This is a genomic window from Neisseria sp. P0016.S008 (genome assembly GCF_051957775.1).
Lineage (GTDB): Bacteria > Pseudomonadota > Gammaproteobacteria > Burkholderiales > Neisseriaceae > Neisseria > Neisseria flavescens_B.
Genome location: NZ_JBQCWB010000003.1, coordinates 57672 through 115342 on the forward strand (window position 1 = coordinate 57672; position 57671 = coordinate 115342).

Genomic DNA, 57671 nt, shown 5'->3' on the forward strand with positions numbered 1-57671 from the left:
CTTGGTTGACCCGATGAGCTACCAATATCTGGTTGGTGCGGAAATCGACTACACCGAAAGCCTGCAAGGTTCTCAATTCGTCATCCGCAATCCGAATGCAGAGACAACTTGCGGTTGTGGCTCATCCTTCTCCGTATAAACAATCCGTTTTTGCCATAAAAAACAGGCCGTCTGTATCTTCAGACGGCCTTTTGTGTGAATTTATTTTAAACAATATCAGATTTACCTTATAATAATAATATCGGGCGTGAATATTTACTCTACAATAGACATAACATTGGACATGCATATTGCCATATAAATAAAAAATTATTGTCCAGCCGATTAACGACACAAAGGCAAACCGTATTTGGTCTGCCTGAGACTGCAGCCTCTGTTATGGCTCGTATCATAAGCCAAAACAGCTCAAACACAATAACAAAACCTTAGGCTAAACCCATTTGGTTGACGCAGTCGAAATACTCATGGGATATCAATGAGCAAACAAGAAAAATTTTTCGACGTATACGTTTCCTATCCGCCGAACACGGATAGGGAGCGCATCCATGCCTGCCTGTATGACAACCTGCCTGAAAACGAAGTCGAGAGCCTGATTCAAGCCTTGGCTGAGCGTCCGCAAGCCATTGTGGCCGAGAAATGCACCCAAGACGAGCGCGAAAATGCGCAGCATTACTTCAGCTATTTGGGTTTGGACGTTATCGTCCGTCAAGCTATGGAATTGGAAGCGGTTGAAGAAGAACCCGTATTGGCAGTCAACACTCCCGACCCTATCCAATGCCCCGTCTGCATGACGATTATTGATGAATTAGACGCACAGGAATGTAAAACCTGCCACTTTGATTTGACAGAGAAAAATGAGCTGGCTATCCAGCGCAAGCGCATTGAATGGCAGGAAAAAATCTCTTTCGAGCATAAAAAACAAACCGAAATTGCCCACAAGCTCAAATACGAACGTGAGCAGGAAGAGAAAAAGCTGCGCAAAAAAATCCGTGCCGAATTGGAATCTCAACTACGCGAAGAATTAGGCCAAAATCCTGAACTGGCTGCACTTGCAGCGAGGAAGAAAACACAGTTTCTGCTTACAATGGCTATCGTATTCGCCGTTTTGAGCCTGCTTGCACTCGGCTATATCGCTGCAAAATTCTTCTAAACTGATTCAAAAACTTAAGGCCGTCTGAAAACAGATTTTCAGACGGCCTTTTATTTCCTTATTGATTGAATCATTTCAATCAAGCCTCTTGCACATCAACGTCCACCGACCATCTGATTTTACCGTCGCGATTTTGCTGCAACACCTGCACCCACAAACTCACGGCGCGGTGCAAATCCTGTCGGGATGTCGATTCGAGGAATATTTGCGCACGTTCGCGTTCGGCGAGGCGCACCATCAGCATCGGAGCAGCGCCAAACTGGGAGACGCTTTCGGGCAAAAGCGGGGCAAGGGTTTCTTTGGCGGCATTGAGAAATTCCATCGCATCGGCAACACGCGGCGCATCGGCACGGATGGCGGTTTGAAAACCGAAAGGCGGCATGGCGAACATTTGCCGCTCGTTCAATTCGTTTTCGGCAAACACGGCGTAGTCCTGCGCTTTGACGGCAGCGAAGATGGGATGCTCGGGCAGTTGGGTCTGTATCAACACCTTGCCGGGTTTGTCGGCGCGCCCCGCCCTACCGGACACCTGCATCAGTTCGGCGAACAGCCTTTCCGGCGCGCGAAAATCCGCGCTGTACAAACTACCGTCGGCGTTCAATACGATAACAAGGTTGAGCCGCGCGAAATCATGGCCTTTGGCGAGCATCTGCGTGCCGACCAGAATGTCGATTTCATTGTCGGCGATGCGACGGTACAAATCCGTCCAGTCGTTTTTGTGTGCCGTACTGTCTCTGTCGACGCGGACGACGGCGGCCTTGGGCAGGAAGGCGCGCAGGGTTTCTTCGACGCGCTGTGTGCCGTGGCCGACAGCGGTCAGGTCTTGGTTGCCGCAATCGGGGCATTTGAACGGTATGGGTTCGCGGTGGTCGCAGTGGTGGCAGCGCAGTTGGCGGGCGCGTTGATGCAATACCATTTTGGCGGAGCAGTTCGGGCAGCCGAAGGTATGGCCGCAGTCGCCGCAAAATAATGCGGGCGCGAAGCCGCGCCGGTTGAGGTACACCAACGACATACCGCCTGCTTCAAAATTCTGTTTCAAAAGCTGCAAGGCTTGCGGCGAGAAGCCGTTGTCGAGTTTCAGACGGCCTACGTTGAGAATTTCTACTTGCGGCAGTTGCGCTGAAGCATGGGCGCGCTCGGTCAGTTGCAGCAGGCGATACGCGCCGCTTTGCGCCTTATGCCAACTCTCCAAGCTGGGCGTAGCGCTACCCAATACGATGGGGCAACCGCTCTGCTTCGCCCGCCACACCGCCAAATCGCGGGCGTGGTAGCGCAATTCGTTGTCTTGTTTGAACGAGCCGTCGTGTTCCTCATCGACCACAATCAGCCCGACATCATCCATCGGCGTGAACACCGCCAGCCGAGTGCCGATGACCAGCTTCGCCTGCCCTAACATGGCGCGCAGATAATCCTGCGTGCGCTTGCCTGCCGCCATCTGGCTGTGCAACACGACGGTCGGCACGTCGGCGAAACGGTTTTCCACCCGCTTCAAAAGCTGCGGCGTGAGGTTGATTTCGGGCAACAGAAACAACACCTGCCGCCCCTGCGCCAACACTTTCGCCATCGCATCGAAATACACTTCGGTCTTGCCACTGCCGGTAATGCCGTACAGCAAAAACGGCTGAAATTTACCAAAGGCCGTCTGAATTTCATCGGAAGCCTTCTGCTGTTCGGTATTTAATACAAATTCAGAGTGCGAAGCCTGCCCATTGCACGACCTTAAAACGGGCTTCGCCGCTTCCGTCGTTTCAATCCAACCCTGTTCCGCCCAATCTTCGATTAACTTCGCCGCCTGCGCATTCACCTGCTTCAACACCGCCATCGTCATTCCGCCCGACAGCAACGCGTCCCACAAAGCCGCTTTTTTGTTAAACCGAGCCGGCGGCGGCGTTTGCGCCCTGCCCGCTTCGTTCAGCGCGTAAAACAACGGCGGCTGCGGCATTTCCACTGCGCGCGTTTCCTTCAAACCCTGCGGCAATGCGGCAAATACTGCCTGCCCGGTCGGATAGTGGTAATAACGCGACGTAAACGCCAACAAATCACGCCAGCTTTGAGGCAACGGCTTTTCTTCCACAAAGGCCATCTGAACGCTCAAAATCCGCTCCGTATCCATATCGGGCGCAATATCCGTTTCCCACACAATCCCGACAACGGTTTTATTGCGAAAAGGCACAAGCACCCGCGTTCCCGGAGGAAGTGGCTCGGAATAGGAATAAGTCAAAAGGCCGTCTGAAAGCGGCACGTTTACGGCAATACGGTGGTAGAACATACAAACAATCAAATTATTTTTTCGTATTTTAACAGCCGAAAGCTATTTTCAGACGATAATTTGAGCCTGAGTACAATGCAGACATGACGGAGGTTTGATACAATGCCTTACTTTCAACACACGCAAGTCTCTCGCATGAAAACCAAGTTAATCAAAATCTTAACGCCGTTTGCCGTCCTTCCTTTGTTGGCATGCGGTCAACCTGCCGTATCCAACGCCAACGCGGCGCCTGCCCCTGCTGCCAAAGCGGAAGCGCCTGCCGATAAATCGGTTGCCGCTGCTTTGAAAGCGCGCCTGGAAAAAGTCTATGCCGCCCAAGATTTGAAAGTTTTGAGCGTCAGTGAAACACCGATTAAAGGCATTTACGAAGTTGTCGTCAGCGGCAAACAAATCATCTATACCGATGCCAAAGGCGACTATATGCTCGTTGGCGACCTTATCAACGTCAACACGCGCCAAAGCATGACTGAAGAACGCGCCGCCGATTTGAACAAAATCGACTTCGCTTCCCTGCCTTTGGACAAAGCCATTAAAGAAGTGCGCGGCAACGGCAAACTGAAAGTCGCTGTTTTCTCCGATCCGGACTGTCCGTACTGCAAACGCTTGGAGCATGAGTTTGAAAAAATGACCGACATCACGATTTATACCTTCATGATGCCGATTCCAAGCCTGCACCCTGATGCCGCGCGCAAAGCCGAGCTGTTGTGGTGTCAGCCTAATCCGACCCAGGCATGGATCGACTGGATGCGCAAAGGCAAGCTCCCAAGCGGCAAAGCAAACTGCGAAAACCCTGTTGCTGAAACCACTTCATTGGGCGAACAATTCGGCTTCAACGGCACGCCGACCGTGGTCTTCCCTAACGGCCGCAGCCAAAGCGGTTACAGCCCTATGCCTCACCTCAAAGAAATCATTGAGAAAAACCAGTAATACAGGGTTTAATCTCCATAGAGGACGCTTTATGCGTCCTTTTTTCATGTCGCCCGCCATCAACTGTCTTCAGACGGCCTCGATACAGACAAATACAAAAAAGGACGTGTCCAACACGTCCTTTTTTCCCTTTACCTTACAGGTAGAATTTTTCAATTACTTTCAGGTTTTCATCCAATTTGTACACCAGCGGCTGACCGGTTGGGATTTCCAAGCCCATAATGTCTTCGTCGGAAATGCCTTCAATGTGTTTTGCCAAAGCGCGCAGGGAGTTACCGTGTGCCGCAACCAATACACGTTTGCCGCTCAAGATGGCCGGAGCGATTTGGTCTTCCCAGAAAGGCAGGACGCGCTCGAGGGTAACTTTGAGGTTTTCGCCATCAGGTACGACATCGCTAGGCAGGTTGGCATAGCGGCGGTCGTTGTGGGCAGAGTGAGGGTCTTTAGGATCCAGCAGCGGAGGCAATGTGTCGTAGCTGCGGCGCCAAATGTGGACTTGCTCGTCACCGTATTTTTCTGCGGTTTGTTTTTTATCCATACCTTGCAGCTGGCCGTAGTGGCGCTCGTTCAAACGCCATGATTTGATTTGTGGAACAAACAGTTGGTCGGATTCTTCCAAAACGATGTTACAGGTTTTGATGGCACGGGTCAGAACGGAGGTAAAGGCGATGTCGAACTCATAGCCCTTCTCTTTCAGCTTTTTACCTGCTGCCGCGGCTTCTGCCAAACCTTGCTCGCTCAGCTTGACATCGCGCCAGCCGGTGAAAAGGTTTTTCGCGTTCCATTCGCTTTGTCCGTGACGGATGAATACTAATTCCATGATAGTTTGCTCCAATGAAGTTTGGGAAAGGGTATTTATATCACACTTTGCCGCCGCGCTGATAACGCCGGCGGTTTCTTTTGATATGTTGCAAGTTTGCCTCTAGTCTTCAGACGGCCTTGTCGGGAGGTAAACGTCAAAACGCGTGCTTTTGCCTGTGTATTGATAAGCAGGTTTGCGCCCGTCGAGAAATTCGCCCAAGCGCGGGCGTTTGACGACAATGCGCTTTTTGGCTGTATCCAATGCCACATCCAACAACTCGGCTTCGTCTTGTGCCGCACCAACCAAGTCGTGAAAGTAAGCCATTTCTTTTTTCACGGCTGCGGTTTTGCGACGTTCCGGATACATCGGGTCGAGGTACACCACATCGGGCCTGCCTTTTTGCGTTGCCAATTCCTGCATTAAATCAACGGCATTGCCGAAGTGCAAAGTAATACGTTGGGCAATTTCCCGTGTCTCTTCACTTTGCCCTGCCCTGTTGAGGCCGTCTGAAAGTAGACAGGCAACGGCGGGATTTTGTTCAAAAGTTTGTACCTTCAAACCCAACGAGGCAAGCACAAAACTGTCGCGCCCCAGTCCGCCGGTAGCGTCCCAAATAGTCGGTTGTACAGTATGGTTGACGGCTTTGGCAATCAACTCGCCTCCGCCTTTAGTGCGCCGATAATGGGCGGCACCTCCACCAAAATCAACGCGGACACGGCCTTTTTCACCGGCGCGGCACAAACTGATGCCGCTTTCGTCAGCGATAAGGAAACTGCCTTCTTCAGGCTGCCGGTCGATAACGGTCAGCCCGAAAGGCGCGGCAAGGCTGCGAAGTTCGACAGATGCGGTTTCGTCAAAATAAATCTTGTACATGATGCGCATGTTTCAGGCGGCCTTGAAAACTCAGGCCATCTGAACGTTTTAATTGATGTCCAAGCGTTCCATGCGGTAGCGCATGGAGCGGAAGCTGATGCCCAAAAGTTTGGCGGCCTGGGTACGGTTGTAACGAGTTTGCTGCAAAGCCTGCTCGATGATGCTGCGCTCCACTTGGTCAAGGTAATCCTGTATCTGCATGGTCCGCGGATCAAACGGCGGAATGGGGCTGTGATTGAGTGTAGTTTCGCGCGCGTCAGGTTCGGCAATATCGTCAAAAGAGAAGCCGCTACGTTCAGCCTTAACCTGTGGGGCGTTTTGAATCTGCAAGTCATCCACTTGTATCACTTGGCCGACCGTCAGTGCGACGGCGCGTTCGAGGATGTTTTCCAACTCGCGGAAGTTGCCGGGATAGCTGTAATGCAACAGGGCTTCTTGGGCTTTCGGGCTGAGTTTGTAGGTTTGATTGCCGTGACGGTGTTTATACAGCAGATACAAAATCAGAGCGCCCAAGTCTTCACGCATTTCGCGCAAAGGCGGCATGTGCAGGGAGACTACGTTGAGGCGGTAATACAAGTCCTGACGGAATGCGCCGCTTTCAACCAAGGCTTCGAGGTTTTTATGGGTTGCACAAATAATGCGCACATCCACAGGAGTTTCCCGCGCATCGCCGATACGGCGCACGGCTTTTTCTTGAATGGCGCGCAGGAGTTTGACCTGCATGGCAAGCGGCAAATCGGCAACTTCGTCAAGGAACAAAGTGCCGCCGTCAGCGTGTTGGAAAAAACCTAAACGGTCTTGATCCGCGCCGGTAAAGCTGCCTTTTTTGTAGCCGAAAAATTCGCTTTCCATCAGGTTTTCAGGAATGGCACCGCAGTTGACGGCAATAAACGGTTTGTCGGCGCGGTCGGACAGCTCGTGAATCGTGCGCGCCGCCTGTTCTTTACCCGTACCGGACTCGCCGGAGATATAAACGGGAACAAGGCTGTGGGCCAATCTGCGAATCAGGTGGCGTACTTCAACCATTTGCGGCGAAGTACCCAACAGGCGCGGCATATCGTCCTCGCCTTCCAATATAGGTGCATCTTGTTGCAGAGCAGGATTGATGCTGCCGGCCGAAAAACGCTCTTTTAAGGAATTGAGCCCTTCCGGAACAGTCAAAGGCCGGTTAAATTCGCTCTGTACGCTCTTAGGAGGCGTAACAACAGGCTTGGCCGGCTGAGGTTCGGGTTTATACAGGGCGGCAGAAACAGGCGCAGGCTGCGATTTAACTTTTTCAGACGGCGTGGGTTCGGCAGTATTATCGGAAACCGATACTGCCGATTTAACCAATGAACGCAACTGCGACAGCGTAATCGGTTTTTGCAGATAATCAAACGCCCCTGCTTTCAAGGCTTCAACGGCTTGGTCGGCATTGCCGAAAGCCGTAATCACGGCGACGGGCGTGTCGAGCATCAGTTCATCAATGTATTGGACAACCTCGAGACCCGAGCCGTCGGGCATACGCATATCGGTCAACACCAGCGAATAATCGTTGTTGTCCAGCTTGTCTTTGGCTTCTTCAACACCAGCCGCAGTATCGACGCGCAGACCCATTTTCATCAGGGTCATTTCCATCAGGTCGCGGATGTCTGCCTCGTCATCGACAACCAAAACCGGCTCTTGCAATTTATTCATCCTGCGCTTGCTCCTTCGGTAAAATCAATTCAAACCCGTTCATTTCAGGGTGATAATGCAGCTGCCCCATATTGGCATGTGCCAACTCGCGTGCGACGTAAAGCCCCAAGCCGGTACCTTGTTTTTCAGTGGTGTAAAACGGCTCGAACAGATGATTTCGTACATCGGGCGGCACGCCTTTGCCGTTGTCCGCCACTACGATGGAAATATGCATCCTGCCGCTAGAGCGGATAAGGACAGTAATGGCGTTTTCGTCCTGACGGCTGTGTCGCCAAGCATTGTTGCACAAGTTCCACATCACTTGCTGCAAGTGCATAGGATCGACCAATACAGTCAGGTTGTTGCCGTCCATATTCATGCGCAAACAGCCGATGGCATCGGGATTGTTCAAGGTAAATTCCTGCTTGAACTCCAACCAGAATTTCATCAGGTTAATCGGCTGGCGGCTGATGTTGTCTCGTTTGTTAAGCAGGGATACGTCTTCCAACATCTTGTCGATACGTTGGATATTGCTGTCGATGATGTTGTAGAGCTTGGCCTTAAGCGGGTCTGCCTCATCGCCCTCTTGCAACAAATCGCTGGCATGACGGATGGCAGACATCGGGTTGCGGATTTCGTGGGCAAGGTTGGCAGTCAACTGTCCGAGCGAAGTCAGCTTAGTGGACATGGCCTCCGCAGCCACTTCACGCAATGAGCGGACGTACAACATCAGCAGCTCGGTTTGCTCCTGAATCAGCGGAACGGCACGGACGTGCATGGCGTGTTGGAAAATATGGATATCGGTTTCAAAAGGTTTGTCGGGTTGACGCTGCCAGCGTGCGACCAGTTCGCCAAACACGATTTCCTGCTGATCGATAATCAGGCTGGGGAAATAGATTTTTGCCTGTTTGTTAAACAGCCACACGCGTTGGGTCGCATCAATCACCACAACCGCTTCCTGTACGCGGTTCAAAACCAAATGGTTCAAGCCGCTGATACGGCGGTATGCCAGTTGATGGCGGCTGGCGGACTCCGTGGCCTGCTCCAAATAACGGGCGGCAAACGATGTCAGCATCGCCACCAGATAGCCTGCGCCGATCAGCATCAAAGAATTCATCACTGATTTCGCGTCCCAATTAAACGAATCGAAACGCATACTGCCGTCTAAAAACAGGTTCAAAATAAACAACATTGCCGTATAACCTGCATACAGCATGGGATAATGTCCATAACTGAGCAGACACGACGTGGCGACAAACGGCAAAACCAAAATCCCGAAACCAGAAGCAGTACCGCCGGAGATATACACCAAAACCATCATCATGGTAATGTCGACCACGGCGCTGGCATTGGGCAAATCCAAAGACTGCCACTGCCAGCCCGGGCGGAACACGGAGAGCATAATCAGGAAGAAATACAGCGTTACCCAGATATAAAACTCAATGTCCGGCAACGAAACGCCAATTAGGTTGCCGCCTGTGTAGCTGCCGAAAGCGTGCAAAACCAAAAGCGGTAAGACGATGGCTATTCGGGCAATGTTGATTACACCGGGAATCCGCTCCCTCAGATTACCCAGTTCTTGAAGATTGGCTCTGTTCATAAGTGAACCTTTTTTTATTATCATGCAATGTCGTATAAATTTAATTTATTTAGATATATTTGTTCTTGTTTCAGGACAAACTTTTCAGACGGCCTGATATTTCCAATACCTTGCCTTTTTTACCGCGTTTACCGTCAATATCGGCAATACGCAGTTTTTCCTGATGTTCTGCACCGCGTCGGCCGACCGATACAACGGTAAATTCAGGAGAGGTCGTCACCATAATGTGTTCCAAAGATACACCATCGGCCAACGACATCAGCTGCAAACCGCGACCTTTAGGCATAACTTTGAGCTCGCCGATGGAAAACGCCAAGAGACGGTGGTCGCTGCTGGCCAGTACGACTTTGCAGTCAGGATTGATCAGTGAAGAAGCATAGACGGCAACCGGTGGCAGGACGGTTTCGCCGCTGTCCACAGTCATCACCACTTTACCCGCTTTCACGCGTCCGACCATATCGGCCAACTTAGTAATAAAGCCGTAACCGCCGCTGCCTGAGAGCAGGTAGTGCTGTTCGGGCTGTCCGGTGAGCATGGCGACGGGTTTCGCGCCGTTTTGCAGCTCGATTAACGATGAAACCGGCACGCCGTCGCCGCGTCCGCCGGGGATTTCGGCGGCATCGAGCGTGTAGGTTCTGCCCAATGAATCCAGGATGACGACGGGTAAAACGGTGCGGCCTTCGAGGGTTTGTTTGAGGCGGTCGCCTTCTTTGAATGCGGTTTGGCTTAAATCGAGATTATGTCCGGCACGGCTGCGTATCCAGCCTTTTTCCGACAGAATCAGGGTGATCGGCTCATCGGCGGTAGTCTGCGTCAACACAGCGCGTCCGGCTTCTTCCACCAGCGTGCGGCGTGCGTCGCCGAACTGCTTCATGTCCGCTTGCATCTCTTTGATAATCAGCTTGCGTTTTTCGTTTTCGTCACCCAAAAGGATATTCAGACGACCTTGTTCTTCGCGCAATTCGTTCAATTCTTTTTCGAGTTTGAAACCTTCCAAACGCGCCAACTGACGCAGGCGGATTTCCAAAATGTCTTCGGCTTGGATCTCGGTCAGCCCGAACGCCGCCATCAAATCAGCTTTCGGGTCGTCTGATTCACGAATGACTTTAATCACTTCGTCAATGTGCAGAAAGACTTTCAGACGGCCTTCGAGGATGTGCAACCGTTTTTCCACTTGGTTCAAACGGAATTTCAGACGGCGTGTTACGGTCACGACGCGGAAATCCAGCCATTCCTGCAAAATCGTTTTCAGGTTTTTCTGTGCGGGGCGGTTGTCCAAACCCATCATCACCAAGTTCATGGACACATTGCCTTCCAGCGAAGTTTGCGCCATCAGCGTGTTGATGAAGGTATCCGTATCGATACGGCTGGATTTTGGTTCAAATACAAGACGCACGGGATGCTCGCCGTCAGACTCATCGCGCACGCGGTCGATTAAATCCAGCATTAGCTTTTTGGTATTGAGCTGGTCTTGGTTGAGCTGCTTTTTGCCCGCTTTCGGTTTCGGGTTGGTTTGCTCTTCGATTTCGGCAAGGATTTTGGCGGAATTGGCGTTCGGCGGCAGCTCGGTCACAATCACGCGCCATTGTCCGCGCGCCAATTTCTCGATTTCATAACGCGCACGCACGCGCACGCTGCCCTTGCCGGTTTCGTAAATGCGGCGCAATTCGTCCGCCGGCGTGATGATTTGACCGCCGCCGGCAAAATCGGGCGCAGGAATGTATTTCATCAGGTCGGCGGTTTCCAGCGTCGGCTTTTTCAACAACGCAATCGCCGCCTGCGTAACTTCGTTCAAATTGTGCGACGGAATTTCGGTTGCCATGCCCACCGCAATGCCCGACGCGCCGTTGAGCAACACCATAGGCAGGCGGGCGGGCAAGTGTACAGGTTCGTCAAATGCGCCGTCATAGTTCGGCACAAAATCCACCGTCCCCTGATTGATTTCGGACAACAGCAATTCTGCAATCGGCGTCAGCCGCGCTTCGGTGTAACGCATCGCCGCCGCACCGTCGCCATCGCGCGAACCGAAGTTGCCGATGCCGTCGATTAAGGGATAGCGCAAGGTAAAATCCTGCGCCATGCGAACCATTGCTTCATAGGCGGAACTGTCGCCATGAGGGTGGTATTTACCCAAAATCTCGCCGACCACGCGCGCCGATTTCACCGGTTTTGCCCCCGCCGTCAAACCCATATCTCGCATGGCAAACAAAATACGTCGTTGTACAGGCTTTTGGCCGTCTGAAACTTCAGGCAGCGCGCGGCCTTTGACCACGCTCATGGCGTATTCGAGATAGGCGCGTTCGGCGTATTGACCTAACAGCAGGTAGTCTTCGCCAACAGGAGATGGGCTTGGAGCGGAAATGTGTTCTGTCATCAGGATGGTAAAACGAAATAAATTAAAGAAGGATATTGTAAAGCAAAATCGGTAGTCATAGCCAATTTGAGTGATGAACGGTAGTGCAGCGACAATAAGGCTTACCGAATCGGGTCAGCAAATGGAATCCGTTTCGACAAAAAAAGGCCGTCTGAAACCATTTCATGTTTCAGACGGCCTTTTCATTTTGGTTTTAAATCAAGACTTCGTTATTCTGCAGTAGCCGGTTTGGCCGCAGTTTTAATGGTTAAGGTCACCGCTGCGGCGATGGCGAGGAAAACACCGGCAAAAGTCATCGCGTTGGCAGGGTTTGAACCCAAGAAGGTTTTGTATACCCAGCCGAAAGATACGGTTTCAATCAGCATAGGAATCACAATCATCATGTTCACAATACCCATGTACACGCCGTAACGTTCTTTCGAAATAGAACCGACCACAATCATAAACGGCACGCCCATCATACTTGCCCAGCCGACACCGAAACCGATCATCGGGGCAAACATCAGGTATTTGTTGCCGATGTGCGGAATGGTGAGCAAGGCCAACGCGGCAAGGGTAACGGCAAAGGCGTGAACATATTTGGCGGCGTATTTGCGCGCCATCCACATCAGGCCGAAGGCGGAGATAAAGGTTACAACGTTGTAGAAACCGTTTACCAAACCGGTCCATGCAACCGCTTGACTATACGCTTCAGTATTTTCAACAGTCGAATCCCAAACGGATTGGACGATACTGTGGGAAATATATTGCCAGTAGATAAAGAGTGCGTACCATTGAAAGAGGTATACCAAAGCCAGTTGCCACAGGGCAGTCGGCATTTCGCGTACAGCAACGATAATATCTTTAACAGCATGAGCCGGACCGCTTGGTTGCGCCTTAATGGCCGCCATTTCTGCAGGACTAGGCTCGCGTTCGGATGTCGATAAAACAGTAACCAAAACCGAACCGATAGAGCAAACCGCACCAATATAGAACGAACCAAATACCCAATACGGGATACCCGCTTCGGAAGTTTGTTGTAACCAGCCGATTTGCTGGAAGATGAAGAGGGAAACGTTGGCCAGTGTAATACCCAAACCGGTAAACACAGACTGCATCAAGAAGCCGGTAGATTGCTGATGTTCGGGAACCGTATCGGCAATAAAGGCACGGAAAGGTTCCATTGCAGTGTTGTTACTAATGTCCAAAAGCCACAGCAACAATACGGCCACCCACAATGCGGTAACGTGCGGATAGATAAAGAGACAAAGGCTGCAACCGATGGCGCCGATCAAGAAATATGGACGGCGGCGACCCAATCCAGGCACCCAAGTGCGGTCACTCATCGCACCAATCATCGGCTGCACCAGCAAACCGGTAATCGGACCTGCCATATTCAAAATCGGCAACTGGCTCGGATCGGCATGAAGAAAGCTGAAAATCGGATTAATCGCAGTTTGCTGCAACCCGAAGCTATATTGAATGCCGAAGAAACCGAAGTTCATCAGCATAATCTGGCGAAGTGTCATCGCCACTTGTGGGGAGATTTTCATAGGAAGGCTACTCCTGGGTAATAAACTATGGAAACAACAAACTCCAATTTCAGCGGTATGACGCTTTTATTATATTTGGGCTGCCCTTTTTACTGAGGCAACTCCGTTTTCAGACGGCCTTTATTTTGACCGTTTGCATGATTCTTATTTTGATGTGTGTTTGTGTTGTTTAAAGCTTATTATTTTCAGGCCGTCTGAAACTATTTATTAATCACAGACTGACGCCAGATGGTTTCCCCAACAACCTTGACTGGCTGAACCGCACCGGTCGGGTGTTCAATATATCGAAACAGCAAATCCGCCGCCATCGCACCCATGCGCAAATAAGGCAACTCTGTACTGGTCAACGGCGGAAACAGCGTCTCCGCAATCGCGCTGTGGTTATCATATCCGGCAACCGAAACTTGTTCGGGAACCCGCACGCCGCGCGTCCTCAAAATCCCGTACACGCGCACTGCCATTTCATCGTTGCCGCAACAAATTACCGTCGGCGGAAGCGGCAAAGACAGTAGCTTCAAAATAGCCGAAATCAAAGACCCGCTGTCGTTGCTGAAGTCAGGATAACCAGTCTGCACCAAATCAGGATCGAAGACAATATCCGCATCAGCCAAAGCACGGCGGTATCCGGCCGATCTCAAACGCGTCGCTTCCACGCCCGGCTGCAAAGTCACATAAGCAATCCGTTTGTGGCCGCTTTGGATAATCCTGCGCACCAAGCCATACTGCCCTGCTTCGTCATCCGGCAAAACCGCAGGCGTACCCGCCGAATCAAAGCAGTTGACCAACACCATCGGGCACCGGTTGGGCACTTCCGGCAGCAACACTTCCTGATGGAAACCTGCCACATATAAAATCCCTTCGGCACGATGCTCCATAAAGGTACGGATCAGCGGCTCCATCTGACCGGGCTGACCCGGCTTATTGTCGATGTCGGCAATCATCAAAATCTTGCCTTGTGCGCGAATCTGCTGCTGAATGCCCTTAATCAAGAACATATCCGGTATGCCGTGTCCGCCCGTATTCTCGCCTGTCCGCGAAATGGCGCCGGTAATCAGACCGACCAATCCGGAACGGTGTGACCGCATAATCCGCGCCGCAGAAGACGGGATATAGCCCAAAGCAGCAATCGCTGTTTCTACTTTGGAACGGGTTTTATCACTGACCGGCGCATCGCCGTTAATTACCCGGCTGACCGTCTTGGGAGATACCCCGGCATAAGCAGCGACATCATAAATTGTAGCCATCTTACGGACCCGTCCCGACAAGATTTCAATAATGTTACATAGGATAACACAGCAGACATCGGTGTCATACCCCCTTTTTTACAGAAACTTGATGATAATCAACCGTTTCTATTGCATTTTGCATACATTTCTTAAACAAAACCGCCCCTACCATCTCCCATAAGTTGTCCAAATTTGTTAAACTACAAACAACTACAAAAAGCAGAAAATAGATACCCTGCTTGTTTACCGTTACATACTAAGGAAACGAAATGTCCGCATACTCAGACGCATGGCAGGCCTTGGAAGCCCATCATGCCGATACTCAACACGTTACCCTGCGCGAACGCTTCGCCGCAGATGCCGAACGTTTCAACAATATGCACGAAATTCTGCACGGTTTGTTATTTGATTACAGCAAAAACCGCCTAGATGAAAACACCCTTGATTTATTGTGCCAACTGGCCGAAGCAGCCGATTTACCACAATATATGCAGGCTATGAGCAGCGGTGAAAAAATCAACACCAGCGAACACCGCGCCGTCCTCCACACTGCCCTGCGCCTGCCTGCCAATGCCAAACCTGTTTACGTTGACGGCGAAAACATCGTGCCCAATATTCATCACGAACTCAACCGCGCACTCGAATTCGCACGCCAACTCCTAGACGGCACGCACGCAGGCATTACCGGCAAACCGATTACCGACCTGGTTCACATCGGTATCGGCGGCTCCGATTTAGGCCCGCGTATGGCCACACAGGCGCTGCAACCCTATTGGCAAAACATCCGCGTCCACTTTGTCAGCAACTCCGATGATGCCGACCTGACCCAAACCCTTCTCGGCCTCAACCCCGAAACCACCGTATTCAGCATTGCCAGCAAATCGTTCCGCACACCGGAAACCCTGCTCAATGCCTACGCTGCGCGTACTTGGTACCGCGATGCAGGTTTGCCTGATTCCGGCATCTACCGCCACTTCTGCGCCATTTCCGCCGATGTGGCCGCAGCCCAAAACTTCGGCATCTCCCCCGACAAAGTCTTCGCCATGTCCGACTGGGTCGGAGGCCGCTATTCCGTCTGGTCGCCCATCGGCCTGCCGCTGATGGTTGCCGTCGGAGAAAAAGCATTCCGCAAAATGCTGGCTGGCGCACACGCGATGGATACCCACTTCTTCGAAACGCCATTCCGCCACAACATTCCCGTCCTGATGGCGCTCATCAACGTTTGGTACAACAACTTCCAACATTCAGACGGCCAAACCGTTGTCCCATACAGCCACAACATGCGCCTCTTTACTCCATGGCTCAACCAGCTCGATATGGAAAGCCTCGGCAAACAGCGTACTTCAGACGGCCAACCTGTTTCCTGTACCACCGGCGGCATTGTATTCGGCGATGAAGGCGTCAACTGCCAACATGCCTACTTCCAGCTTCTGCACCAAGGTACGCGTCTGATTCCCGTCGATTTCATCGTCCCCATGACCACAATCTACGGCAACCACCGCCAACACCGCTTTACCGTTGCCAATGCCTTCGCCCAAGCCGAAGCGTTGATGAAAGGCAAAACCTTGGACGAAGTGCAAATCGAATTGGCCGCCCTGCCCCAAGACGAACGCGACCGTCTTGCACCGCAAAAAGAATTCCCCGGCAACCGTCCGAGCAACAGCCTGCTCATCGACAGCCTGACGCCTTTCAACCTCGGCATGCTGATGGCTGCTTACGAACACCGCACCTTCGTACAGGGTGTGATTTGGCGTATCAACCCCTTCGACCAATGGGGCGTGGAATACGGCAAAGAGCTGGCCAAAACCATCGAACCCGAACTCGAACGCGGCACGCCTGCACACGACAGCTCCACCAACGGTCTGATCGCCTTCTACCGCAACTGCAACGCAAGATCGAAGGCCGTCTGAAAATAAAATGCCCGTAAGACAAGCATATCTGCCTGTCTTACGGGCATTTCAAAACCTAATCGGCGGTAAGAATGAACCGTTAAAGCACCGCACTTTTAGACAAAAGTAGCTAGATTTTGATATAAAAAAAGGCTAAATCAATAATGACTTAGCCTTTTTCATCAGACTTGATTAGTTGTTTGTTGTTAATGCGCCTAAATCTTTATCAACTAAGAACAAACCTTTACCATCTTCACCAAGAAGATTTAATTTATCCAAAATTCCACTGAATAATTTTTCTTCTTCATGTTGTTCAGCCACATACCATTGTAAGAAGTTAAAGGCAGAGTAGTCTTTCTCTTCAAAAGTTCTACCAACTAATTCATTGATTTTAGAGGTAATTAACTTTTCATGTTCATAAGTTAATTCAAGTACTTGTTTCAATGATGAAAATTGATGAGGTGGTTCATCAATTTGTGTGATGATAGCCAATGCGCCGGTCTCATTTAAATAAGTGAAGAGTTTACGCATATGCTGCATTTCCTCAGCCGCATGCTCTGATAAAAATTTTGCAGCTCCTTCGAAACCTTGTTGTTCGCACCAGGCGCTCATTTGTAAATATAAGTTAGAAGAATAAAACTCTAAATTCATTTGATCATTTAATAGTTTAATCACGCTATTTGATAACATTTTATTTCTCCTATTCTTATAAAGTTTTTAATTCACGATCAATGTAGTAGAGCGCTGTACCACTTTCACCAAGAAGTTTGAATTTATCAACAATACTGTTAAATAATTTTTCTTCTTCATGCTGTTCAGCTACATACCATTGTAAGAAGTTAAAAGTAGAGTAATCCTTTTCTGCAAAAGTACTCTCAACTAACTCATTAATTTTAGATGTCACTAGTTTTTCGTGTTCAAGTGTTGTTTCAAAAACTTCTTTTAATGAAGCGTAATCGTGTTTAGGGGCGTCAATTTTACCTAACAAAGGCATTCCACTGGTTTCGCTCACATAAGTAAACAACTTTTGCATATGTTCCAATTCTTCATCGGCATGACGAAGTAAAAATGCTGCAGCGCCTTCATAACCATGTTTATGGCACCATGCACTCATTTGCAAATAGACATTTGATGAATACAACTCGAGATTAATTTGTTCGTTTAATTTTGCTGTAATTGACTTACTTAGCATAACTAACTCCTTTTCTTAATGCGGTTAATAGATGTATCACAATACAAAATTTGTATTTGCGGATGAATTTTACTCATTTTATTGAGAATAGTCAATTTTATTTTATCAATTTTTATTGTAACCCATTAATTTAAAAGGATTTTATAAATAAATCATTCTCATTTGGTTCCATTTAATGAAATGAGTTATCAATACCGCCTTTGCCTAAATTCTCTAGAGAAATGATGAGGTGTTGGAAGGAGAATCGTAGATTTCCAAAGTTTTTTGCTCTCACTTATCAACTCCAAAATACTGGATAAATAGAAAACATGAAAATTCAATGTTTTTTATAGAATTACGCATCAAAGCGATATAGTTTCAAAGTAGGTTATCCTTAATATTTGAATGTGACAATTACCATTTATTATTTAACATAATATACATATTGTTGAAAAATCTACTGGTTAACTTCAATCAGGGAAAGCATGAAGAAGTTAGGAAGTTGGTTGGAAAGTTGATTAGGGTAGATTTTATTCAAATGAAAGACTAGGCTATGAAATCAAAATTTGTGTATAAGTTACTGGTAATTTCAAAGTACCTGTACATTTTAATTTGTATATCAATACCAATCGTTTTTATTTATGAAAGCTACCAAGGAGATAATGTTGATTTTATGATTTATATTCATGCTTTTATTATTTTTTCCATATTGGGTGTATTGACTCAATATTCTACATCTAATTTTTTTGAAAAGGAAAAATAACATGATTGAACTATCCATTGAGGATCTGGAACTAATTTATGGAGGAGGCTTAGGAGAGAGAATCCTTCAAGGAGGAGCAAATGGTGCATAAATAGGAGGAGCAAATGGTGCATAAATAGGAGGATCAATTGGTGCAGGTATTGGTCTGGGTGTCGGTATAGCTTTTGGCAGTATTCCTGCCGGACCAGCTATTATGGTCGGTGGCACAATTGGTGCTGCTGTTGGTGCTGCAACTGGTATGGGTGTTGCAGCATATGAGTATTACCAAGAAACTCAGCCTAAAGGGACAGTAACGGTCGGTCCGATTTCTGCTTTTGCTGTGGACAAATCAGGAAACGGCTACACTGACGGCACAAATTACCACTGATATTTCTCATCGTTCAAACGATCTCTAGGGGTCGTCTGAAACTTTCTTAACTTCAATTTTATGAATACACCCAAGCAACCCTTCTTCCGTCCTGAAGTCTCCGTTGCCCGCCAAATCAGTTGTTCCAACAAAAGGCCGTCTGAAACTTAATTTGTCAAAGTTTCAGACGGCCTTTATTCAATAAAGATAGCAGAAGTTAATTCGCCATATCCCCCATCTTTGCTACAATATCCCTTTCCTTTTTTATTGATTCCACTATGACCACCGCACCCCAAACCAGCACTTGGCGCAAGATTTTCTCGCGCAGTATGCTGATTTGTATCTTTACAGGCTTCACTTCGGGGCTGCCGCTTTATTTTCTGATCAACCTTATTCCTGCATGGTTGCGCAGCGAACATGTCGATTTGAAAACCATCGGCCTGATGGCACTTATCGGGCTGCCTTTCACTTGGAAATTTATCTGGTCTCCCGTCATTGATTTGGTCAGATTACCTTTTTTAGGACGGCGGCGCGGTTGGATGCTGGTTACGCAAATTGGTTTGCTGCTGACCTTGCTCATTTACGCCTTCCTAAATCCTGCTCAGCATTTATATGTAATTATGGGCTTATCGTTGGTGGTTGCCTTTTTCTCTGCCAGCCAAGATATTGTATTGGATGCATTTCGCCGCGAAATTTTGTCAGATGAAGAATTAGGCTTGGGCAACTCCATCCACGTCAATGCCTACCGTATCGCCGCTTTGGTACCCGGCTCGCTCAGCTTGATTTTGGCCGACTTGATGCCTTGGCACAACGTATTCATCATTACTGCACTATTTATGCTGCCAGGTCTGCTGATGACCCTGTTTTTAGCTAAAGAGCCTGACACTCCCCCATCTGCGTCGCGTACATTTGCCCAAACAGTTTCCGACCCTTTCAGTGAGTTCTTCTCCCGCAAAGGAATCAAACAGGCCATATTGGTATTGCTGTTTATCTTTCTCTACAAACTGGGCGACAGCATGGCAACATCTCTGGCAACGCCGTTTTATCTGGACATAGGCTTCAGCAAAACCGACATCGGCCTCATTGCTAAAAATGCCGGCCTATGGCCTGCTGTCATTGCCGGTATTGTAGGCGGCATTTGGATGTTGAAACTCGGTATCAACAGGGCATTATGGGTTTTCGGTGTAGCCCAATGGGTAACGATTCTAGGCTTTGCTTGGCTGGCAAATTTTGGCAAGTTTGAAACCATCACCCTGGCAGAGCAAATGATGCTTGCGGCCGTGATTGGTGCAGAAGCAGCGGGTGTAGGTCTGGGTACGGCGGCGTTTGTTGCCTATATGGCTCGTGAAACCAATCCTGCATTTACGGCCACACAATTAGCCCTCTTTACCAGCCTGTCAGCCGTTCCACGTACATTTATCAATGCTTCGGCAGGTTATCTGATTGAAGCGATGGGTTACTTTAATTTCTACTGGCTGTGTTTCGCTTTGGGTATACCGGGTATGTTGCTGCTGTTTAAAGTGGCACCATGGAATGGCGAAAAAGTGAGTAACTAGATTGCCAGTCTAAAACATCTAGTAAAACAAAAGGCCGTCTGAATGTTCAGACGGCCTTTATCATACAAAAACTTTATTCTGCTTCAGGTTTGACAGTACTGCGGACATCGCCGCTTTTTTCTTTATGTTTCAAAACAGCGCGGTCGAGCTTATCCATCAAAACATCAATCGCGGCGTACATATCCTGTTCGATCGCTTCAACGTGCAAATCTTTGCCTGCCAGATGCGCATCGGCTTCGGCTTTTTGATTGACTTTTTCCACCGAGAGTGTAATGGTCACGGAGATGATGTTGTCGGCGTGGCGATTGATTCGTGCCAACTTGTCAGAAACATAGTTTTTGATGGCTTCGGTAACATCAAAATTCAGACCGGTGATTTTCAGATTCATGATACAGCTCCTTCGGTTGGTTAGTCCGTCAAAACGGATCGGAATATATCTACTCGGTAAATTTTCGTTTGTGTGCCGGTGGGATGTCTAATGATTCTCTATATTTAGCAACTGTACGTCTGGCAATTTCAATGCCGCGTTGTTTTAATAATTTGACGAGGGTCTCGTCCGAATAGGGTTTGCTGCTGTCTTCACTTTCAATCAACTGGCTCAATACGGCTTTGATTGCGCCTTGGCTGAACCCTTCGCCATCATCATCGGCATTGACTGCCTGTGTGAAGAAATAGCGTAACGCAAACAGGCCGCGCGGGCAAGACAAATATTTCTGATTGGCGGCACGCGAGATGGTACTTTCCGCCAAACCCAATTCGGCGGCGGCATCTTTCATCAGCATGGGAGACAGGCCGATTTCTCCGAAGATGAAAAAATCTTCCTGATTTTTGACGATATACTCGGCAAGGCGGAGGACAGTGCTTTTACGCAGCTCCAAAGAATCAATGCGCTGCTTGGCTTCGTTGATTTTTTCCTTCCACTCCGGTGCGCCCTCTTCCTCTGATTTCATCAGGTCGCAATATTCCTGATTGAGCTGCAGCTTCGGCCAAGCCGCTTCGTTGCTGATGACTTCCCAGCCGTCCTTGCCCTCTTTGACCCAAACGTCAGGCTGAATATAAGGCGTAGGCGTGGCAGAGGCGAAGCCGTAGGCTGGATAGGGATTGAGCCCGGCAATCATATCGAGCGCGGCTTCTATGGTTTTGCTGTCGGTATCGGGATAAAGTTTGCGGAAACGCAGAACGTTTTGTTTGCGGTTTTTGCCTAAGTCTTGAAGCGAACTTTGCACCAAATGCGCGGCCATTTGTCGGGCAGGAGAAGCCGGCAAACGCATTAACTGCAACATAAGCGACTCGGTCAAATCCGCCGCCGCCACGCCGGGCGGCTCAAAGGTTTGCAATACATCCAGCGCGTTTTGCAGGGCTTCTTCGTCCAGCATCCATTCCAACGGCGTGTGGTCGATAATTTCTTCGAGGCTGTCGGTGAGGTAGCCTTGTTCGTCCAAAAAATCAATCAAGACGTGAACATAGGCCGCTTCCACTTGCGAGAGCGGATGCTCGCACACTTGGGCATGCAGATAGTGTTTGAAATCCTCTTCTTCGGCGATGTTGCTCCAAATATCTTCGGCATCGTCGCCGCTCAACTGCTGACCTGCGCGCGGCATGGTTACCGCACGGTTGAGCCCGCTATCGGCAAATTCATCGCTTTCCGGACGCTCAAGCAGAGGATTGTCTGACAACCAGTCTTCCACTTCGCGCTCAAGCTCAAGACCCGACATCTGCAAGATGCGCAGAGACTGTTGCAGCCGCTGGTTGAGCTGCTGGGTCTGTTTGAGTTTAAGGACGAGTGAAGACATAGTGTTTAATTCGAAATGTATGGATAGTTTTTCAGACGGCCTTTATACGGCAGGCCGTCTGAAAGATTAGTTTATCGGTATTATATTTGTATTTTTAGTGATTATTCCAATATTTATAGCCGCCCTCAATTGAAATGAGGGTCTCATATACCGTCAAATATGCATTCAATATTTGAAATTTTCACCCAAATAAACCGAACGGACTTGTTCATTGTTGACTAAATCATCCGGCTTGCCTGAAGCCAATACCGTACCGTCGCTGATGATGTAGGCACGGTCGCAGATGCTGAGGGTTTCGCGCACGTTGTGGTCGGTAATCAATACGCCGATACCGCGTGATTTGAGGAACTCGATGATTTTCTGAATATCGATGACGGCAATCGGGTCAACGCCGGCAAAAGGTTCGTCCAACAAAATGAAACGCGGCTGCATGGCCAACACGCGCGCGATTTCGACACGGCGGCGTTCGCCACCGGACAAGGACGGCGCAGGGTTGTTGCGCAGGCGCTCAATATTCAAATCTGCCAACAGTTTTTCAAGTTCGGCATCGATGCGGCTTTTGTCCTTCATGCTGATTTCCAAAATGGCGCGGATATTTTGTTCCACGGTCATTTTGCGGAAAATCGAGGCCTCCTGCGGCAGATAGCCAACGCCGAGGCGGGCGCGTTCGTGAATGGGCAGGTGGCGCAATTCTTGGCCGTCCAACATTACGCTGCCTGCATCGGCGGCAATCAGGCCGACTATCATGTAAAAGCTGGTGGTCTTACCCGCGCCGTTGGGGCCGAGCAGGCCGATGACTTCGCCGCTTTCGATTTCAAGGGAGAAGCTTTTGACGACTTGGCGTTTTTTGAAACTTTTTTGCAGGTTTTGAACCACAAGACGGCTGTTGTTTGCGCTCATATTCTGTTGACTTTCGATATTGACCTCAGGCCGTCTGAACCTTTTTCAGACGGCCTTTTTGTGTGTTTTCTTATTTGTTTTTCTGCGTGCTGGACGGCTGGATGACAACGCTGACGCGGCCGGATTTGGCGGCGGATTTCACACCGGATTTGGCGCTGCCGTTGATGGTGTAAACCTCGGTTTTGGTGTTGTAAGTGATGACCGCACCTTCAGCCACATCGCCGCCGCGCTGTACTTTGGCATTGCCGGTCAGGGTAACCAGACTGGCTGCGGAAGAATACGTGACGGTATTGGCTTGGCCGTTGACCACGCCTTTGCCGCCGTCCAACTCTTGGCTGAATTTGACGGGCGAGCCGGTGGCTTTCATTAACTGCTCGCTTTTGTCGTTGCGTGAAACAGTCACGCTGCCGGCGCGGATATTGAGCGTGCCTTGTTTGATGATGACGTTGCCGGAAAAGGTAGTGCTTTGGTTGTTTTGGTCAAGCGAGCCTTGGTCGGCTTCGATTTGAATCGGCTGCTTGCTGTCGCTTTGCAGGGCAAAGGCCGGGCTGGCGGCAAAAACGGCAACAAGGGCTAAGGTTTTACAAATTTTTTGTATCATAAATTGTGGCTTTCACTTTGGAAGGGAAATTCAGCAAACCGGTTTTGTGGTCATAAGTCATGCCGTTTGCCTGACCGCCGGACTGTCCGTATTGGAAAGTAACAGGACTGTCGGTATGGGCGTATTGCGCTTCGGTATCGACATTCAACCGTTCGGTTTTGACGATGCCGGCCAAACGCTTGGCATCTGCCTCTTTGTTTAAGACGACATTCTGTTCAAAAACGACTTTTTTGTTTTGAATATTGTACGCGGCCTTGTCGCTGCCGACTTCGTACAGCAGGCTGCCGTCGCGGTAAAACGAAAGATGCGGTTTGTCCAAATGCACGTCCGCGCTATTCGGATATTGGACGGCATCGACCGCGCTCAGGTTTTCTTTCAGACGGCCTTCTTGGTCAAAACGTTTGCCGTTGATGCCTTTCATCGAATATTGCGGCTCATTCGGATTGAGGACGACTTCTTCGACCTGCACTTCGCTGATGCGGCCGAGCCACGCCGCCAATGCGCCAAGTGAAACGGCCAACACCAGCGGAAAGGCGATTCCGTAACGCCATCTGATTTTCATCGTACATACTCTTTCAAAGCAGGTTCAAGCGTACCTTGCGCCTGCATAATCAAATCGCACACTTCACGCACTGCGCCTGCGCCGCCAGAACGTCGGGTTACATAATGGGCGTATTGCAAAGTAAACCAATGCGCTTCAGGGACGGCGACCGCCAATCCGCAACGCACCATCACGGGCAAATCAACGACATCGTCGCCGACAAAGGCACACTCATGCTCTTCCACACCGGCCTGTTCGCGTAATTGGGCGTAGGCGGCACGTTTGTCGTGAATGCCTTTGAAGTAATAGTTGATACCGAGCTGCTTCACGCGGATACCGACGGAAGGTGCATCGCGGCCGGTAATAATCGCCGTTTGCACACCGCTGGCCTGAAGCATTTTCAATCCGTGTCCGTCCAAAGTGTGGAACGATTTGATTTCTTCGCCGTTGTCGCGGATAAAAATGCGGCCGTCGGTCAAAACGCCGTCCACATCCAGTATCAGCAGTTTGATACCTAAAGCGCGTTGTTGCAGGTCGGAAGAGAGGTTTTGCATAAGGTTTCCTTATTTCAGACGGCCTATTCTAGCATAAGGCCGTCTGAAAACGTTTTTGCCGTCGTTTCAGACAATTCGTGCCATCAATAAATCATGCATGTTCAGCGCGCCAATCAGTACGCCGTTTTCTTCGACCACCAGCAAACCGTTCACATGGCTGCTCTGCATGGCTTTCAAGGCTTCAGTGGCAAGACGGTCGGCAGAGATGGTTTTCGGCGAAGCGTGCATGATGTCGTCCACTTTCAAACCGGCAAAGCTGTCGCGTTCTTGAAACAGACGGCGCAAATCGCCATCGGTAAATACGCCTTTCAGACGGCCTTCGGCATCGGTTACCGCCAACATGCCCAAGCCTTTTTCACTCATGCGGACAATGGCCTCTTTCAATGGCGTGCCCAACAAAACGGCTGGCAGGGCTTCTTCTTTGTGCATAATATCCGCCACGCGCAGCAGCAGGCGTTTGCCCAAGCTGCCGGCCGGATGGCTCAACGCGAAATCGTCGGGCGTAAACGCGCGTGCCTGCAGCAATACTACCGCCAGCGCATCGCCCAACGCCATTACGGCGGTCGTGCTGGAAGTCGGTGCAAGGCCGAGCGGACAAGCTTCTTTGGAAACAGCCGCGGTAATATGGATATCGGCATGGCGCGCCATGGTCGAAGTCGGATGGGCAGTGATACAAATAAGCGTGATGTTTTTGCGTTTCAACGCCGGAATAATCGCCGCAATTTCATCGCTTTCGCCGGAGTTGGAAATAGCAACCACGACATCGTGGTCCACAATCATGCCCAAATCGCCATGCGCCGCTTCGGCAGGATGGACGAAAAACGCAGGCGTACCGGTGGAAGCCATGGTTGCCGCCATTTTGCGGCCGATGTGTCCGGACTTGCCCATGCCGGTAATAACGACCCTACCCTTGCAGTGCAACAACGCTTCCGCCGCACGGACAAAATCATAGTCCAACGCCGCCGCAATTTCACGCAAACCTTCGGCTTCCGTATCCAATACATCGCGCGCCCAGTCGAGATAAAGTGTGTTTTCCGCCATCAAAGCCACCTTTCGTACTTGAATTTAGGTTTGTTTTGCCCAAATTAATCGGCTGTAAACTGTTCAAATTCATCGAATCGGCGTAGCATTACCGCCACTTCACAAACAAACCTATTATGTAAAAGGAATCAGAGATGACTATTTTATCGGACGTTAAAGCATTAGGACAACAAATCTGGTTGGACAATCTCTCCCGTTCGCTGGTACAAAGCGGCGAATTGGCAGAAATGCTGAAACAAGGTGTGTGTGGCGTCACTTCCAATCCTGCCATTTTCCAAAAAGCCTTTGCCGGAGACGCGCTGTACGCCGATGAAGTAGCCGCGCTCAAACAGCAAGACCTGACGCCAAAACAACGCTACGAAACCATGGCGGTTGCCGATGTGCAAGCCGCTTGCGACGTGTGCCTTGCCGAACACGAATCCACCAGCGGCAAAACAGGCTTCGTCAGCCTCGAAGTTTCGCCTGAATTGTCCAAAAACGCACAAGGCACGGTTGAAGAAGCGTGCCGCCTGCACGCCGCCATCGGCCGTAAAAATGTCATGATTAAAGTACCGGCAACCGACGAAGGCATCGAAGCGCTTGAAACCCTTGTTTCAGACGGCATCAGCGTCAACCTGACCCTGCTCTTCTCCCGCGCCCAAACCCTCAAAGCCTATGCGGCCTACGCGCGCGGCATTACCAAACGTTTGGAAGCGGGACATGATGTTTCCCATATCCACGTTGTCGCCAGCTTCTTTATTTCCCGTGTCGATGCCGCGTTGGACGCCACCCTGCCCGACCACCTCAAAGGCAAAGTCGCCATCGCGCTGGCCAAAGCCGCCTATCAAGATTGGGCGCAATACTTCGGCAGCAGCGAATTTGCCGCACTTGCCGAAAAAGGTGCCAACCGCGTACAACTTTTGTGGGCATCCACAGGCGTGAAAAACCCTGCCTATCCTGACACGTTGTACGTTGACAGCCTGATTGGCGCCCATACCGTCAACACCGTTCCCGATGCCACACTTAAAGCCTTTATCGACCACGGCACCGCCAAAGCCACTTTGACCGAAGGTGTTGATGAAGCCCAAGCGCAGCTTGCCGAAACCGCGAAACTCGGCATCGATGTCGAAACCTTGGCAACTCGTTTGCAGGAAGACGGTTTGAGACAATTTGAAGACGCTTTCGCCAAACTACTGGCTCCCTTGGCTTAAGCGGATTGAACGGACGGCCGAGAAACTTAAATCATTTTGAAAAGTCTCAGGCCGTCTGAAACCCAAATTCGGGCGTGTACGGCACGCCCTTTTCTATCACGATTTGAATACCGTGCAGGCATACTGCCCGCCCTACAAAAACCACCCTGCCATGTATATAGGACGTTTCGCCCCCAGCCCTACCGGCCTGCTTCATATCGGCTCCCTACTGACCGCCGTCGCCTCCTATGCCGACGCGCGCGCTCATCAGGGCAAATGGCTGGTCCGCATTGAAGACCTTGACCCCCCACGCGAAATGCCCGGCGCCGCTGCCGATATTTTGCGCACGCTTGAAGCTTTCGGTTTTGAGTGGGATGGCGAAGTCGCCTATCAAAGCCGCCGTTACGACCTATATCAAGACACCCTCGACCGCCTCAAAGCAGCCGGGCTGGTGTATCCCTGTTACTGCAGCCGCAAAGATTGGCAGGCGGCGGCAACACATGGCGCAGACGGATTTGTGTATAACGGCCGTTGTCGCAATCCTCGGCAAAGACCCGACACGCAAAACAAAACTCCGGCATGGCGCATTCAAGTTCCCGATCGCGTGATCGGTTTTTCAGACGGCATTGTCGGACATTACGCACAAAATCTGGCACACGATATCGGCGATTTTGTCCTGCTTCGTGCCGACGGCTATTGGGCATATCAGCTTGCTGTGGTTGCCGACGATGCCGATCAGGGCATAACGCATATTGTCCGCGGTCAAGACTTGCTCGTCTCCACGCCGCGCCAAATCTACCTGCAACAATGCCTCGGCGTTCCCACACCGGCCTACGCCCACCTTCCGCTATTGACCAATAACCAAGGGCAAAAATGGTCGAAACAAACCCTTGCCCCGGCTTTGGATTTGAATCAAAAAGAACAGCTTCTCCGCCAAGTCCTAACCTATCTCAACCTACCTGATGCACCTACCGTGAACCGTCCGCAGGAATTACTTGATTGGGCAGTGGTACACTGGCAAATGGACAAAATCCCAAAATCGTCCATTATCACGGACTGAATTAGCATGATTACAACAAAATTACTCTAGGTATTACAATATTTCATAAAATTATGTAAGTAATCTTCCGATTCATCCAAAACCATGCCCGAGAAGCGAAGAAATCATGTATATTTCAAAAATTTCCTAAAATTGTCACAAACTGATAATTTCAAGGTTGTAACAACATACGGCTGACGCGTTATTGAGGATGACAAAGCGCGGCAGATCTCCCACGATACAACAAAAAGAATACCGCTATGCCAAGTGCCATTATTGTAGAAGACGAAGTATTAGCAGCAGAACGCTTACGTGTATTATTGGAAGAGTGCAATGTCGTACTGCTCAACGTCTTTCACCATGCCATGCCAGCATTGGAGTGGCTGAGCGTCCACGAAGTCGACATCGTCTTTGCCGACATCGGCATGCCGGAAATCGACGGTCTCGAATTTGTCGAACGCGTTAAGCGTACCGCCAAACGCCAGCCGGAAATTGTATTCACCACAGCCTACGAAGAACACGCCCTGCGCGCGTTTGAACTGGCTGCCGCAGACTATCTGCTCAAACCGATCAAAATGACCCGCCTACAAACCGCGCTTGACCGCATCATCGAGAAAAACCGCGAAAAAGCAGACAGTTTCACCCATTTCAAAGTCTACAACCGCGAACGCATGGTTGAAATCCCATGGCAACAGGCGCGTTACCTGATGGCGGAACACAAAACCGTCTATCTGTTTACCGGCGACGGCCACAGCTACGAATTACCAAAAACATTGGTTTACTGGGAAGAATTGCTGGGCGACAAAGTCATCCGCATCCACCGCAATGCCCTCGTCTTCCGCCACACCCTCGACAGCCTGATTCGACTGGACGGCGAAGAAAACGACGAATCCGCATCCACATGGGGCGCAAAAATTCTCGATATTCCGACCCCGCTGCCCGTCAGCCGCCGACAACTGTCCACCCTGAGAAAAATCATTAAGAACAGCATCTAACAATGCGCTCCTTGATTAGCTCTTTTTAAATCAAAGGCCGTCTGAAAAATATCTTTTCAGACGGCCTTTTAACTTCTCAGCTAAATAGTAGAAAATTAAAAAAGAATAGTCCAAGTCTGTTGTTTAGCTTTATCAAAGCTCTCAATTTGATCAAACCTTGTTATATCCACAAACAAGGTTTTCCATTTTTTAATCCAGCATCTCTCAATTACTACCACTCAACAGAAAAAGCCGTCTGAAAAATTCAGACGGCCTCGATATTCAAGCCTTACAAATTAAAAGAACAATTCACGCCAGCTGATGCGTTTGAGTCCGCATATACGGCCTTGTACTTCCAGGCTGACCAATTGATTGGACAAGAGACTGCGATCACCTTTGGTTGCAAAACATTTATTGTTTGGCACGCTCGGCGTAGCGTTCAGCTCCTTATCCGTACCTGTGCCACCGCTATCGCCATCGGCAGTGACCGGAGAATCGTCGGCTTTGCTGGAATTCATATAAGTAAAGTTGATAACACCATCAAAAGTCATACCGTTGGCGTAATAAATCTGGCCATTATTCTCGCGTTTGATAAAAAACGTACGATCTTTGCTGGAGATACGCGCATCACGCACGCCCAAACGGCCGCCATTTTCAGCATTTACGCCCAAAATAATCGTTTTCGCTGTCGTTTGTGTGGACGTACTGTCCGGCAAACAAACATCTGTACTGGAAGAATCAGTATGAATTGTTTTGGTTTCATACTTGCGGATGGTCACAACAGCGGTACGCAAAATCATCGTTGGTTTGACAGTCACACGTTCATTCGGATCTAAAGTCAGGCTCCATCCTTTTTTGCCTTCGCCAACCTTATTATCGCTGACATAAATGTGTTCGCCTTCACTTTCTCTGGTTTGCTGTTCCAACTCACTACTGTTTGCCAAAACTGCTTTATCAGATACATCGTCGTAAATACCATAAACGGCATTGATTTGGCCGTTGGTATTGGTCAATTCATTCTGATAAATCTCACTACCCGTACCAAAAATAACGACATACTTATCTTTACTGCGGCGTGATACCGCAGGCGCAGACGTAATTGGTTGATTACCAGAGCCTTGGAAAATCATTTGTGCCGACCATTCAGACGGGGTTTTACCTCTCAAGTCAAAGCGGAACATATTACCGTAACGGTCGCCGGCATAAGCAATATCGACAATGCCGTCAAAATCGGTATCCACCAAAGTGGGGGTAGAGAGGCCACCTTTGCCATCGTTTACAGGAATTTTGCGCAAGAGCTTGCCGGCTTCTTTAGAAGAAGAAACATTAGTGTCAGTATTTTTCGTCCCTGCCTCTTTCCCTGTCATATCATAGATATACAAAGCCGTTTCATTGTCGGCACTGTTCACGTCTTCAGTACGATAACCGCTGGCCAAAAAGCCCGCATAACGCACATTAGATTCCAAATTAACCGGAGTAGTATCGCGCTGGATGGAAACACGGCCGATTTGTGTCGAACCAATAGTGTAACCCAGCTTATTGCCAGAGCCTTTTTCTGTTTCAAACAAAGGTACGGTCTTATCCCAACCACTATGATCACTGTTAGCCACTGCACCAATATTCAACGCATACGCACCGCGTCCACCCTGCCCCATCGCACCAAACATAAAGGTTTGTTTATCAGGCGTTTGACGGAGAACAAAGCCACCATTGACCATATAGCGGTGTGGCGTGCTGGAGCCGTAACCATCGCGTGCAATATCTTTCAGAACTTTGCTCAAAGTTGTTGCTTGACCTTTCTCGTCCTCGCGCTCCATACCTGCCGGAATATAGCTGAGTTTCAAGTCATAAGGATTGCTAGGCGTACCATTACGGAAAATATGTACCATGCCGTCATTGGCAGCAGCGACCAAAAACTCTTGACGGTTATCGCGCTTATCGCCAATAGCTGCAACCGAACCGTCTAAAATATCGCCTAAATTACGTTCATCTTTACTTGCGTCAGCTGGATCAGTTGGACGGATGCGATAAGACTGGTTATAACCTTTTGCCTCTGCATCCGCTTTGATGGTTTCATCACTACCTACTCGGCCAGTCCATTTCAGCAATGCATTTTTCCATTCCAACTTATCTTTCGCACTGCCGTCTGAAATACCAAAATCAGCATTTGAAGCCCAATTGTCTGCAACACTATCGATGAAATAGGTCTTACTGCCGTCATTAACCAAAGTAAGGCGGTTATTAAATGATGGCTGGACAAACTCGGTCGTATTGATAGGCGTACCATCGCGGTTTAATTTATAAAACCGTAACTGACTGCTCCAAGAGCCGGTATTCAAATGAACCGTTGCCGCCATATCGGGAATACCCATACTGGTCGTTGCCGGCGCAGCAGAGGATACTCCTTCAAATTTCGTATTCTTGCTGTCATTTTCAATATTATCGACGATGGTTTTGAAAGCATCGAGCAACTTTTCAGGTTTTGCGGCATTAAAATACCAGTCTGGGCGACTGGCACCCTTTTCCAGATACTCTCTCCCGACTTTAGAGATTCCCTCACCAAAGCCCACGGTAAAAGTCTGAACCAATTGCTTACTATAATCTAAACCTTTAGGGTCGTTTGGATCACCATCCCAGCTCTTACCTGCATCATCTTTGCCATCTTTTTCTGTTTTGATGTCTTTTTCTGCCAAAGTCTGACTGAAGAAACGCATACCGCGTTTCTCATTACCATAGTTTCTATCCCAAATAGGAACAATGATTTCGCCACTACCTATCCACATTCGCCTACGATAATAATCGCTATACCCGAATTTATAATCGGTATATTGGCACATCACTTTTTTCTCATGCGGCGGGATATAGGCATCATATTGATAAAGTGGCAGGTCAAAATATCCACTAAAACCACGACCATCGTTGAAAAATTCACCTTTTCCATATTTATCGTCATAAGCCTTCGCTGCAGACGGCCCGAAATATTGGTATGCAGGTGTATCCGCGCTATGTTCGATGGCGCGGTAGTAGTTTGAATAGTAATAATCTCGATCGTAGTTGAAGCTGGTATTGCGCGATAAGCGAGGATCCTCACCGGCACCCTGATTGCTACAACTCATATTGGCATCACCATCAGATACCACGACAACATAGGACTTCTGGCAACGGTATTTGATATTGGGGATGACGAAATTTTTGACGACTTCATAATAACGGCGCGTTGTCGGCGTACCTTGATAAGCCAACATCTCGTCTACCTTCTTACTGACATATTCCCAGTTGCGACCTGCGGAACCATCCGTAAAGCCTTCAGTATCCTTCATATCGCCTTTGGTATCGTCAGGGCTAGGCAGTTCTGCATATGCGTAAATAGCATTATTCTCTTTCCTTTTTTTCTCATCCCATTTCCAATACCGAGGATTATTGTGCAAAGTCTGCAAACCCCAGTTAAACTGATCTTTATATTGCGCCAAAACCTGCTTTAATGCCGATTTTGCAATATTGATTTTTTTATTCTCATCACGGACATGATAATCACCCTTAGCATCAGCCAACATACTGCCCGAGTCATCAATCAAAAACATAATATTGTGTTTGACTTTAGGCTGGCCGCTGACGTCGGTTTTGTTTTGCAGGTAAAAAGGAGTTTGGGCAAATTGCTGCGTATTTGCCTGAACGGAAATACTGATGAGTGCTAAAGCGGAAGCGACGCTTGCATGAATGAGGCGATGGCGGCCTGATGGAGCGTTTTGCATAATGTGTTCTTTTTTCATCGGATAATCTCAGTTAAAAATGACGTTGTTTTTATTTTTTATAAGGTTACGATTCTAGCATAAACAGCCTGTTTCATGTTTGATTCGGCTGAATTTCCCTACACCTGCATTTCAAACACAACAAAAATGAAACAATCTGCCTGCTCAGCTTTCAGACGACCTGACTGAATATTTAGTTCAACCTTATTCATCAAGCATTCCAAAAGCAAGGGACTGTACCGTAAAGATAAAACATTTTTAAATTATCGATTATTTGCTCTACGCTTGAAATTCCTATTACTTTGACTTAAAATACACTGCTTCTACGGCATAGACCGCTATGTCTGAAAAAGCACGTTACACAGCAAAATCAAAGCTGCGGAGCGTGTTTTTTTTTAGCCGAGATTTCCGAAGGCTGTCTTTTTTGTAAACAATTTTTATTTTTCAGACGGCCTGACCTATTTTTTTCGAACCGACCATCATCAGGCAAACAGGATTCCATCATGACCACTCCGGCTCTTCTCGTTCTCGCTGACGGCAGCGTATTTCACGGCACATCAATCGGTTACGAAGGTTCGACTTCCGGCGAAGTCGTGTTCAACACTTCCATGACCGGCTATCAGGAAATCCTGACCGACCCGTCCTACTGCAAACAAATCGTTACCCTCACCTATCCACACATCGGCAACACCGGCACCAACGCCGAAGATGAAGAAAGCCGCTGCGTTTACGCCGCCGGTTTGATTATCCGCGACCTGCCGCTGCTGCACAGCAACTTCCGCGCATCCGAAAGCCTGCACGACTATTTGGTACGCAACAAAACCGTCGCCATCGCCGATATCGATACCCGCCGCCTGACTACCCTGTTGCGTGAAAAAGGCTCGCAAGGCGGTGCGATCATGACCGGTGCGGATGCCACCGTTGAAAAAGCACAAGAACTGATTGCCGCATTCGGCAGCATGGTCGGCAAAGATTTGGCAAAAGAAGTTTCCTGCACAGAAGCCTACGAATGGACCGAAGGCGAATGGGCGCTGGGCAAAGGTTTCGTTACTCCTACCGAACAGCCTTACCATGTCGTCGCCTACGATTTCGGTGTCAAAACCAACATCCTGCGTATGCTCGCCTCACGTGGCTGCCGCCTGACTGTCGTTCCCGCACAAACCAGCGCGGAAGACGTCTTGGCACTCAATCCTGACGGCGTATTCCTGTCCAACGGCCCCGGCGACCCCGAGCCTTGCGACTACGCCATCAAAGCCGTACAAAAACTGATGGAAAGCGGCAAACCGATTTTCGGCATTTGCTTGGGACACCAGTTGATCAGCCTCGCTATCGGCGCAAAAACCTTGAAAATGCGCTTCAGCCATCACGGTGCCAACCACCCTGTACAAGATTTAGACAGCGGCAAAGTCGTCATCACCAGCCAAAACCACGGTTTCGCCGTCGATGCCGACACCCTGCCCGCCAACGCAAGGATTACCCACAAATCCTTGTTCGACAACACCTTGCAAGGCATCGAACTGACAGACAAACCTGTATTCTGCTTCCAAGGCCACCCCGAAGCCAGCCCGGGCCCGCAAGACGTCGGCTATCTATTCGACAAATTCATTGACAATATCAAAGCAGCAAAACAATAAAGCTGATTTTTTCAGACGGCCACACTCAACTCGACAACAGGCCGTCTGAAAACCAAACTTCAAAAATATAAATTCAGCCCCCTCTCAACATCTGTACAGCCTGAAAACCCAATCGTCTAATCAGAAAGGAAAACCAATGACTGAAAAACAAATGCACATTCTTTCCGTCACCGCCACCCTGGCCGGCGTCGGTATGTACGTTTCTTATATCCCGCAAATCCAAAACAACCTTGCCGGCAACCCCGGCTCGCCGTTGCAACCCCTCGTCGCCGCCATCAACTGCACATTATGGTTTGCCTACGGCTTTTTGAAAGAAAAACGCGACTACCCCATCATACTGGCAAACGCCCCCGGTATCATTTTGGGTTTGATTACGTTTGTCACTAGTTTTTAAGGAAGTTTTCAGACGGCCTGTGCAACATAAAAACGCAAAAGGTCGTCTGAAAAAGAATGCCCGAAATATCAACAGCAGGAATTTTTCAGGCGGCCTTTATCGCAAGGCATATGGAACAAACGCCGCGAGCGTTTTTTCAGACGACCTTTGAACCCGTCGGTAGGGTGTGTGCCGCAAGGTACGCACGCGGTGGGTTGGGATTGCAGGGAAAATGAAGAACGCGTGCGTACCACACACACCATACATGCGGGCTATGGCTTACTCTCAAGAAGAGTCAACTAATTTTCAGATAACTTTTAAAGCAATAAAAGATCATTCAACTCTATATATACATTACTGCATCTTAAAGACTTATCATGATTACTTTAAAAAAAGATAGAAACTTAGTTTACATAAAAAACTGGTCTGACTTAGAAGAAATGGCTGGTTTTAGAAGAGAGATAAATCCAGAAGAAACCAAATTAAAAGAAATTATAGGTCAGTATAGTGGAGAACATGGAAAAGTTATATGTGGATTGAAAAATTGCCACACCCAACATCAAAATGGTTACATTGTAGTATCTACTGATGGACATATTACAAATATTGGAAAAGATTGTGGTGAAAAATATTTTGGGGTTGATTTTAAAACTATGTCATCGAAATTAACTCAAGATATCAAAGACTACACTAATCGAGAAGAATTACATACCTTCAATTTAAACAACTTAAATGAATGGTGTGAGACACGACTTAAAATTGCAAAAAATATTAATCGATATATTAGTCAATTAAGAGATGGCAAAGAAATTCCGGAAACTGTTCGAAAAAAAATTTCAAAAATGTCTAGAGATAGGACTTATCAAATAACAATTGAAAGAGAACTGACAGAAAAAGAAAAAGCTATCTACGAAAATATAGGTAGGACCGGAATTAAATATATCGAAGAAAATATAGCTACAGTTTCTGGTATAGAAGCAATGTATGATCAGAATAATTTAAAACTTCTAATTACTGATACACTAAAAAAATTTATAGAAAATTTCCCAATAGATAAAATTGATTTATTATCATCCAAAGACTTAGCATATTGGGCAAAGGAAGTAAAAGAAATTCCAAATTTAAAAAATAAAATAGATACTGCCATTAAATTTTGCGTTAATTTCCTAACCTTTGAGAATTTATTGCCATTTGAAAAAATTATTGAGAAGCAGGAGGAAGTTGCAGAATGGCGTAACTTTCTCAATTCATTGAAAACATTACCTTCAGTTAAAATAGATTAACTTTAGACTTAATCCAACAGGAAACATCATGCCTAAACGTACCGACCTAAAATCCATCCTTATCATCGGCGCCGGCCCTATCGTTATCGGTCAGGCCTGCGAATTTGACTATTCGGGCGCACAGGCCTGCAAAGCCTTGCGTGAAGAAGGCTATAAAGTCATTTTGGTAAACTCCAACCCTGCCACAATTATGACCGACCCTGAAATGGCGGATGTTACCTACATCGAGCCGATTATGTGGCAGACGGTGGAAAAAATTATCGCCAAAGAGCGTCCTGACGCGATTCTGCCTACCATGGGCGGCCAGACTGCCCTGAACTGTGCGCTGGATTTGGCGCGCAACGGCGTGCTGGCGAAATACAATGTCGAGCTGATCGGCGCGACGGAAGACGCGATTGACAAGGCGGAAGACCGCGGTCGTTTTAAAGAAGCGATGGAAAAAATCGGTTTATCTTGCCCGAAATCTTTTGTCTGCCACACCATGAACGAGGCATTGGCAGCGCAAGAACAGGTTGGCTTCCCTACCCTGATTCGTCCTTCTTTCACCATGGGCGGTTCAGGCGGCGGTATTGCCTACAACAAAGACGAGTTCTTGGCGATTTGCGAACGCGGTTTTGATGCGTCGCCTACGCATGAGTTGCTGATTGAGCAGTCCGTTCTCGGCTGGAAAGAGTACGAGATGGAAGTTGTACGCGATAAAAACGACAACTGCATCATTATCTGCTCGATTGAAAACTTCGACCCGATGGGCGTGCATACCGGCGACTCCATCACTGTTGCGCCTGCACAAACATTGACCGACAAAGAATACCAAATCATGCGTAATGCTTCGTTGGCAGTGTTGCGCGAAATCGGCGTGGATACCGGCGGCTCAAACGTTCAGTTTGCCGTAAACCCTGAAAACGGCGAGATGATTGTGATTGAGATGAACCCGCGCGTGAGCCGTTCGTCCGCGCTGGCCTCTAAAGCAACCGGCTTCCCAATTGCCAAAGTAGCAGCCAAACTGGCTGTCGGCTTTACGCTGGACGAGTTGCGCAACGACATTACCGGCGGTCGCACTCCTGCATCATTCGAGCCTTCCATCGACTATGTCGTGACCAAAATTCCACGTTTCGCCTTTGAAAAATTCCCTGCCGCAGACGACCGCCTGACCACGCAAATGAAATCTGTGGGCGAAGTAATGGCAATGGGCCGTACCATTCAAGAAAGCTTCCAAAAAGCCTTGCGCGGTTTGGAAACCGGCTTGTGCGGCTTCAACCCTCGCAGCGAAGACAAAGCGGAAATCCGCCGCGAACTGGCCAACCCAGGCCCTGAGCGTATGCTGTTTGTAGCCGATGCGTTCCGCGCAGGCTTCACACTGGAAGAAATCCACGAAATCTGCGCCATCGACCCTTGGTTCTTGGCACAAATCGAAGACTTGGTGAAAGAAGAAAAATCGGTTTCAGACGGCCAGTTGCAAGATTTGGATTACGCCGCTTTACGCCGTCTGAAACGCAAAGGTTTCTCTGACAAACGTTTGGCACAATTGTTGAACGTAAGCGAAAAAGAAGTCCGCGAACACCGCTACGCGCTGAAACTGCATCCGGTTTACAAACGCGTCGACACCTGTGCCGCCGAGTTTGCCACTGAAACCGCCTACCTCTACTCCACTTACGAAGAGGAATGCGAATCTCGCCCTTCCGACCGTAAAAAAGTGATGATTCTCGGCGGCGGTCCAAACCGTATCGGCCAAGGTATCGAATTTGACTACTGCTGCGTTCATGCCGCACTCGCACTGCGCGAATCCGGTTTTGAAACCATCATGGTCAACTGCAACCCTGAAACCGTATCCACCGACTTCGACACCAGCGACCGCCTGTACTTCGAGCCTCTGACTTTGGAAGACGTATTGGAAATCGTCCGCACCGAAAACCCATGGGGCGTGATTGTGCATTACGGCGGTCAAACCCCGCTCAAACTCGCCAATGCGCTGGTTGAAAACGGCGTGAACATCATCGGTACATCTGCCGACAGCATCGACGCCGCCGAAGACCGCGAACGCTTCCAAAAAGTATTGAACGACTTAGGCCTGCGTCAACCGCCTAACCGCATCGCCCACAATGAAGAAGAAGCCCTCGTTAAAGCCGAAGAAATCGGTTATCCGTTGGTTGTCCGTCCTTCTTACGTACTCGGCGGCCGCGCCATGCAGATTGTTCACTCTGCCGAAGAATTGCAAAAATACATGCGCGAAGCCGTACAAGTTTCCGAAGACAGCCCTGTATTGCTCGACTTCTTCTTGAACAACGCCATCGAAGTGGACGTAGACTGCGTTTCAGACGGCCAAGACGTCGTGATCGGCGGCATCATGCAACACGTCGAACAAGCAGGTATCCACTCTGGCGACTCCGGCTGTTCATTGCCTCCATACTCATTGGACGAAGAAATTCAAGACGAAATCCGCCGTCAAACCAAAGCCATGGCATACGCGCTGGGCGTGGTCGGCTTGATGAACGTACAGTTTGCCGTACAAGACGGCGTGGTCTTCGTACTGGAAGTGAACCCACGCGCCAGCCGTACCGTACCGTTCGTATCCAAAGCCACCGGCGTACCGCTCGCCAAAGTCGGCGCACGCGTGATGGCAGGCATTTCGCTGAAAGAGCAAGGCGTAGAAAAAGAAGTCATCCCAGACTTCTATGCCGTTAAAGAAGCCGTGTTCCCATTCATCAAATTCCCGGGTGTGGACACCATTCTCGGCCCTGAAATGCGCTCTACCGGCGAAGTCATGGGCGTAGGCGCAAGCTTCGGCGAAGCATACTTCAAAGCCCAACTCGGCGCAGGCGAACGCTTGAGCACAACCGGCAAAGTGTTCCTCGCCGTACGCGACGAAGACAAACCGCTCATCGTCAAAACTGCACAAAACTTCCAAGCACTCGGCTACGGTGTCTGCGCCACTCGCGGTACCGCCGAATACTTGAAAGAACACGGCATCATCGTGCAAGCGGTCAACAAAGTGCAGGAAGGCCGCCCACACATCGTGGACGCAATTAAAAACGGCGAAATCGCACTGGTGGTCAACACCGTCGGCAGCACAGTACAATCAGTTACCGACAGCCACAGCATCCGCCGCACCTCCCTCACCCAACGCGTACCGCAATACACCACCATCGCCGGCGGCGAAGCCATGAGCGAAGGCGCAAAAAGCCGCGAGCACTTGGGCGTGTACAGCGTACAGGAATTGCATGGTCGTCTGAAAAACAAAGCCTAATCAATCCTATCGGATTTAAATAGATAAAAGGCCGTCTGAAACCTGATCAACTCAGTTTCAGACGGCCTTTTCATATTTCAAATTTCAACCGTCTGTCCATCAAAACAACCTTTTCTGCCATCTCCAAACAAGGGATAGCAACATGAAATATAATTTCGTTATTGATTGGATTCATACGACAAAATTGTTGTTTTTTCATCATAATCCAAAAATATCGAGTTTAACGCCTATTCTCCTTGCTTTATAATGGCCGTTTGAAATAAAAATACAATTAAAGCAAAAGCATGTCTTTGCAACTTAAGCAGATTTGCATAATTAATCATATGCTTTAATCATAATAATGATAAAATAATACGGCTTTCCTCTAAATTAAAGGGAAAACTGCACAAGAAACGGAAAATAAAATGAGTGTCGGATTATTGCGTGTTTTGGTTCAAAGCCAGACCATCTCAAATCAACAAGCGGAACATTACAACAGCCTTTTACAATCAGGCAAAGAAATCCTGCCCAAACTGTTTTCAGACGGCATCATCTCCCCTAAAGCTTTGGGAGAGTTAGTCGCACGCGTATTCAGTTATCCCCTTTTGGATTTGCGCTACTACCCGCGCAATAATGTAGTCAGCGACATTCTGACGGAAGAGCAAATGGTGCAAAACCGTTGCATTCCGATTTTCAAACGCGGACGCAAGGTTTATTTCGCCGTATCCGATCCGACCCAAATCCAAAACTTCCAAAAAATCGCTTTTGCTTCAGGTTTAAGTGTCGACTTGGTAGTGGTTCCCGACGACCAGCTCAGCTCATTGCTGGAATGGCTGGGTCAACGTTCGACCACTATTCTGAAAGAAATCAACGACGAACATGAAGCAACCCAGCAATCGCAATCGCTTTATATCGATAACGAAGAAGCTGAAGACGGCCCTATCCCCCGTTTCATCCACAAAACCTTATCCGATGCCCTGAACGCGGGCGCATCGGATATCCACTTTGAATTCTACGAGCAAATGGCACGCGTCCGTTTCCGTGTGGACGGGCAGTTACGTGAAGTCGTACAGCCGCCTGTCGCCGTGCGCGGCCAGTTGGCATCGCGCATCAAAGTGATGGCGCGTTTGGATATTTCCGAAAAACGTATTCCGCAAGACGGCAGAATTCAAATTGCCTTCCATAAACACGGTCGTCCGATTGACTTCCGTGTCAGCACTTTGCCGACATTGTTTGGTGAAAAAGTGGTAATGCGTATCCTAAATTCCGATGGTACATCACTCAATATCGACCAGCTCGGTTTAGAGCCTTTCCAAAAAGAAATGCTGCTTGAGGCCATCAACCGTCCTTACGGCATGGTGTTGGTTACCGGTCCGACAGGCTCGGGCAAAACCGTTTCGCTCTATACCTGCCTGAGTATTTTGAACACGGAAGATGTCAACATTTCAACGGCAGAAGATCCGGCCGAGATTAACCTGCCAGGCGTCAACCAAGTCAACGTCAATGAAAAACAAGGCCTGACGTTTGCTGCCGCACTCCGATCCTTCTTGCGTCAAGATCCTGATATTATTATGGTCGGTGAGATTCGTGACTTGGAAACCGCCGACATCGCCATTAAAGCCGCCCAAACCGGCCACATGGTTTTCTCGACCCTGCATACCAATAATGCACCGGCCACGCTGTCCCGCCTTTTGAACATGGGCGTAGCGCCTTTCAATATCGCCAGCTCGGTCAGCCTGATTATGGCGCAAAGGCTGTTGCGCAGACTGTGTCCAAACTGCAAACGCGAAGTTGAACGCCCGCCGGTTCCGGCATTGAAAAAAGCCGGCTTTACCGATGCGGACTTGGCTCAAGATTGGAAACTCTACCGCCCGGTTGGCTGTGACAGCTGCCGCGGCAAAGGCTTTAAGGGCCGCGTCGGTATTTATGAAGTCATGCCGGTCAGCGATGAAATGCAAAAAGTCATTATGAACAACGGTACAGAAGTTGATATCATGAACATGGCCTATCAGGAAGGCATGGTAGACTTACGTCGCGCCGGCCTCATGAAAGTCATGCAAGGCCTGACCTCGTTGGAAGAAGTGACTGCTCATACCAATGACTAAACTGCCATATTTTCAAAATTAAAATAAAGCGGCACGGAGAAACAGTCCGCTTTATTTCTTACTAACAAGGGATAACTCATGGCTCAAGCAGAGCAAAAAAGAAGTCTGTTCGGCTCAAGAAGCAAAGGCAAGCGTTTTACATTTGAAGGAAAAAATACCGAGACCGAACGTCTTGTCCGTGGTGAAGTAGTTGCCAAAGATGAAGAAGAAGCACGCAAAAAACTCCAACGCAGAGGCATTCGCCCTTTGCGTATCAGCAAAGTCAAAACCGCACGCAAACGCCGTATTACCCAAGAAGACATTACAGTGTTCACCCGCCAACTGGCAACCATGATGAAGGCAGGCTTACCGCTGATGCAGGCTTTTGAAATCGTTGCGCGCGGCCACTCCAACCCGAGCATGACCGAAATGCTGATGCAGGTTCGCTCCGATGTCGAACAAGGTAGCGCATTGGGTAAATCGTTCTCCAAATATCCAAAATATTTCGACCGTTTCTATTGCAATCTAGTCAGCGCAGGCGAGTCCGGCGGCGTACTGGAAAGCCTATTGGACAAACTGGCTGTCTATAAAGAAAAAACCCAAGCCATTAAGAAAAAAGTCAAAACCGCACTGACCTACCCGATTGCCATTATCGTGGTGGCGATTGCACTTATCTTCATCATGATGATGTTTGTACTGCCTGCCTTTAAAGAAGTTTATGCCAATATGGGTGCAGAGCTGCCAAGGCTTACTCAACTTGTCATGAGCTTGTCCGATTTATTCGTCGACTATGGCTGGATTATGATCATCCTTTTGATTGTTTCCGCCTTCGGCCTGTACAAACTCCATGAAAAATCGCCTACCTTCCAAAAACGAATCGATGCTTTGATTTTGAGACTGCCTGTTTTTGGGACCATCGTCCGTAAAGCAACCATTGCCCGTTGGGCGCGTACGACTTCTACCCTCTTCGCAGCCGGCGTTCCTTTGGTGGAAGTATTAGATTCAGTTGCAGGCGCATCCGGTAATATTCTCTATGAAGAAGCCACTCAAGACATCCGCGCCAAGGTAACCCAAGGTCTGTCGCTGACATCCAGTATGCAAAGTACTGATATGTTCCCCAATATGGTGATCCAAATGGCGGCCATCGGCGAAGAGTCAGGCTCTTTGGACGACATGCTGAACAAAGCAGCCGAATTCTACGAAGATGAAGTAGACAACTCCGTCTCCCGATTGTCTCACTTGATGGAGCCTATTATCATGGTGGTATTGGGCTCGCTCATCGGCATCTTGCTGATTGCCATGTATCTGCCGCTGTTTAACTTGGGTAATGTCGTAGGTTGATATGCTTGATAGTATTTACTCTGCCATCGATGCCCTCTCCGTTCTTGCGCCATTCTCTATTCCTTTAGCCGTTATTTTGGGATTGCTGATTGGCAGTTTTCTGAACGTTGTCATTTATCGCACGCCGATAATGATGGAACGCGAATGGACACAATTTTCTAAAGAGCATTTAGGCATCGAGCTGACAGATGAAGAAAAACAGCCATTTAATCTGCGCAAACCGGATTCACGCTGCCCAAAATGCAAAAGCCCAGTCAAACTTTGGCAAAACATCCCCATCCTCAGCTATGTTTTACTAGGCGGGAAATGCCACTCCTGCCAAACCGCGATCAGCATACGCTATCCGCTGATTGAGCTGCTGACAGGCGTCTTGTTCGGTATTGTCGCGTGGCAATACGGCTGGTCATGGGCGACTATTGGCGGATTAATTCTGACTGCCATACTGATTGCACTGACCTTTATCGATGCCGATACGCAATATTTGCCCGACAGCCTGACTCAGCCCCTAATTTGGATCGGCCTGCTGTTTAATCTGAATGACACATTCGTACCCCTGCATTCAGCCGTTTGGGGTGCGATCGCAGGCTATATGAGCCTTTATACTTTATGCGCTGTCTATAAATTTCTGACCGGTAAAATCGGCATGGGCAATGGCGACTTCAAACTTTTGGCCGCGCTCGGTGCATGGCTGGGCGTAGGTATCTTGCCTGTTCTGATCTTCATGGCTGCCTTGGTCGGACTGGTGGGCGCACTCATTGCCCGCGTCGGCAAAGGCCAATATTTTGCTTTTGGTCCCAGCCTTGCTGTGGCAGGATGGATTATTTTGGTTGCCAATGCACCTATTACCCAACTGGTACAATGGTGGCTCATACAATCAGGATTCCGATAATGACATTATGGATAGGCTTGACCGGCGGTATCGGTAGCGGCAAATCATCTATCGCCCAAATGTTTGCCGAACTTGGCGTACCCATTATCGATGCCGATGCCATCAGCCGCTCACTGACCGCAGAAAACGGCGAAGCCCTTCCTGCCATCCGCCAGCTTTTCGGCGATGAGGTTTTTGATCATGAAGGCCGTCTGAATCGTATCGCTTTACGGGAAGAAGTTTTCAGACGGCCTCAATCTAAAAAACAACTGGAAAATCTGCTTCTGCCATTAATCTTAGACAAAATTCAACTGCAGAAACAACAACTTGCATCCTCAACCTACGGCATTGTCGATGTGCCGCTTTTAATTGAGAATCCAGCATTTAAAGCGGAGACCGACCGCATTTTGGTCGTAGATGTTCCAGAGTCCGTCCAAATCGAACGCGTACATAAACGCAATGGTTTTTCAGAAGAACAAACTCGCCAAATCATGGCCACCCAAGCTTCTCGATCTGACAGACTGCTGCATGCCGACGATGTATTGGATAATACCCATAGCATGGAAGAAGCAAAAATCAAGGTTGCCCGCTTGCATCGATACTATCAATCCATTGCACAATCACTGAAAGAAACTGCATGACCACTCCTGTTGTAAAATGTCCAACCTGCCACAAAGAAGTCGTTTGGAACACCGACAGCCCCTACCGCCCTTTCTGCAGCAAACGGTGTAAACTTATTGATTTAGGCGAGTGGGCACAAGAAAAATACGCCGTTTCTTCGGAAGACGACCCCTTTTCAGACCTGTTGGACGGCAAATAAACTGCGCCGCTTCCTTCAGCCTATCCAAAACAGGCTCAAAACAGTAAAATACCCTCTTTATTCCAATCTATTCCATCCACCATGCTCACCTTCCAACAAATTATTTTCAAATTACAAAACTACTGGGCAGACAAAGGCTGCACCGTTATCCAACCTTTCGATATGGAAGTCGGTGCCGGTACTTCGCATCCAGCCACCTGCCTGCGCGCATTAGGCCCAGAGCCTTGGTTTGCCGCTTACGTTCAACCCAGCCGCCGCCCCAAAGACGGCCGCTATGGCGACAACCCCAACCGCCTGCAACACTACTATCAATTCCAAGTTGCGCTCAAACCTGCACCAGCCAATATTCAAGACCTCTACCTCGATTCCCTGCGCGAATTGGGTATCGACCCTAAAGTACATGACATCCGCTTTGTCGAAGACGACTGGGAAAACCCTACTCTCGGCGCTTGGGGCTTGGGTTGGGAAGTTTGGCTCAACGGCATGGAAGTAACCCAATTCACCTACTTCCAACAAGTCGGCGGTATCGACTGCTCCCCTGTGCTCGGTGAAATCACCTACGGTATCGAGCGTCTCGCCATGTATCTGCAAGGCGTGGAAAACGTGTACGACCTCGTTTGGGCAAAAACCCTTGATGGCAACATCGTGACTTACGGCGACGTTTATCATCAAAACGAAGTCGAACAGTCCACCTACAACTTCGAATACAGCGATGCCGATTGGCTCTTGCGCCAATTCAATGACTATGAAGAACAAGCCAAACTCCTGCTTGCAGTTGAAGACACCAGTCTTGCCCTGCCTGCTTACGAGCTTGTACTCAAAGCCGGCCATACGTTCAACCTCTTGGATGCACGCGGCGCCATTTCCGTTACCGAACGTGCAACCTACATCGGCCGTATTCGTGCGCTGAGCCGTATCGTTGCACAAAAATTCGTTGAAAGCCGCGAAAAACTGGGTTGCCCGTTACTTAAAAACCAATAAGCCCGCACATGCTTATCACGCCGCCCTTTGATATATTCAAGTGGTGGCGTTTCTATTTTCAGACGGCCTTAACGCCGATGCCATCGCAAACACTTCCTGCCTGCTTTCAGGTAAAATAAGCCCTTTATTACATAAACCGTCTGAAAACATGAGTTCATCCTCTTCTAAAAAAATTCCCTTTTTCTTACTTTCCCTCGTTGCCATCATTCTTGACCAACTGAGTAAATGGGAAATCTTGAAACACTTTACCGAAGGCGAACGCCTCAACATCATTCCAGACTTTTTTGACCTGACCCTTGCCTATAATCCAGGCGCGGCATTCAGCTTTTTGGCCGACCAAGGCGGCTGGCAAAAATTCTTCTTTTTAGGTCTGGCCGTCGTTATCAGCCTGTATTTGGCTCGTGCCATCTGGCGTGATGAGTTTGGCCGCTGTGGCAAACTGGGGGCTGCCATGATTATCGGCGGCGCGATTGGCAATGTGGTTGACCGCCTGATTCACGGTCACGTTGTCGATTTTCTGCTTTTCTATTGGCAAAACTGGTTTTACCCCGCATTTAACATTGCCGACAGCTTTATCTGCGTTGGCGCAGTTTGCTTGGTAATAGATGGTTTGCTGCACAAAAAAACACCTTCAAACGACACAAAGGCCGTCTGAAAACGGAACACACATGACTCAAAAAACCATTATCCTTGCCAATCCCCGCGGCTTCTGTGCCGGTGTTGACCGCGCTATCAGTATTGTTGAACGTGCACTTGAAGAATTCGGCGCACCTATTTACGTCCGCCATGAGGTCGTTCACAACAAATTCGTCGTGGACAATCTGCGGGCAAAAGGTGCTGTATTTGTCGATAACTTGGCAGATGTCCCAAAGGGCGCAACGCTGATTTACTCGGCTCACGGCGTATCCAAAGCCGTACAGGAAGAAGCGGCGCAACGTGGTTTCCGCGTTTTTGATGCCACCTGCCCTCTGGTAACCAAAGTCCATAAAGAAGTAGCCCGCCTCGATGAACAAGATTACGAAATCATCATGATCGGCCACAAAGGCCACGTCGAAGTAGAAGGTACGATGGGACAATTGCCTCCGGGAAAAATGTTTCTGGTTGAGACAGTGGAAGATATCGCCGAACTAAACGTCAAAAATCCTGACAAACTTGCCTACGTCAGCCAAACCACCTTATCGGTAGACGAAACCAAAGACATCATTGCAGCTTTAAACCAACGCTTTCCCAATATCCGCAATCCGCACAAAGAAGATATCTGCTACGCCACAACCAACCGCCAAACTGCTGTTAAAGAATTGGCGGAAGAATGCGATCTCGTGATTGTTGTCGGCTCGCCCAACTCTTCCAACAGCAACCGCTTGCGTGAAGTAGCCGCATTGCGCGGAGTTGATGCCTATATGGTCGATAATGCTTCCTATCTGAAAAAAGAATGGTTTGAAAACAAAACCAAGGTTGGTGTCACTGCCGGCGCATCCGCACCCGAAGTCTTAGTCCGAGAAGTTTTACAAACTATTCAAGACTGGGGACACGAGACCATACGCGAAGGAGAAGGCGCAAAAGAAAGCATTGTATTTGTCTTGCCCAAAGAGTTGCGTCGTGAGGGCGAAAACAAGCAAATCCTAAATAAAGGGTAAGTTTGTTATTTACTTTATTTAAACTTAAGGCCATCTGAAAATTTTCAGACGGCCTTAAGTTTATTTTACTAATAAAAAAACCTGCCCTTAAGGTAGGTCTTTTCATACATGATCCTGATTATTTATCAGAAGTATGTTGTTGACGGCGCAAGATAGCCGGAATTTCAAAGTCATCCAGTACAGACTGGTTGCTGAAATCAGCCGCAGTCAGATTCATAGAACGGATATTGCGGTTGGTACGAACCAGGCTTTCAGCACTGCTTTGGCTTTGAGCTTGAGGAGCTTCTTCCGCACCGCGTACCAATTGTTGGGTACGGGCAGCAGCGCGCAGTTGGTTGTCAGTACCGTTTTCTTTCAAGCCGGTAGCAATGATGGTAATACGGATAGCGTCTTCGCTCATGCTCTCGTCTTCGGCAGCACCAAATTTGCATTCCACTTCAGGGTGTGCATTTTGGTTGACGATACGCATAATCTCGTTGAACTCAGACATTTTCAGGCAACCGGGAGCAGTGGTAATGTTTACCAATACGCCGCGTGCGCCATCCAAAGTAACGTTATCCAAGAGCGGGCTGGAGATAGCTTGATCGGTAGCCAAACGGGCACGGTCGATACCTTGTGCGAAACCTGAACCCATCATGGCGATACCGCGATTGCTCATCACGGTTTTCACGTCGGCGAAGTCCAAGTTGATCATGTCGCTAGGGCAAGTCACCACTTCGGAAATACCGGCAACCGCGTCACGCAATACATTGTCTGCCGCACGGAAAGCTTCGCGCATGGTCACGTCTTCGCCCAAGGCAGTCATCAATTTGTCGTTCGGAATAATAATCAGGGAATCGACACGCTCTTTGAGCTGATCCAAACCTGCTTGGGCGATATGTACACGTTTGCCTTCATAAGCAAACGGACGGGTTACAACCGCAACGGTCAGGATACCCATTTCTTTAGCGATTTCAGCCACAACAGGAGCAGAGCCGGTACCTGTACCGCCACCCATACCGGTAGTGATGAACAGCATATTTGCACCGCGGATAGCATCTTCGATGGCTTCGCGATCTTCTTGAGCAGCGGCGCGGCCGATTTCAGGATTTGCACCGGCACCCAAACCGCGAGTCAGGTTTGTACCCAATTGAATGCGTTTAGCCGCATTGTTTTTAGCCAATGATTGCGCATCGGTATTGGCACTGATGAACTCAACACCATGAATAGTGTTGGCAACCATGTTGTTGATGGCATTACAGCCGCCGCCACCCAGACCGATAACTTTAATAACAGCAGGGCTCGTTGCTGATTCTGCTACGTCGTAAACAAATTCCATTCAATAATCCTCCGCGCCCCGCTTTATAAGGACGGTTCAAAAATAACTTATTATCCGTATTATATAAGAAGTATCCAGATACTGGCAAAATTCTTCTTACCATTCGACTGTCGGCGTTATATTTTTACTACATTTTTTAACAGAAAATATACAAGTTTTAAATTATCCACTTGACAATTATTTAAAACTGTTTAATTCCACTTAAATATTCAGGACAAACGGTTGCTACACCATCCGCCCTGAAAACTTTTATCAGAAATTGTCTCTGAAGAATCTTTGGATTTTTTCCCACAGACCCATTTTTTTGCCTGAATCATTCAGTGCAACCGCACCGGTTCGGCTGGTTTGCTCACCCTCTTCGGCAGCATAGGCCGTCTGAAGCAGACCGATCGCTGTTGAATAGCGGGGATTGCGGATACGCTCGGATACGCCGCCCATTTCTTGCGGCACACCGATACGGGCCGGCAAATTGAAGACTTCTTCTGCCAACTCAACAATACCGGTCAACATAGAAGCACCACCGGTCAAAACGATACCTGAAGTCAGCACTTCTTCAGGGAAACCGGAGCGGCGCAATTCGTTCAGCGTCAATTCCAAAATTTCTTCTACACGCGGGCCAATGATTTCAGCCAATACACGGCGTGAAATTTGACGTGATTGACGGTCGCCAACGCTAGGAACTTCAATCATTTCATCCAAGCCGTCCATAGTCGGAATCGCAGCACCGTAATGGATTTTGATGTACTCGGCTGCACTGTGCGGCGTACGCAAGGCTTGCGCCAAGTCTTTGGTAATCAAATCGCCGGCAACGGGAATAACCGCGGTATGGCGGATTGCACCATTGGTATAAACCGCGATGTCGGTCGTACCGCCACCGATATCGATGACGCACACGCCCAAATCTTTTTCGTCTTCAGTCAAAACGGCATGACCGCTTGCCAAAGGCTGAAGCATGATTTGATCCATTTGCAGGCCGCAGCGTTGGATACATTTTTGGATATTTTGCAAAGCAGTGTTCGCACCGGTAATGATGTGTACACGGGTATCCAAACGCACGCCGCTCATGCCGATAGGCTCTTTCACACCGGGTTGGTTGTCGATGATGTACTCTTGAACCACGGTATGCAAGATATTGTGATCAGGCGGAATATTGATGGCTTTGGCCGTTTCGATGGCACGATCGATGTCGGCTTGCGATACTTCGCCATCTTTAATTTTGACCACGCCTTGTGAATTCAGGCTGCGGATATGGTTACCGGCAATACCGGTGACGACGTGGGAAATTTTGGTATCTGCCATCAACTCAGCATCTTCTACCGCCTGACGAATGGCTTGCGCAGTGGCATCAATGTTGGTCACCATACCTGCACGCAGGCCGCGTGAAGGGCTTTGGCCCAAGCCAACAATGTGAATTTCGTTATCTTCCCGAATCTCACCGATTAAGGCGATGACCTTGGACGTACCAATGTCTAAGGCACTGATATATTTATTTTGTTGTTCCATAATTGCTCGTTCGCTATGTTGTCTGACTGACGGTTTGATTATTTTTGAAACAAGATTGCTTCACGTCTAATCGGCTATTCACTGTCGGAAGGGTTCTCAGACGGCCTGTAACGGACTGAAAAACCATCCTTATAACGCATATCGACATACTCGATACGACTTTGTTTTTTACGCAGCAGCGATGGCCAAATCTGGGCAAACTGCTGCAAACGTTTGATTTCGTTTTCACGCCCCAAGCGCACGGTAATGCCGTTGTTCAATACAAGCAGCCATGCCGAACGCGGCGTGTAGATCAATTCTTTGATGGTCAGTTTCAACGGACTCAAAATACCGGAAAAGTCCGCATAATGTTTGACCATATCTTTGCCTGTCCCCTGCTGCCCTTCAAATATAGGCAGGTCCTGTTTCAGGCTTGCGGCAAACACATTACCCTTACTGTCCACCAAGCCACCGGCGCGCCAGTGTGCAACCGGCACACGCTCGGTCAGGATAATTTCCACGGTTTCCGGAAAACGGCGGCGTACCATTGCCGAGTCAATCCAAGGCAATTCCTGAAAAGCGGCCTGCGCCGAATCAATATCGGCGCGGAACATATTACCCCTGATATGCTCTCGTGCAACAGTTTGCAATTCTTTGCTGGAAGCATATTTCAGCTTGCCCTGAATGGCAATCTGTTTCACAGGGAAATATTTGGAATTGTAAAGCCAAGCTACGCCCGAACCTATCAGCAGAAAGGTCATCAGCACCAATAGCCGGCGGGTCAACCGACCCAGTGCGCCTGCATCATCCCACATGAGCGGTCTTCAAAATCTCAATACACAAATCAGCAAAATCCACGCCGATATGGCCTGCAGATTTTGGCACCAAACTGTGGCTGGTCATACCGGGCAAGGTATTGATTTCCAAGAGATACAGTTTACCGTCTGTATCTTTCAGAAAGTCCACGCGCGAACAGCCGTCCGCACCAATCGCCTGCGCGCCACGCACGGCCAGTTCGCGCATCAGGTTTTCCTCCGCCTCGCTCAAATCTTCCGACGGGCATTGATACACCGTATCGTCGCGGTTGTATTTAGCCTCGTAGTCGTAAAACTCGGTAGCCGGAATAATATGAATGCTCGGCAGGCCTTTGCCGTTCAATACCGGGCAAGAATACTCACCGCCGCCGATAAAGCGTTCGGCAATAATTTCGCCCTGCAAGTGTTTCAATTCTTCGTAAACACTTTTCAGACGGCCTTTTTCTTTTACTTTTACCACGCCGACGCTGCTGCCTTCAGCTGCAGGTTTGACAAACATCGGTAAGCCCAATTTCTCTTCAACAGCATCAAAGTCGCTGTCATCATGCAATACGGCAAATTCAGGAACAGGCAAACCCAAGGCCTGCCAAATTAGTTTGCAGCGGTATTTGTCCATACCCAACGCAGAAGCGGCCACGCCGCTGCCGGTGTAAGGAATACTCATCAGCTCCAACGCGCCTTGAATCGCGCCATCTTCGCCGAAAGTGCCGTGCAGAATATTGAAGGCCGTCTGAAAACCTTGTGTTTTCAATTCAGACAACGGGGTTTCTTTGGGGTCGAACGCATGGGCATCGACGCCTTTGCTTTTCAAGGCAGCCAAAATAGCGGCGCCGCTGTCCAGCGAAACTTCGCGCTCGCTGGAGAAGCCACCCATCAACACGGCCACTTTGCCAAAATTCTGCATAATTTCCACTTTCTTAAATACTGATACAGGCCGTCTGAATATTATTCAGACGACCTATCTGTCCTCAAAGGCCAATATGCCTGTTTATTATGATTGTTTCGACAATTCCACCAATGCAGACGGAACGCGGTTAATGCTGCCGGCACCCATATTCAGTACAACATCGCCGTCTTGCAAAACATTCAGCAGCATTTGCGGCAGGTCGGCAACGTTTTCGCAGTAAATAGGCTCAAGTTTGCCCAATACGCGGATGGCGCGCGCCAAGGCGCGGGAGTCGGCTGCGGCAATCGGCTCTTCGCCTGCGGCATAAACTTCGGTCAACACCAGCGCATCAACGGTATTGAGGACTTTGGTAAAGTCTTCAAACAAATCGCGTGTACGGGTATAGCGGTGCGGTTGAAAAGCCAAGACCAAGCGTTTTTCAGGGTATGCACCGCGTGCGGCGGAAAGGGTTGCCGCCATTTCGACAGGATGGTGGCCATAATCGTCCACCAGCAAAGCGGTTCCACCGTTTGGTAATTTGATGTCGCCATATTTTTGGAAGCGACGGCCAACACCTTCAAAGCCAAGCAAGCCTTTTTGGATCGCTTCAACCGATGCGCCAACTTCCAGCGCAACGCCAATAGCCGCCAACGCATTGAGGACGTTGTGGCGGCCTGGCATATTCAAAACAACCTCAAACGGCTCTTGCTCATGTCCTTTCATTTGAACATGAACGGTAAATTTCATTTGCGCGCCGATGTTTTCAATATCGGTTGCGTAGATATCGGCAGTATCGTCCAAGCCATAAGTAGCATAAGGTTTGCTCACTTTGGGCAAAATCGCGCGGACGTGTTCGCTGTCGATACACAAAAACGCTTTGCCGTAGAACGGCATACGGTGGATGAAATCGACAAATGCCTGATGCAGTTTCTCAACGCTGTGGCCGTAAGTGTCCATGTGGTCTTCGTCAATATTGGTCACGACGGACATAATCGGAGTCAGGTACAGGAAAGAGGCATCGGATTCGTCGGCTTCTGCGACGATGTATTCGCCTTTACCCAAACGGGCGTTGGTACCTGCGGCATTGAGCTTACCGCCGATAACGAAAGTCGGATCAAGACCTGCCGCACCGAGAATAGAAGCGGTCAGGCTGGTTGTCGTGGTTTTGCCGTGCGTACCGGCAATGGCGATACCATCGCGGAAGCGCATCAGTTCCGCCAACATCAGCGCGCGCGGAATCACGGGAATCTGCTGTTCCAACGCGGCAACAACTTCAGGATTGTCTTTTTTAACGGCAGTAGAGGTAACAACCACGTCGGCACCGTTGACGTGTTCGGCAGTATGGCCTGGGTAAACTTGGATGCCGAGAGCGCTCAAATGCTCAGTAACGGCATTACGCGCCTGATCCGAACCGGAAACTTTAAAGCCCAAATTGTGTAAAACTTCGGCAATACCGCTCATGCCGACGCCGCCGATTCCGACAAAATGGATGTTGGTCACTCGATTTTTCATCATAACGTTGCGTTCCGGTTGGTTTTTAGTGCGTAAAGGCGTTATTTTAAAGGGCTATCCGCTTCTGCGCCATGCTTTTATTGTAAAGGAATTTTAACAAAAGCAATAAAGGCCGTCTGAAACGCCGTTAATCAACTTTTCAGACGGCCTTGAACAAAGTCTGCCTGCTTATTCGGTACAGGATATGGCAATTTCCGCCACATCGTCCGCACTGTGCGGCAACGCCAAGGTACGGGCATTTTTCGCCCATTTCAGGCATTTTTCACGGCTTAATCCGCCGAGGATTTCGGCCAGCTTTTCTGCCGTCAACTGGGTTTGAGGCAACAGCAAACCAGCTTCGGCCTGCACCATAAAGCGCGCATTAGCTGTTTGATGGTCGTCCACTGCGTGCGGATACGGCACCAGCAACGCACCCAAACCGGCAGCCGTCAGCTCGGCAATCGTCAGCGCGCCGGCACGACAAATCACCAAATCGGCATCACGGTAGGCCGACACCATATCAGTAATAAATTCGACGCACTCGGCCTGTACACCCAACGCATCGTAATCCGCCTGCAGGTTGCCCAATTTATTGCGGCCGGACTGATGATACATTTGCGGACGGGCCTCCTCAGGCAATAATGCCAAAGCTTGCGGAACGGTTTTGTTCAACACATCCGCACCCAAACTGCCGCCCACCACCAAAACTTTCAGACGGCCTTGACGGTTTTCAAAGCGTTCTTCAGGAACAGGCAATGCCGCAATATCGGCACGGACAGGGTTACCCACCAATCCGCCTTCATGTTGAAAGGCTTTCGGGAAAGCATACAGGACACGTTTTGCCCAACGCGATAGTTGGCGGTTGGACAAACCGGCTACGGCGTTTTGCTCATGAATCACAATCGGCACACCGGAAATTTTTGCCGCCAAGCCACCGGGGAAAGTAACAAAACCGCCAAAACCGATCACACATTCGACACGGTGTTTCTTAATAATCTGCTGCGCCGCACGGACGGTTTTATACAGCGTAAACGGCAACATCAGCTTACGCTTGATGCCGTTGCCGCGTATGCCTTTAATGGCCAGCGTTTCCAAGCGTATGCCGTATTGCGGCACGATACGCTCTTCCATCGAATCCTGACTGCCCAGCCAAATCACATGATGTCCGCGCTTCTGCAGCGACTCGGCAACCGCCAATGCAGGGAAAATATGACCGCCCGTACCGCCGGCCATCAGCATAAAAGTTTTACCGCTCATGGTTTTACTCCACCGAATAACCGCGCATTTTTTGGCGGTTTTCATAATCAATGCGCAATAACAAAGTAATGCACACCAGCATGATAAAGACAGCCGAACCGCCGTAAGACATAAACGGCAAAGTCAGGCCTTTAGTGGGCAGGATACCGATGTTTACACCGATATTGAAGAAACTTTGAATACCAATCCAAATACCGATACCATTGGCAATGTACGCGCTGAACATTAAGCCCGAATCACGCGCCTGCTTGCCAATGGAAAACGCACGCCACACCAGCCAGCCGTAGCAGAATACCAAAACCAGCATCCCGACAAAGCCAAATTCCTCGCCGATAACGGCAAAAATAAAGTCCGTATGCGCTTCAGGCAGGTAAAAACGTTTTTCCAAACTCGCACCCAAGCCCTCGCCAAACCAGCCGCCGCGCGCAATCGCCATTAAGGAATGCGTCAGCTGATAACCTTTACCCAAAGGATCGCTCCAAGGGTCCAAAAACGCCGCCACACGCGCCATACGGTAAGGCGCGGCCAAAATCAACAAGCCCATACCGCTCACAACGGTCGCCACCAATACGGCAAAATATTTCCACGGAAAGCCTGCCAAAAACAGCATACCCATGGTGATCACGACAATCACGACAAACGAGCCAAAGTCCGGCTGACCCATAATCAAAACCAAACCGACCGCCACCAACATTATCGGCAGAATCAAGGTCTTAAACTTGCGGAAACGTTCCTTTACCCTTACCCGAGCTTCACTTTTAAAAGGGCTGCACACCAAATCGCCAATACCGGTAAACAAAGACGACCAACCCAAAGAATCCAAATCACGCAACATTTCTTCACGGCGCGTAAACAGGCTGGACAAATACAAGACCGTCGCCAATTTGAAAAATTCGGTCGGTTGCAAGTTGAGCGGTCCTATATGAATCCAGCGCGTCGCACCGTTAATCTCACGGCCGACAAACAAAACCAGCAACAACAGCAAACCCGAAACAGCAAAATAAAACGGAATAATCCGCCGCCAGAAGCTCATCTTTAGCAGGAAAAGCGGCAAGCATATGGCCACCGTAAACAAGATAAACATTGCCTGCTTAGACACAAAAGAAAACTGGCTGCCCCCTTCCGATGCCGCATACGCAATAGAAGCCGAATAAATCATAATCAGGCTGAAGACCGTCATTAAGACGACCATCCACAAGAGAGAAACATCAAACTTCCGACCATCGCGCGCAATCGGCCGGTCAAGCATTTTGGAAAGACTAATCATGAAAACATCCGTAACGGCTTGAATAAAATATTCAGACGGCCTGCAAATGGGCAAGAGGCCGTCTGAAAAAATGAATTAACGTTATTTTAAAGGTTTATTTCCAAACCAACAATTCAGAATCTTTAAAGATGCCGGATTCCGACGTTCTTTGCGCCCTCCCCTACCCTTTGATACCGGCAAAAGGCCGTCTGAAAACGCTTTTATGTTCTCAGACGGCCTTGTATAAATTTTTTCTTCAGAAAAATAGGCTACTTTTTATCCAATACAAACCCTACGCCAACTGCGGTATTTCCGCCCACGGCTGTATCTGTTCCAACTGCGCGGCGAGGCGGAGCAGCGTGTCTTCGCGCCCGTGTGCGGCGGCGAACTGGGTACCGACGGGCAGCCCGTTATGCCGGTAAAGCGGCACACTCATGGCGGGGTTGCCGCTCATGTTCAGCGGCGACGTATAACCGACGTATTGCAGCGCGGCGGTGGCTTCTTTTTCTAAAAACGGGTTGTTTTTCAACAGAAAACCCAAACGCAGCGTGCCAAACAGCAGGCGCATGGCTTTTTGTGCTGCGGGCGACGGCATCATCTCGCCGATTTTCGGCGTGGTGCGCGGGCAGACGGGCGTCATTAACACGTCGTAGCGTGTGAAAAATGCTTTGGCGGCACGTTCCTGCGCCAGCATTACGTCGCGCGCCCATGCCATTTCGCCCGCACTGATTTGCCGCCCCTGCACAATCATTGCCCACGTTGTCGGTTCAAGCAAGCAGTGCGGCAGTTTTTGTCCGGTTTCGTATTGATATTGGTAGAACAGTTTTGCCGTTTCGCCCATGACGATGATGCGGGCGGCTCGGTTGAGCTGTTCAGGCGGTGCAAAATCGGGCGTGGCTTCTTCCAATTCGTGTCCCGCGTCTTGCATCAGTTTCAAACTATGGGCGAACGCGGCTTCCGTGCCTTCGTCGTTGCCGCCGCCAAACCATGTCTGCTTCCAAAAAGCGATTTTCAGACAACCTGTTTCTAGTTTCAGGCTGTCTGCAAAACCGTTTTCGGGCGGCGACGGGCAGGCATACAGGGCGCGGGCTTGGGTTTGGGCGGCGATGTCCAGCAAAACCGCGCTGTCGCGCACGCTGCGGGTCAACACATGGTCGCATACCAAACCTTGCCATGCCTCCGATGCGTTCGGCGCGTAACTGCTGCGGCCGCGCGTGGGTTTCAGTCCGAACACGCCGCAGTTGTGCGCGGGTAAGCGAATGGAGCCGCCACCGTCGCTGCCGTGCGCTGCGGGTACGACGCCCGAAGCCACTGCCGCCGCCGCGCCTCCGCTGCTGCCGCCCGCGGTGTAATCCAAATGCCACGGATTGCGCGTGATGCCGTAAATTTCGGTTTCGGTAACGGGATACGCGCCCCATTCGGGCGTAGTGGTTTTGCCGAACACGCGCAGCCCCGCATCGAGATAGGCTTGGGTCAAATCGCTGTTTTGTTTGGCAATGTAATGCTGCATCATACGCGAACCCGACCATGTCGGCGCGCCTTCCCAATCCGCCAGCAAGTCTTTGAGCAAAAACGGTACGCCCGCCAGCGGCGTATCGGCATTTTCAGACGACCCCTGCCACGCCGCCGCGCGTTCGCGCAAATCGTGCGCCAACAGATTGAGCTTGGGATTGACTTCGTCCAAGCGGTTTAAAGCAGCCTGCAACACTTCATCGGCACACACTTCTTTTTTGCGGATCAGCTCTGCCAAACCGACGGCATCGTAACGGATGTAGTCTTGAAAATTCATGGGTTTTCCTTTCGGATTGATGAACACACGTTTTTTCGGTCAGGCATGGCTGCCCGCCACCTCGCCGTTTGCCCGCATAGGCAAACTTTAAGAAACAGTAACACGGGTTAAAGGAAAAGAACAAGTTTGCCGTTGCAGCAAAAAGGTCGTCTGAAACCGCCTTAACGTTTTCAGACGACCTTTGAGGCAATGGCACACGAGGCTTACGGCAGAATTTCAATTTCTGCGTTGTGTTTCACGCTGCGGTAGAGCTCGTCGATTTCCTCGTCCGTTACCGCGATGCAGCCGTTGGTCCAGTCTTTTTGCAGGTGTTTTTTGCCGATAAAACCCCAACCGTTTTTCATGCCGTGGATTTTAATCAACCCGCCCGGACTTTTGCCTTGTACCGCAGCGTAGGTTTTGTCGGCTTCGTTAGGGTAGGAAACGCCGAGGTTTTTATAGTAGCCGCTGTTGGGATTACGCTCATTGATGCGGTATTTTCCTTCGGGCGTTTTGCCGTCGCCTTCAAACTGTTTATGCCCGACCGGCTGCTTGCCCAACGAAATGGGATAGGTTTTCAGCAACTTGCCTTGGTAATACGCCGACATGGTGCGCTTACTTTTATGTACGACTAATCTGTCGATAACTGCATCTTCAGGCAACGGCGTT

The 57671-nt window shown here is 49.3% G+C and carries 49 protein-coding genes (2 of these 49 cut by a window edge); 21 read left to right on the forward strand and 28 right to left on the reverse strand.

The features are described 5' to 3' along the window. Positions 1 to 139: the end of an iron-sulfur cluster insertion protein ErpA gene (gene erpA / locus ACTHS8_RS04450; protein WP_003680162.1), read on the forward strand. It extends 200 nt beyond the left edge of the window; the window shows 139 of its 339 coding nt (coding positions 201-339); the start codon falls outside the window, past its left edge; it ends in the stop codon at positions 137 to 139. A gap of 336 nt (positions 140 to 475) precedes the next feature. Further along, positions 476 to 1150, forward strand: a complete 675-nt coding sequence (locus ACTHS8_RS04455) for a hypothetical protein (protein ID WP_004518836.1) — start codon at positions 476 to 478, stop codon at positions 1148 to 1150. Positions 1151 to 1229: 79 nt separating this feature from the next. On the opposite strand, the gene ACTHS8_RS04460 is transcribed toward ACTHS8_RS04455, so the two are convergent. Further along, on the reverse strand, positions 1230 to 3419 hold the full coding sequence (locus tag ACTHS8_RS04460; RefSeq protein ID WP_440373095.1) for a primosomal protein N': 2190 nt from the start codon (positions 3417 to 3419) through the stop codon (positions 1230 to 1232). Positions 3420 to 3554: 135 nt separating this feature from the next. Here ACTHS8_RS04460 and ACTHS8_RS04465 point away from each other — a divergent pair, with 135 nt between their 5' ends. Beyond that, the gene (locus ACTHS8_RS04465; RefSeq protein ID WP_440373236.1) at positions 3555 to 4346 is read left to right on the forward strand and encodes a DsbC family protein; all 792 of its coding nucleotides are present in this window, start codon (positions 3555 to 3557) and stop codon (positions 4344 to 4346) included. A gap of 136 nt (positions 4347 to 4482) precedes the next feature. Here ACTHS8_RS04465 and ACTHS8_RS04470 read toward each other — a convergent pair whose 3' ends face one another. The 7 genes from ACTHS8_RS04470 to ACTHS8_RS04500 form a co-directional block, all read right to left on the reverse strand. Beyond that, positions 4483 to 5166, reverse strand: a complete 684-nt coding sequence (locus ACTHS8_RS04470) for a 2,3-diphosphoglycerate-dependent phosphoglycerate mutase (protein WP_003679823.1) — start codon at positions 5164 to 5166, stop codon at positions 4483 to 4485. A 102-nt stretch (positions 5167 to 5268) separates the two neighbouring features. Further along, a complete protein-coding gene (locus ACTHS8_RS04475) occupies positions 5269 to 6021 on the reverse strand; it encodes a class I SAM-dependent methyltransferase (RefSeq protein WP_440373237.1) in 753 nt (250 codons plus the stop codon). A 48-nt stretch (positions 6022 to 6069) separates the two neighbouring features. Continuing rightward, entirely contained in the window at positions 6070 to 7698 is a 1629-nt protein-coding gene (locus tag ACTHS8_RS04480) for a sigma-54-dependent transcriptional regulator (protein ID WP_440373096.1), read from the reverse strand. Further along, positions 7691 to 9277: a HAMP domain-containing sensor histidine kinase gene (locus tag ACTHS8_RS04485; RefSeq protein WP_311459698.1), complete on the reverse strand. Its 1587-nt coding sequence runs from the start codon at positions 9275 to 9277 to the stop codon at positions 7691 to 7693. Before ACTHS8_RS04485 ends, ACTHS8_RS04480 begins: the two co-directional genes overlap by 8 nt. Positions 9278 to 9347: 70 nt before the next feature. Then, a complete protein-coding gene (parC, locus tag ACTHS8_RS04490; protein ID WP_440373097.1) occupies positions 9348 to 11651 on the reverse strand; it encodes a DNA topoisomerase IV subunit A in 2304 nt (767 codons plus the stop codon). A 209-nt stretch (positions 11652 to 11860) separates the two neighbouring features. Further along, positions 11861 to 13183, reverse strand: coding sequence for an MFS transporter (locus tag ACTHS8_RS04495; RefSeq protein ID WP_440373098.1), 1323 nt, complete (start codon positions 13181 to 13183; stop codon positions 11861 to 11863). A 200-nt stretch (positions 13184 to 13383) separates the two neighbouring features. Next, positions 13384 to 14427 carry a LacI family DNA-binding transcriptional regulator gene (locus ACTHS8_RS04500; protein ID WP_295847377.1) on the reverse strand — a complete coding sequence of 348 codons (1044 nt, stop codon included), beginning with the start codon at positions 14425 to 14427 and terminating at the stop codon, positions 13384 to 13386. A 251-nt stretch (positions 14428 to 14678) separates the two neighbouring features. Between ACTHS8_RS04500 and pgi the strand changes: the two genes are divergently transcribed. Beyond that, on the forward strand, positions 14679 to 16319 hold the full coding sequence (gene pgi / locus ACTHS8_RS04505) for a glucose-6-phosphate isomerase (RefSeq protein ID WP_440373099.1): 1641 nt from the start codon (positions 14679 to 14681) through the stop codon (positions 16317 to 16319). A 171-nt stretch (positions 16320 to 16490) separates the two neighbouring features. On the opposite strand, the gene ftnA (ACTHS8_RS04510) is transcribed toward pgi, so the two are convergent. Continuing rightward, a complete protein-coding gene (ftnA, locus tag ACTHS8_RS04510; RefSeq protein ID WP_003686798.1) occupies positions 16491 to 16988 on the reverse strand; it encodes a non-heme ferritin in 498 nt (165 codons plus the stop codon). A gap of 16 nt (positions 16989 to 17004) precedes the next feature. Beyond that, positions 17005 to 17490, reverse strand: a complete 486-nt coding sequence (gene ftnA / locus ACTHS8_RS04515) for a non-heme ferritin (protein ID WP_003686837.1) — start codon at positions 17488 to 17490, stop codon at positions 17005 to 17007. A gap of 935 nt (positions 17491 to 18425) precedes the next feature. On the opposite strand from ftnA (ACTHS8_RS04515), the gene ACTHS8_RS04520 reads away from it, so the two are divergent. Together ACTHS8_RS04520 and ACTHS8_RS04525 are read left to right on the forward strand one after the other, a co-directional pair. Further along, positions 18426 to 18599: a hypothetical protein gene (locus ACTHS8_RS04520; RefSeq protein WP_224783520.1), complete on the forward strand. Its 174-nt coding sequence runs from the start codon at positions 18426 to 18428 to the stop codon at positions 18597 to 18599. A gap of 257 nt (positions 18600 to 18856) precedes the next feature. Next, positions 18857 to 20134, forward strand: coding sequence for an AmpG family muropeptide MFS transporter (locus ACTHS8_RS04525; protein WP_440373100.1), 1278 nt, complete (start codon positions 18857 to 18859; stop codon positions 20132 to 20134). Between the two features lie 73 nt (positions 20135 to 20207). On the opposite strand, the gene hpf is transcribed toward ACTHS8_RS04525, so the two are convergent. The 7 genes from hpf to ACTHS8_RS04560 all read right to left on the reverse strand — a co-directional run bounded on the left by hpf (position 20208) and on the right by ACTHS8_RS04560 (position 25564). Beyond that, entirely contained in the window at positions 20208 to 20522 is a 315-nt protein-coding gene (gene hpf, locus ACTHS8_RS04530; protein WP_003686778.1) for a ribosome hibernation-promoting factor, HPF/YfiA family, read from the reverse strand. 49 nt (positions 20523 to 20571) lie between these two features. After that, the gene (gene rpoN, locus ACTHS8_RS04535) at positions 20572 to 21927 is read right to left on the reverse strand and encodes an RNA polymerase factor sigma-54 (protein ID WP_004518851.1); all 1356 of its coding nucleotides are present in this window, start codon (positions 21925 to 21927) and stop codon (positions 20572 to 20574) included. A 165-nt stretch (positions 21928 to 22092) separates the two neighbouring features. Then, a complete protein-coding gene (gene lptB, locus ACTHS8_RS04540) occupies positions 22093 to 22827 on the reverse strand; it encodes an LPS export ABC transporter ATP-binding protein (protein ID WP_003679854.1) in 735 nt (244 codons plus the stop codon). Between the two features lie 70 nt (positions 22828 to 22897). Continuing rightward, the gene (gene lptA, locus ACTHS8_RS04545) at positions 22898 to 23428 is read right to left on the reverse strand and encodes a lipopolysaccharide transport periplasmic protein LptA (protein ID WP_049328829.1); all 531 of its coding nucleotides are present in this window, start codon (positions 23426 to 23428) and stop codon (positions 22898 to 22900) included. Next, positions 23409 to 23990, reverse strand: a complete 582-nt coding sequence (gene lptC, locus ACTHS8_RS04550) for an LPS export ABC transporter periplasmic protein LptC (RefSeq protein WP_440373101.1) — start codon at positions 23988 to 23990, stop codon at positions 23409 to 23411. Before lptC ends, lptA begins: the two co-directional genes overlap by 20 nt. After that, a complete protein-coding gene (locus ACTHS8_RS04555) occupies positions 23987 to 24523 on the reverse strand; it encodes a KdsC family phosphatase (protein ID WP_003686818.1) in 537 nt (178 codons plus the stop codon). Before ACTHS8_RS04555 ends, lptC begins: the two co-directional genes overlap by 4 nt. Before the next feature lie 66 nt (positions 24524 to 24589). Beyond that, positions 24590 to 25564: a KpsF/GutQ family sugar-phosphate isomerase gene (locus ACTHS8_RS04560; protein WP_440373102.1), complete on the reverse strand. Its 975-nt coding sequence runs from the start codon at positions 25562 to 25564 to the stop codon at positions 24590 to 24592. Between the two features lie 134 nt (positions 25565 to 25698). Between ACTHS8_RS04560 and tal the strand changes: the two genes are divergently transcribed. From tal to ACTHS8_RS04575, 3 genes are all read left to right on the forward strand, one after another. Next, positions 25699 to 26754 carry a transaldolase gene (gene tal, locus ACTHS8_RS04565; RefSeq protein ID WP_440373103.1) on the forward strand — a complete coding sequence of 352 codons (1056 nt, stop codon included), beginning with the start codon at positions 25699 to 25701 and terminating at the stop codon, positions 26752 to 26754. A gap of 151 nt (positions 26755 to 26905) precedes the next feature. Continuing rightward, positions 26906 to 27793, forward strand: a complete 888-nt coding sequence (gluQRS, locus tag ACTHS8_RS04570; RefSeq protein ID WP_440373104.1) for a tRNA glutamyl-Q(34) synthetase GluQRS — start codon at positions 26906 to 26908, stop codon at positions 27791 to 27793. A gap of 239 nt (positions 27794 to 28032) precedes the next feature. Then, positions 28033 to 28767 (forward strand): LytR/AlgR family response regulator transcription factor, encoded by a 735-nt coding sequence (locus ACTHS8_RS04575; protein ID WP_063076108.1) that lies wholly within the window; start codon positions 28033 to 28035, stop codon positions 28765 to 28767. Positions 28768 to 29042: 275 nt separating this feature from the next. Here the strand turns inward: ACTHS8_RS04575 and pilC are convergent, their stop codons facing one another. Beyond that, on the reverse strand, positions 29043 to 32516 hold the full coding sequence (pilC, locus tag ACTHS8_RS04580) for a PilC family type IV pilus tip adhesin (RefSeq protein ID WP_440373105.1): 3474 nt from the start codon (positions 32514 to 32516) through the stop codon (positions 29043 to 29045). Positions 32517 to 32998: 482 nt separating this feature from the next. Here pilC and carA point away from each other — a divergent pair, with 482 nt between their 5' ends. Together carA and ACTHS8_RS04590 are read left to right on the forward strand one after the other, a co-directional pair. Beyond that, the gene (gene carA, locus ACTHS8_RS04585; protein WP_440373106.1) at positions 32999 to 34129 is read left to right on the forward strand and encodes a glutamine-hydrolyzing carbamoyl-phosphate synthase small subunit; all 1131 of its coding nucleotides are present in this window, start codon (positions 32999 to 33001) and stop codon (positions 34127 to 34129) included. 136 nt (positions 34130 to 34265) lie between these two features. Next, the gene (locus ACTHS8_RS04590) at positions 34266 to 34523 is read left to right on the forward strand and encodes a SemiSWEET family transporter (protein ID WP_288971045.1); all 258 of its coding nucleotides are present in this window, start codon (positions 34266 to 34268) and stop codon (positions 34521 to 34523) included. Between the two features lie 68 nt (positions 34524 to 34591). On the opposite strand, the gene ACTHS8_RS04595 is transcribed toward ACTHS8_RS04590, so the two are convergent. Beyond that, positions 34592 to 34765, reverse strand: a complete 174-nt coding sequence (locus tag ACTHS8_RS04595) for a hypothetical protein (protein ID WP_440373107.1) — start codon at positions 34763 to 34765, stop codon at positions 34592 to 34594. A gap of 114 nt (positions 34766 to 34879) precedes the next feature. On the opposite strand from ACTHS8_RS04595, the gene ACTHS8_RS04600 reads away from it, so the two are divergent. From ACTHS8_RS04600 to ispH, 10 genes are all read left to right on the forward strand, one after another. Further along, positions 34880 to 35785: a hypothetical protein gene (locus ACTHS8_RS04600; RefSeq protein ID WP_440373108.1), complete on the forward strand. Its 906-nt coding sequence runs from the start codon at positions 34880 to 34882 to the stop codon at positions 35783 to 35785. Between the two features lie 28 nt (positions 35786 to 35813). Beyond that, on the forward strand, positions 35814 to 39029 hold the full coding sequence (gene carB / locus ACTHS8_RS04605) for a carbamoyl-phosphate synthase large subunit (RefSeq protein WP_070606039.1): 3216 nt from the start codon (positions 35814 to 35816) through the stop codon (positions 39027 to 39029). A gap of 404 nt (positions 39030 to 39433) precedes the next feature. Further along, on the forward strand, positions 39434 to 41113 hold the full coding sequence (pilB, locus tag ACTHS8_RS04610) for a type IV-A pilus assembly ATPase PilB (protein WP_295847327.1): 1680 nt from the start codon (positions 39434 to 39436) through the stop codon (positions 41111 to 41113). Positions 41114 to 41191: 78 nt separating this feature from the next. Continuing rightward, the gene (locus tag ACTHS8_RS04615; protein ID WP_063076114.1) at positions 41192 to 42433 is read left to right on the forward strand and encodes a type II secretion system F family protein; all 1242 of its coding nucleotides are present in this window, start codon (positions 41192 to 41194) and stop codon (positions 42431 to 42433) included. Between the two features lies 1 nt (position 42434). Then, the gene (locus ACTHS8_RS04620; protein WP_440373109.1) at positions 42435 to 43322 is read left to right on the forward strand and encodes a prepilin peptidase; all 888 of its coding nucleotides are present in this window, start codon (positions 42435 to 42437) and stop codon (positions 43320 to 43322) included. Continuing rightward, positions 43322 to 43942 (forward strand): dephospho-CoA kinase, encoded by a 621-nt coding sequence (coaE, locus tag ACTHS8_RS04625; protein WP_440373110.1) that lies wholly within the window; start codon positions 43322 to 43324, stop codon positions 43940 to 43942. The genes ACTHS8_RS04620 and coaE overlap by 1 nt, the downstream gene beginning before the upstream one ends. After that, complete coding sequence (gene yacG / locus ACTHS8_RS04630) at positions 43939 to 44121, forward strand: DNA gyrase inhibitor YacG (protein ID WP_440373111.1); 183 nt, start codon at positions 43939 to 43941, stop codon at positions 44119 to 44121. The genes coaE and yacG overlap by 4 nt, the downstream gene beginning before the upstream one ends. 81 nt (positions 44122 to 44202) lie before the next feature. Then, positions 44203 to 45102: a glycine--tRNA ligase subunit alpha gene (gene glyQ / locus ACTHS8_RS04635; RefSeq protein ID WP_440373112.1), complete on the forward strand. Its 900-nt coding sequence runs from the start codon at positions 44203 to 44205 to the stop codon at positions 45100 to 45102. 148 nt (positions 45103 to 45250) lie between these two features. Beyond that, the gene (lspA, locus tag ACTHS8_RS04640) at positions 45251 to 45757 is read left to right on the forward strand and encodes a signal peptidase II (protein WP_440373113.1); all 507 of its coding nucleotides are present in this window, start codon (positions 45251 to 45253) and stop codon (positions 45755 to 45757) included. Between the two features lie 13 nt (positions 45758 to 45770). Next, the gene (ispH, locus tag ACTHS8_RS04645; protein ID WP_440373114.1) at positions 45771 to 46739 is read left to right on the forward strand and encodes a 4-hydroxy-3-methylbut-2-enyl diphosphate reductase; all 969 of its coding nucleotides are present in this window, start codon (positions 45771 to 45773) and stop codon (positions 46737 to 46739) included. A gap of 118 nt (positions 46740 to 46857) precedes the next feature. On the opposite strand, the gene ftsZ is transcribed toward ispH, so the two are convergent. The 9 genes from ftsZ to ACTHS8_RS04690 form a co-directional block, all read right to left on the reverse strand. After that, entirely contained in the window at positions 46858 to 48057 is a 1200-nt protein-coding gene (gene ftsZ, locus ACTHS8_RS04650; RefSeq protein ID WP_063076120.1) for a cell division protein FtsZ, read from the reverse strand. A gap of 252 nt (positions 48058 to 48309) precedes the next feature. Beyond that, positions 48310 to 49560 carry a cell division protein FtsA gene (ftsA, locus tag ACTHS8_RS04655; RefSeq protein ID WP_440373115.1) on the reverse strand — a complete coding sequence of 417 codons (1251 nt, stop codon included), beginning with the start codon at positions 49558 to 49560 and terminating at the stop codon, positions 48310 to 48312. 74 nt (positions 49561 to 49634) lie between these two features. Next, positions 49635 to 50354 (reverse strand): cell division protein FtsQ/DivIB, encoded by a 720-nt coding sequence (locus ACTHS8_RS04660; protein ID WP_440373116.1) that lies wholly within the window; start codon positions 50352 to 50354, stop codon positions 49635 to 49637. Then, positions 50344 to 51258, reverse strand: coding sequence for a D-alanine--D-alanine ligase (locus ACTHS8_RS04665; protein WP_440373117.1), 915 nt, complete (start codon positions 51256 to 51258; stop codon positions 50344 to 50346). Before ACTHS8_RS04665 ends, ACTHS8_RS04660 begins: the two co-directional genes overlap by 11 nt. An 87-nt stretch (positions 51259 to 51345) precedes the next feature. Continuing rightward, the gene (gene murC, locus ACTHS8_RS04670; RefSeq protein WP_063076123.1) at positions 51346 to 52755 is read right to left on the reverse strand and encodes a UDP-N-acetylmuramate--L-alanine ligase; all 1410 of its coding nucleotides are present in this window, start codon (positions 52753 to 52755) and stop codon (positions 51346 to 51348) included. A 165-nt stretch (positions 52756 to 52920) separates the two neighbouring features. Further along, on the reverse strand, positions 52921 to 53988 hold the full coding sequence (gene murG / locus ACTHS8_RS04675; RefSeq protein ID WP_440373118.1) for an undecaprenyldiphospho-muramoylpentapeptide beta-N-acetylglucosaminyltransferase: 1068 nt from the start codon (positions 53986 to 53988) through the stop codon (positions 52921 to 52923). Between the two features lie 4 nt (positions 53989 to 53992). Continuing rightward, on the reverse strand, positions 53993 to 55255 hold the full coding sequence (locus ACTHS8_RS04680) for an FtsW/RodA/SpoVE family cell cycle protein (protein WP_308887907.1): 1263 nt from the start codon (positions 55253 to 55255) through the stop codon (positions 53993 to 53995). Between the two features lie 271 nt (positions 55256 to 55526). Next, positions 55527 to 57023 (reverse strand): amidase, encoded by a 1497-nt coding sequence (locus ACTHS8_RS04685; protein WP_440373119.1) that lies wholly within the window; start codon positions 57021 to 57023, stop codon positions 55527 to 55529. 203 nt (positions 57024 to 57226) lie between these two features. Continuing rightward, a protein-coding gene (locus tag ACTHS8_RS04690; RefSeq protein ID WP_440373120.1) for a L,D-transpeptidase family protein crosses the window boundary here: on the reverse strand, positions 57227 to 57671 show its 3' portion. 116 nt of this gene lie beyond the right edge of the window; only the last 445 of its 561 coding nucleotides appear in the window; its start codon lies off the right edge, out of view; the stop codon is at positions 57227 to 57229.

Coding starts and splice junctions, on each gene's coding strand:
- ACTHS8_RS04455 (WP_004518836.1), top strand. CDS start 476: ATGAGCAAACAAGAAAAATTTTTCGACGTATACGTTTCCTATCCGCCG.
- ACTHS8_RS04460 (WP_440373095.1), bottom strand. CDS start 3,419: ATGTTCTACCACCGTATTGCCGTAAACGTGCCGCTTTCAGACGGCCTT.
- ACTHS8_RS04465 (WP_440373236.1), top strand. CDS start 3,555: ATGAAAACCAAGTTAATCAAAATCTTAACGCCGTTTGCCGTCCTTCCT.
- ACTHS8_RS04470 (WP_003679823.1), bottom strand. CDS start 5,166: ATGGAATTAGTATTCATCCGTCACGGACAAAGCGAATGGAACGCGAAA.
- ACTHS8_RS04475 (WP_440373237.1), bottom strand. CDS start 6,021: ATGTACAAGATTTATTTTGACGAAACCGCATCTGTCGAACTTCGCAGC.
- ACTHS8_RS04480 (WP_440373096.1), bottom strand. CDS start 7,698: ATGAATAAATTGCAAGAGCCGGTTTTGGTTGTCGATGACGAGGCAGAC.
- ACTHS8_RS04485 (WP_311459698.1), bottom strand. CDS start 9,277: ATGAACAGAGCCAATCTTCAAGAACTGGGTAATCTGAGGGAGCGGATT.
- parC (WP_440373097.1), bottom strand. CDS start 11,651: ATGACAGAACACATTTCCGCTCCAAGCCCATCTCCTGTTGGCGAAGAC.
- ACTHS8_RS04495 (WP_440373098.1), bottom strand. CDS start 13,183: ATGAAAATCTCCCCACAAGTGGCGATGACACTTCGCCAGATTATGCTG.
- ACTHS8_RS04500 (WP_295847377.1), bottom strand. CDS start 14,427: ATGGCTACAATTTATGATGTCGCTGCTTATGCCGGGGTATCTCCCAAG.
- pgi (WP_440373099.1), top strand. CDS start 14,679: ATGTCCGCATACTCAGACGCATGGCAGGCCTTGGAAGCCCATCATGCC.
- ftnA (WP_003686798.1), bottom strand. CDS start 16,988: ATGTTATCAAATAGCGTGATTAAACTATTAAATGATCAAATGAATTTA.
- ftnA (WP_003686837.1), bottom strand. CDS start 17,490: ATGCTAAGTAAGTCAATTACAGCAAAATTAAACGAACAAATTAATCTC.
- ACTHS8_RS04520 (WP_224783520.1), top strand. CDS start 18,426: ATGGTCGGTGGCACAATTGGTGCTGCTGTTGGTGCTGCAACTGGTATG.
- ACTHS8_RS04525 (WP_440373100.1), top strand. CDS start 18,857: ATGACCACCGCACCCCAAACCAGCACTTGGCGCAAGATTTTCTCGCGC.
- hpf (WP_003686778.1), bottom strand. CDS start 20,522: ATGAATCTGAAAATCACCGGTCTGAATTTTGATGTTACCGAAGCCATC.
- rpoN (WP_004518851.1), bottom strand. CDS start 21,927: ATGTCTTCACTCGTCCTTAAACTCAAACAGACCCAGCAGCTCAACCAG.
- lptB (WP_003679854.1), bottom strand. CDS start 22,827: ATGAGCGCAAACAACAGCCGTCTTGTGGTTCAAAACCTGCAAAAAAGT.
- lptA (WP_049328829.1), bottom strand. CDS start 23,428: ATGATACAAAAAATTTGTAAAACCTTAGCCCTTGTTGCCGTTTTTGCC.
- lptC (WP_440373101.1), bottom strand. CDS start 23,990: ATGAAAATCAGATGGCGTTACGGAATCGCCTTTCCGCTGGTGTTGGCC.
- ACTHS8_RS04555 (WP_003686818.1), bottom strand. CDS start 24,523: ATGCAAAACCTCTCTTCCGACCTGCAACAACGCGCTTTAGGTATCAAA.
- ACTHS8_RS04560 (WP_440373102.1), bottom strand. CDS start 25,564: ATGGCGGAAAACACACTTTATCTCGACTGGGCGCGCGATGTATTGGAT.
- tal (WP_440373103.1), top strand. CDS start 25,699: ATGACTATTTTATCGGACGTTAAAGCATTAGGACAACAAATCTGGTTG.
- gluQRS (WP_440373104.1), top strand. CDS start 26,906: ATGTATATAGGACGTTTCGCCCCCAGCCCTACCGGCCTGCTTCATATC.
- ACTHS8_RS04575 (WP_063076108.1), top strand. CDS start 28,033: ATGCCAAGTGCCATTATTGTAGAAGACGAAGTATTAGCAGCAGAACGC.
- pilC (WP_440373105.1), bottom strand. CDS start 32,516: ATGAAAAAAGAACACATTATGCAAAACGCTCCATCAGGCCGCCATCGC.
- carA (WP_440373106.1), top strand. CDS start 32,999: ATGACCACTCCGGCTCTTCTCGTTCTCGCTGACGGCAGCGTATTTCAC.
- ACTHS8_RS04590 (WP_288971045.1), top strand. CDS start 34,266: ATGACTGAAAAACAAATGCACATTCTTTCCGTCACCGCCACCCTGGCC.
- ACTHS8_RS04595 (WP_440373107.1), bottom strand. CDS start 34,765: ATGGTGTGTGTGGTACGCACGCGTTCTTCATTTTCCCTGCAATCCCAA.
- ACTHS8_RS04600 (WP_440373108.1), top strand. CDS start 34,880: ATGATTACTTTAAAAAAAGATAGAAACTTAGTTTACATAAAAAACTGG.
- carB (WP_070606039.1), top strand. CDS start 35,814: ATGCCTAAACGTACCGACCTAAAATCCATCCTTATCATCGGCGCCGGC.
- pilB (WP_295847327.1), top strand. CDS start 39,434: ATGAGTGTCGGATTATTGCGTGTTTTGGTTCAAAGCCAGACCATCTCA.
- ACTHS8_RS04615 (WP_063076114.1), top strand. CDS start 41,192: ATGGCTCAAGCAGAGCAAAAAAGAAGTCTGTTCGGCTCAAGAAGCAAA.
- ACTHS8_RS04620 (WP_440373109.1), top strand. CDS start 42,435: ATGCTTGATAGTATTTACTCTGCCATCGATGCCCTCTCCGTTCTTGCG.
- coaE (WP_440373110.1), top strand. CDS start 43,322: ATGACATTATGGATAGGCTTGACCGGCGGTATCGGTAGCGGCAAATCA.
- yacG (WP_440373111.1), top strand. CDS start 43,939: ATGACCACTCCTGTTGTAAAATGTCCAACCTGCCACAAAGAAGTCGTT.
- glyQ (WP_440373112.1), top strand. CDS start 44,203: ATGCTCACCTTCCAACAAATTATTTTCAAATTACAAAACTACTGGGCA.
- lspA (WP_440373113.1), top strand. CDS start 45,251: ATGAGTTCATCCTCTTCTAAAAAAATTCCCTTTTTCTTACTTTCCCTC.
- ispH (WP_440373114.1), top strand. CDS start 45,771: ATGACTCAAAAAACCATTATCCTTGCCAATCCCCGCGGCTTCTGTGCC.
- ftsZ (WP_063076120.1), bottom strand. CDS start 48,057: ATGGAATTTGTTTACGACGTAGCAGAATCAGCAACGAGCCCTGCTGTT.
- ftsA (WP_440373115.1), bottom strand. CDS start 49,560: ATGGAACAACAAAATAAATATATCAGTGCCTTAGACATTGGTACGTCC.
- ACTHS8_RS04660 (WP_440373116.1), bottom strand. CDS start 50,354: ATGTGGGATGATGCAGGCGCACTGGGTCGGTTGACCCGCCGGCTATTG.
- ACTHS8_RS04665 (WP_440373117.1), bottom strand. CDS start 51,258: ATGCAGAATTTTGGCAAAGTGGCCGTGTTGATGGGTGGCTTCTCCAGC.
- murC (WP_063076123.1), bottom strand. CDS start 52,755: ATGATGAAAAATCGAGTGACCAACATCCATTTTGTCGGAATCGGCGGC.
- murG (WP_440373118.1), bottom strand. CDS start 53,988: ATGAGCGGTAAAACTTTTATGCTGATGGCCGGCGGTACGGGCGGTCAT.
- ACTHS8_RS04680 (WP_308887907.1), bottom strand. CDS start 55,255: ATGATTAGTCTTTCCAAAATGCTTGACCGGCCGATTGCGCGCGATGGT.
- ACTHS8_RS04685 (WP_440373119.1), bottom strand. CDS start 57,023: ATGAATTTTCAAGACTACATCCGTTACGATGCCGTCGGTTTGGCAGAG.